The organism is Ellagibacter isourolithinifaciens, from assembly GCF_008831035.1.
Lineage (GTDB): Bacteria > Actinomycetota > Coriobacteriia > Coriobacteriales > Eggerthellaceae > Ellagibacter > Ellagibacter isourolithinifaciens.
The window spans coordinates 57,672-105,968 of the sequence record NZ_WAJR01000007.1 but is presented as its reverse complement, the minus strand read 5'-3'; the positions used below and the strand labels follow the sequence as shown (position 1 = coordinate 105,968).

The window sequence follows — 48,297 nt, the reverse complement described above, 5'->3', positions numbered from 1 at the left end:
GTAAGATTCATCGCGAAGGGCCTTTCTCCCGCTTGCTTTGGCTTAGACACCCGCAAGCATACCGAAGGGCCCTTTTCCTTCGCTAGCAGATTTCTCGGCTGTTTTTCCTCAAAAACTTAACTCGCACTCCGCCAAATCCTGACCGAGGGAAGCCCCTACACGAATCGTCCGCAAACTTCGCAAACGAATCAGGCGAGCAGGCTCTTTCCCGTCATCTCGAGGGGAGCCTCAACGCCCATCGCCGCCAACATCGTCGGCGCAATGTCGCAAAGTGCGCCCTCCTCACCCGAAAGGCGAAGACCGCGCCCCGAGTAGTCGACGAGCGCGAAGGGAACCGGTGCGGTGGTGTGCGCAGTATGGGGAGAGCCGTCCTCGGCAAGCATCTTGTCTGCGTTACCGTGATCGGCGGTGACGAACGCCACCCCTCCTGCGCGTTGAACAGCGGAAAGCACCTGTTCAACGCCAGCTTCAACCGACTCGACAGCAGCGACCGCCGCGGGAATGACGCCCGTGTGCCCCACCATGTCGCAGTTCGCGAAGTTCACGATGTACACGTCGGCCTCGCCCCCATCGATTGCCTGCGCCAAATCGCGAGCAACCTCGGGCTCGCTCATCTCCGGCTGCAGATCGTAGGTGGCCACCTTTGGGCTCGCCACGAGCTGGCGCTCCTCCCCCACTTTGGGCTCCTCGCGGCCCCCATTCAGGAAGAACGTAACATGCGCGTACTTCTCGGTCTCCGCGATGTGATATTGGCGAAGGCCCCGCGCCGCGAGCACGTCGGCCAAGACGTTGTCGGGGAATTCCTTCGGAAACGCCACAGGCGCGGGGATATCGGGATCGTACTCGGTCAGGCAGACGAAGTTCACCTGCGGGAACACTGAGCGCTCAAACCCATCGAAAGCGGGATCGACGAACGCGCGCGTCAACTCACGCGCCCGGTCGGGCCTGAAGTTGAAAAAGATGACGCCGTCGCCGTCGCGAACCCCGCAGGAGTCGAGCGCGCACGGAACCAAAAACTCGTCCGTCACGCCATCGGCGTACGAGTCTGACACCATGTCGCACGCCCCGCAATCGACGGAAGGCTTCGCACAAACGATTGCCTCCCACGCCTTTTGCACGCGGTCCCAGCGCTTGTCGCGGTCCATCGCGTAATAGCGCCCGCAAATCGACGCGATGCGGACTCTCCGCCCCCATCCCTTCGAGGCAATAAGGCGCTCGAGCTCGGCAACGTAGCCCTCACCGCTCGAGGGCGGCACGTCGCGACCATCAAGGAAGCAGTGCACGCGGATGTCCTCAAGACCGCGCGAGACCGCATGCTCGAGGATCGCGAAAAGGTGCTCGTTGCTCGAATGGACGCCTCCATCGGAGAGAAGACCCATGACATGCAGCGCACGGCCTGGCTCCTTAGACGAATCGAGACACGCGTTGATGACCTCGTTTTCGTCGATGGAACCTGTACGGCACGCGCGGTTGATGCGCGTGAGCTCCTGATGGACGACGCGGCCGGCGCCGATGTTCAAATGCCCAACCTCGGAGTTGCCCATCTGGCCCTCCGGCAGGCCGACCGCCTCGCCGGACGCCTGAAGGCGCGTGCACTCGCCCGCGAACAGCTTATCGAGAAAAGGCGTGCGCGCAAGCGAGATGGCGTTGCCGGGACCTGCGGGCGCAAGCCCGAAGCCGTCCATGATAACGAGGCACACGGGAAGCGCGAGACCCTCGCGCGCAGACGAATCGAGAACGCTCATTACCGCATGACCGCCTTCACGAGCTGGATGAAGGAGTCGCATTTGAGGCTCGCACCGCCGATAAGCCCGCCGTCGATATCGGGCTCCGCCACGAGCGCGTCGACGTTTCCGGGGTTCATCGAACCGCCGTAAAGGATGCGCATAGCCTGAGCCGTTTCCTCGCCGAAGAGCACGGCGAGCTGTGCACGGACGGCCGCACACACCTCTTCTGCCTGCTCGGGCGTCGCCGTACGGCCGGTGCCGATAGCCCAAATAGGCTCGTAAGCCACGACGCACTTCGCGGCGTCATCCGCATCGACGCCCGCGAACGCAGCTTTCACCTGGGCACACACGTACTCATTCGTCGTGCCCTCATCGCGCACGGCGAGCGATTCGCCAACGCATACGATCGGCTTCAAGCGACCGCCCAGAAGCGCGCGCACCTTCTTGTTCACGTCCTCATTCGTCTCGCCGAAAAGCCCGCGGCGCTCCGAATGCCCGACGATGCAATAGTCGCAGCCGCACTCGCGAATCATGGGCACAGACACCTCGCCAGTAAACGCGCCGGCTTCCTCCCAGTACACGTTCTGCGCACCGACGAAGATCTTCGTCTTGTCGAACTCGAGCACCGTCTTCACCGGCTTCAAGTCGACAAACGGCGGGCAGATGACGACATCGACCTTGTCCTCCCAGTCCTTCCACCAGTTGTTGGAGATCTCCTGGGTGAGCACGACCGCCTCGCCGATGGCGTTGTTCATCTTCCAGTTGCCTGCCATCATAGGTTTTCTTGCCATGGCTTGTCCTTTCCGCGAAAAAGAACGGGGAGACGAAAGCGCACATTGCGCGCCTTGCCGCCTCCCCTCTTTGTATACCGCCAGTTTAACGCAGCGCCTCGACGCCGGGAAGCGCTTCTCCCTGCACGAGTTCCATACTTGCGCCGCCGCCGGTCGAGATGAAGGTCATCTGGTCAGCAAGGTCGAACTTGTTAACCGCAGCAACCGAATCGCCACCGCCGATGACCGTGTCAGCCTCCTTGTTAGCGGCCACCGCGAGCGCAACCGCCTTCGTACCCGCAGCGAACGCGTCCATCTCGAACACGCCCATAGGGCCGTTCCAGAACACCGTCCGCGCACTGGCGATGGCCTCGGCGTAGAGCTTGGCGGTCTCGGGTCCGACATCGAGGCCCATCATGTCGGCGGGGATGGCATCAACCGAGCAGGTGAGCGTGTTCGCGTCCTCGGCGAACCTGTCGGCACACACGACGTCGACGGGAAGGAGCAGCTTGCAACCGCGAGCAGCCGCTTTCTCCATCATCTCGCCGGCGCGAGCGACCCACTCGTCTTCCTTAAGCGAGGTGCCGACCTGCTTGCGCTCGGCCAAAAGGAACGTGAAGCACATGCCGCCGCCGATGACGAGCGTCTCGCACTTGTCGATGAGCGCGTCGATGACCTTGATTTTATCGGAGACCTTCGAACCGCCAAGAATGGCGACGAAGGGGCGCTTCGGGTTCTCGAGCATGCCCGTGAGCGTGGACACCTCGCGCTGCATGAGATAGCCCGCATATGCCGGCAGAAGCGCCGCGACGCCGGCCGTGGAGGCATGCGCGCGATGGGCAGTGCCGAACGCGTCATTGACGTAGGCGTCACCGAGCTTAGCGAGTTCCTCGCAAAACGCCGGGTCGTTTTTCTTCTCGCGCTTGTCGAAGCGCAGGTTCTCGAGCAGGAGCACGTCCCCCTCGCGAAGCGCCGCCACCTTCCCCTGCGCATCCTCGCCCACCGTGTCTTTTGCGAACGCGACCGGCTTGCCGAGAAGCTCCGCCAGGCGCAAGGCGGCTGGGCGGAGAGAGAACTTCTCCTCGAAGCCCTCGCCCGACGGACGGCCGAGGTGGCTCATGAGAATGACGCGCGCGCCGTCGCCGACAAGCTTCTCGATGGTCGGCAGCGCCGCTTTGATGCGCGTATCATCGGTCACGACGCCGTCGGATACGGGAACGTTGAAATCAACGCGCACGAGCACGCGCTTGCCACGCGCATCAAGCTCGTTGATGGTCTTGATTGATGCCATTGAGTCTCCTCTTTCAACAAAGAATCGGGCGGCAAGAAGCCGCCCGATCATGCGTGATTCAGATTACAGAAGAATCTTGACCAGGTCCTTCACGCGGTTCGAGTAGCCCCACTCGTTGTCGTACCAGGATACGACCTTCACGAGGTTGGACTTGCCCCCCATGACCATGGTAAGTCCGCTGTCGAAGATGGAAGAATGGTCGTTGCCCACGATGTCAATGGACACAATCGGGTCCTCGGTGTATTCGAGGATGCCCGCAAGCTCGCCCTCGGCGGCTTTCTTCATCGCGGCGTTGATTTCCTCGGCTGTGACCTCGCGATCGAGCTCGACGGTCAGGTCGACCATCGATCCGTCGGGAGTTGGAACGCGCGTGGCGAAGCCGTCGAGCTTGCCCTTGAGCTCGGGAAGCACGAGGGCAACTGCGCGGGCGGCGCCCGTGGTGGTCGGGATCATCGACATGGCTGCGGCGCGGGCGCGGCGCAGGTCCTTGTGCGGAAGGTCGAGGATCTTCTGGTCGTTGGTATAGGAATGGATGGTGTTCATGTAGCCGCGCTTGATGCCGAAGTTCTCCATGAGAACCTTCGCGACCGGTGCCAGGCAGTTGGTCGTGCAGGAAGCGTTGGAGATGATGTTGTGCTTCTCGGCGTCGTACTCGCCGTCGTTCACGCCCATGACGATGGTGGCGTCCTCGCCCTTCGCAGGGCACGTGATGACGACCTTCTTCGCGCCGGCCTTGATGTGAGCGCTTGCGAGCTCGCCAGTCTTGAAGATGCCCGTGGACTCCACGACAACCTCCACGCCCAGCTCGCCCCAGGGAAGGTTGTTGGGGTCGCGCTCGGAAAGGACCTTCACGGCATAACCGTCGGCCACGAAGCCGTCTTCGGTGACCTCAACCGTGTCGAAGGCACGCCCATGAACGGAATCGTACTTGAGCAGATGCGCCATCGTAGGGATGTCGCCCAAGTCGTTCACGGCGACAACCTCGATCGCGGGATCTTTCACCATCGCGCGGAACGCCAGGCGCCCGATGCGACCGAAACCGTTGATGCCTACCTTGATTGCCATGCAAATCTCCTTTCGAAGGATTACTTTCCTTGACGCACAGGGTTAGTCTAGCCGACCTTGCGCGAATGCATGCCGTCTTCGGGCGAATTGCCTGCGGAGCCGCTACCCTTTTCGGTTTGCGGCTTCGCGCGCAAGCTGCTCGATGCGCCGAATGCGATGATAGACCGCCGATTTGGAGAGCGGCGGGTTCGCGCGCTCGCCGAGCTCCTTGATGCTCGCGTCGGGGAAGCTCACGCGCAGGCGGATGAACTCCTGCAGCGCAGGCGGCAGGTTCTCCATGCCGTGCGCCTCGAGCACCGTGCGGATGGCAAAGAGCTGGTCGACCGCCGCGGACGACGATTTCGCCTGGTTCGCTATCTCGGCGTTCGTCATGCGGTTTACGTCGTTGCGCACGCTCTTCACGACGCGCTCCTGCTCAAGCCGCAACGCGCATTGGTGGGCGCCGACGAATGCGAGGAACTCGAGAATTGCGTTTCCCGACTTCAAGTACACCATATACGAGCTGCGGCGCTGCATGATGCGCGCTTTGATCCCCTTGTCGGCGAGCAGGGCCACAAGCCCCTCGGCGAGGGACTCGGACTCAACGGTGATCTCGAAATGGAAGTCGCCGCGCGGGTTCGCGATGAAACCGCTGCCCAAAAACGCGCCGCGCACGTAGGCTGCGGCGCAGCACTGCTTGGCCACGATGTCGGGACGAATGCCAACCTCCAGGCCGCCTTCCTTGGTGATGACGCCCAAATCGAGCAACGATTTGGGCAGATGGGGCTGCGCGGGAACCTCGATCAGATAGTTTGGCGTCTTATGGAGCACGCTGCGGCGCACGGTGAGCTCGGTTCGCAGCTGGTAGATGCCATGCAAAAGCTTGATCACAAGGCGCGCAACGCTCGGCACATCCGTAGCGATTTCAACGCGATAGCGTCCGGGACCGGAGACGAACAGCGTTCCCTCGATACGCACGAGCGCGGCGAGCGTTGCCTTCCCGCAATGCGAGCACTCGGGCAGAACGCGCGCGAGCTCGTCTTTTACTTCCGCCGTGAACGACATAGTTTGAGCACCCCCCAAAGCGCTTCCCGAAAAGCCTCCGGATCATGCCAGGTCGGACGCTTGTGGTCGACCAGGTCGCGAACGATAACGCGCGGGCCTTGGGCCTGGATGGCCATAACGTCGTCGTAGGTGACCGCGACCGAGTGGATACCCGCGGACTCCTGGGGGTCAGCCGCCGAAGGGGCGAAGGTGTTCTGGTCAGGCGAAAGCGGACGCGACGAATGCACAAGCACGTAATCGAGAAGGCCGCGCATGCCGTGGTCGAGCAACGCCTCAACGTGCTCGCGGGCGCTCAAATCGAGCGTCTCGCCCTGCACGTCGGCTAGCCCACAAACGAACACCGTGGTGCCCTTCGATTCGCGGATGGCCTCGACGACGCCTGGCACGAGCAGGTTCGGGATAATGGACGTGAAAAGCGAGCCGGGACCGAGCACGATAAGGTCAGCCGCGCGAATGGCCTCGAGCGCCGGGGCATAGGGCTCGATCGTTCCCTGACCTCGAAGAATCACGCGCGAGAGCGCGATGTCGGAATGACACGCAACCGCCTGGCCCTCGAGCAGCTTCCCGCCGCGCGTCTTCGCAGCAAGCGTGACGTGGGTCAGCGTCGAGGGGTACACATGTCCCCGCGCGTCGAGCATGCGCTCGCACACCGAGATTGCCTCGGGGAACGACCCGCACGCATCCTCGAGCGCGACCAGCATCAAGTTCCCAAGCGAGTGGTTGTTCGCGATGGGGAAACGGTACTTGAACGCGCGGGTGAGCGGGTCTTTCGGGTCGGCCGCCATCGCGAGGATACACTTGCGCACATCGCCCGGGGGCGTCACGTCCGCCTCCTCGCGCAAAAGACCGGTCGAGCCGCCGTCGTCTGCCATGGCCACCACAGCGCTCGTCTCGACGTCGAGGGAGAGAAGAGTTCGGATGGAAACCGGCGCACCCGTGCCGCCGCCGACGACGACAGCGTGGAGCTTGTCGCCGCGAGGGGCATGCACCGCTCGAGGCAAGGGCAAATCGCGCAGCGCCGCGAAGGCCGCAGTCGCCGAGGGGTCTTGGATGAAGGGACGCTTCTTCTTCATACAACTACTCCTGGGCGGCGCGGGGCGCGAGCTTCAGGTCGCGGTGAGCAACCGAGACGCGGTAACCGTTCGATTTGAGGTAGTCGCCCGTCGATTCGGCGATAGCGACGCTTCGATGCTGCCCGCCCGTGCAGCCGATGGCGATGGCGAGCTGCTGCTTGCCTTCGGCGACATATCCAGGCATGACGCAGTCGAGCAGCGCGCGCCAGCGCTTCACGAACTCGACGGTTTCCTCGCGATACATCACAAAATCGCGAACAGGGGCATCAAGACCTGTGAGGAAGCGCAGGTCAGGATCGTAATAGGGGTTTGGAAGGAAGCGCACGTCCATGACGAGGTCGGCGTCGGTGGGGGCGCCGTGCTTGAAGCCGAACGAATACACCGTAACGGCCAGGCCGCGACGCTCGTTTCCGCGGGCGAAGATGGAACGGATGGTTTCGCGCAACTGCTGCGGGAGCATATCGGTGGTATCGACGACATGATGTGCCATCTCGCGCAGATCGTAGAGCATCTGACGCTCGCGCTCGATGCCCTGCGCAATGGTGGTTCCGTCGGTGCACAGCGGGTGGCGGCGACGCGAGGACTTGTAACGAGCGACGAGCTTGTCATCCGCAGCGTCGAGGAACAGCACGCACACGTCGATCCCCTCGCGCTCGAGCTTCTCGACCTCGCCCTTCAGATTGGGGAAGAAATCGCGGTTGCGCGCGTCGCACACCACAGCGAGGCGTCGGCTCGCATCGGGCTGGCCGGGCATGCCCTTGAGCGCGAGCAGGTTCCCAATAAGGCTCGCCGGCAGGTTGTCGACGCAGAAGAAGCCAAGGTCCTCGAAGACGTGCATCGCCTCGGTGCGCCCGGCACCGCTCATGCCCGTGACGATGACGATCTCAGGCATATCCTCGAGCGCGATCGTATCCTTTTCGAATGATCTCTCAGCGCCGTCCTCGTACTCGTCCTCGGGAATCTTCTCGCGGTTCTCATGCCGTGCATCCATGGTGTGCAACCCCCTACTCGCCGCCAACGACCAGTTCGTCTTTTCGCTCGCTATTATACTGCTCGATCACCTTATGGAGCTCCTCGGCGACCTCGTCGGGCACCACATGGGCCTCTTTGATCTCCGCCAAGCTCGCCGCTTTGAGGTTCTTGAAGGATTTGAAATGCTTGAGCAGGGCTTTCTTGCGAACAGGGCCCAAGCCCGCGACCTCATCCAAGATGCTTGCCGTCATGCCCTTGCCGCGGAGCTCGCGGTGGAAGGTAATCGCGAACCGGTGGGCCTCGTCGCGCACCTGCTTCACGAGGTAGAGCGACGCCGACCCCGAGGGCAAAACGACCGGACCCGTGTCCTGCCAGGGGACGAAGAGCTCCTCGTCGCGCTTCGCCAAGCCGCACAGCGCGATGTCATCGATTCCCATCTGGTCGAACATCTCCATAACAGCCGACAGCTGCGGCTTGCCGCCATCGAGGATGATGAGGTCGGGCTTGCTGCCGAAGCGCTCGTCTGCCATACGCTCGGCGCAGTAGCGGCGGCTCATCACCTCCTGCATCGAGAGGAAGTCGTTCGCCTCGTCGAGCGGCGTCTTGATCTTGAAGCGGCGGTACTGGTTCTTGTCGGGCTTGCCGCCCGTGAACACGACCATTGACGCGACCGTATAGGACCCGTGGATCGTCGAGATGTCGAAGCACTCGATGCGCATGGGCGGCGCGTCGAGCGCGAGCGCGCTCTCGAGCTGCAGCAGCGCATCGTTCACGCGTTTGTCCTCGTAGTTCGTGCGCACCTTGTAGCGCATGAGCGTGTGCTTCGCGTTCGTCTCCGCCATGTCGACAAGCGCCGCCTTCTCCCCCTTCTGCGGAGCCGTGAAGCGCACTTTCGCCCCGTGCGCGCTCGCAAGCTTCTCGGTGAGCCACGCCTCCATCGACTCTTCGTCCTCGGGCAGCTCCCGTACGATGACCTCGTGGGGAATGGAAGTGGTCGTGTCGTAGTAGCGCAACAGGAAGTTGTGGAGAAGGTCCTGGTCGGGAACGTCGCGCCCGCGATTCAAGACGAACTCGTTGGAGTTGATGATGCGCCCCTCGCGGATGACGAGCACGTGCGCGCCCGCGACCGTCTCCTCGCGGAAAAGGCCCACGACGTCGGCGTTCAGGTTGTGGGCGGACACCGCATGCTGCTTGTCGGTGAGCGAGTTGATGGTGTCGATGCGCGCCTTGATCCGGGCGGCGCGCTCGAAATCGAGATCGGCCGCTGCGTCAGCCATCTCGGCCGAGAGCTCGTCGAGGAACTCCCGGTGCTGCCCCGCGAGGAAGCGCTCGATGCGACGCACGTTCACAGCGTACTCCTCGGGGGTGATGCGCCCGCAGCATGCGCCGGGGCCTAAGCCCACATGGCAATCGAAGCAGGGGCGCACGTCGGTTTTCATTATCGCGAGCGGATCGTTCTCAAGGCGGCGCGAGAGATTCCGCCAATCGGCGCACGACGTCGCGCACAGGGGCACGACACGCCGCGCGATGTCGACCATGCGGCGGGCAGCGCGCGAATCAGTGTAGGGTCCGAAGTAGCGCGTGTCGGGCTTGTGCTTCTCGCGCGTGTACTTGATGGCGGGGAACACGTCGCCTTTCGTGAGCGCGATGAACGGGTAGGACTTGTCGTCCTTGAAGTCGGCGTTGAAGAACGGGGCGTACTGGTTGATCAGGTTCTTCTCAAGGACGAGCGACTCGTGCTCGTTGCCGACGACGATGTACTCGAACGAGTCGATCTGATCGACGAGCAGCGGAATCTTCGCGCGGTCGTCCTGGAAGTTCACGTACTGGCGCATGCGGGCGCGCAGCTGCTTCGCCTTGCCCACGTAGATGACCTGGCCGTCCTTGTCCTTCCAGAGGTACACGCCGGGCAGGGTCGGCACAGCATCGAGACCACGCTTGATGCGCGCGATCTTCTCTGCTTGGGTTTCTTTCACGTTGCTCTCTTCCATACCACGAAGTGTAGCAAATGCGCACGGCGGCATGCGCCCGCCCGACTTTTCGCTACACACTCAGCGTTTCCCTAGGCGTCGCCCGCATCGAGCTTCGCCCGAAACGAGATGGCGCGCGGCGTGTCGAGCGAGTCGAAATGCACGATGTAGGCACGCTTCTCCTCGTCGAGTCGTTCGATGACGCCCCGTCCGAACGCCTTGTGGAGCACGCAGTCGCCCGGCGAGAAGCGCGCATCGGCCGCCAAACCGGCCATCCATTTGTCACTTGCGGCGTACGCCGCCCGCGCGCAGGATAGCTCCTCATCGCTCGGCTTGTTCGAGAACTGCAGGGCGCGCTGATCGATATCGAGCAAGAAACGCGACGGATGGCGCGGCGAGCCCTCGTGCGAGAAACCAGCCGCCTCGGTAAGATAGAGCCCGTCCCGCGCTCGGGTCACCGCAACAAATGCAAGCCTTCGCTCCTCTTCCATGCCCTCGAGCGTTTTCGTCTTGCGCGACGGGAGCACCCCCTCGGAAAGCGAGCACAGAAAGACGTGCGGGAACTCCAATCCCTTGGCGGCGTGGATGGTCATGAGGCGCACCTTGTCCTGAGCTTCATCGAGCGCATCGGCATTGGTGAGCAGCGCCACATGGGAAAGATAATGCTCGAGCGTCACCTCCTCCCCGCAACTGTTCTCGAACTCGTAGATCGACTGCTTGAGCTCCGCCACGTTGTCGAGTCGCTCCTGGCTTCCCTCCGTGCGAAGCGCATGCTCATAGCCGCTTTCGTTAATGAGGGCCGCAAGTACCTCCGATACTGGCCTGCCCTCGAACGATCCGCGGAACTTGCGCACGAGCGCCACGAGCTGCTTCGCCTTGGTGCGTTTGAATATCTCATCCTCAATCGTCTGCTCGAGCGCCTGGAAAAGCGAGCACGCGTGTGCCTCGGCGTAATCCTTAAGAAACGCCATACGGCGCTGCCCGAGATTGCGCTTGGGAACGTTTGCCACGCGCGTGAAGGAGAGGTCATCCTGATACGCGACAAGCCGCAGATAAGCGAGGGAGTCCTTGATTTCCTTGCGCCCGTAGAACGGCACACCCGAATACACCGCATGCGGGATCTCGGCCTTAAGAAACGCCTCCTCCACCGGGCGCGATGCGTAGTGCGCGCGGTAGAGCACCACCATATCGCGGTAACGTATGCCACCATCATGGAGCGCACGCACCCCTTCGGCAATCCATTTCGCCTCGTCGTCGGAGGTTTTCGCGTGATGCCACACCGTAGGCCCATGCTGGGTGCGACACGCACGCAAATCCTTCGGGATGCGCTGGCGATTCTTCTCGATGAGCGAGTTTGCCACCGCGATGACCTCGGGGGTCGAGCGGTAGTTCTCGAGCATCATAATGGTGCGCACATCTGGAAACGCCTTGTCGAAATCGAGAAGGAAGCGCACGTCAGCACCGCGCCAGGTGTAGATGGTCTGGTCGGGGTCGCCCACCACAAACAGGTTTTTATGGTAGCCGGCGAGCACGCTCATGAGCTCGTACTGCAACTTGTCGATGTCTTGGAACTCGTCAACCATGACGTATTCCAGGCGCTTCTGCCATTTCAACCTGATGTCAGGGTGCTGACCGAAGATGTAGAGCACGACGACAATAAGGTCGTTGTAGTCGAAGGCAAAGCACTTCTTCTCTTGATAGAGATGCCCGTAGAAGATGATGTCGCGCACATCCGTTGCCTGCTCGTACTTTTCGCGCAGGGAGGCGAGCGGCATGGCAAGCAGGTCGCGATAGTAATCGGGCCGTTCCTTGAGCTTCATGATCTCGATCATGTCGCGCGCGCGACCGAACGTCATATCGCGCAGCGTGAGCCCCCGATCGTCGTAGATGATTTGAAGCATCTGATCGATGTCGGCGTTGTCGAGCACGAGAAAGCTCTTCGGGTATTGAACGGCATGCGAATCCTCTTGCAGCACCGAGACGCAGAAACCGTGGAAGGTGTTGATGAAGCCCGTGTCGTTGTCGCCGGTGAGCGCGCGGATGCGGTGGCGCATCTCGTTAGCGGCCTTATTGGTGAAGGTGACGCACAGGATGTTTCCCGGCATGATGCCGAGGTCGTTCACCAGGTATGCGAAACGCTCCGTAAGGGCGCGCGTCTTGCCCGTTCCCGCACCGGCGATGACGCGCACGTAGCCCTCCGTCGCAGTAACAGCCTCAAGCTGTTCGGCATTGAGGGTTGGAACCGCATCGCCGGGAAGCGATGTCCGAGCACGTGGGTCGCATGCATCATCCGCCTCCGCGTCGAGGCCCGAGCCGCGGCCCAACAGCTCCCCACCAAGCCGCGAGGAGATCAGGTATGTCATATCCTTGTGTTCCATGGGAACAGTCTATCAGATACGAACATATGTTCCAAGTAGTACGCAGCAAATTGCACGAAAGATGGCGACGCAAGCCTCAAGCCCGCTCCGCCTTCCCCGTCGAAAAAGCCTCAAGGGTCGCAGGCTCGGCGCTACTCGGCAGCCGCCTCATCTTCTAAGCCTTCGCCCAGCTTGCCCGACTCTTTTGCTTCCTTCGCCTCGGCTAGTTCCGCGAACATCGTCTTCATCGTTGGATTATTCCTAGTCAGACGCTTAATGGTGAGGTCTTGCGCCTTGTTGTTCGCCAGGCGCAGGTTGTTCTCCGATGACAGCAGCGCATCCTTGGTTTTCTGCAAATGCGTGATGGTCTTGTCGATCTCCTCGATGGCGGTTTGGAACTTGCGGCTGGCGAGGTCGTAGTTGCGTCCGAACTTCGTCTTGAAGTCCTCCATCTGCTCCTCGAAGTGCGTGATGTCGATGTTCTGGTTGCGCACCTCGGCGAGCTCGGCCTTGTAGGATAGCGCCGAAAGCGAGGCGTTGCGCAGGATGCTGATAATCGGGATGAAGAACTGCGGGCGGATGACGTACATCTTCTCGTAACGGTAGCTCATGTCGACGATACCCTCGTTGTAGAGCTCGTTTTCGGGCTCGAGCATCGTCACGAGCACCGCGTACTCGCAGTTCTTCTTCTTGCGATCGGAGTCGAGTTTCTTCAGAAAGTCCTCGTTTTTATGCTTGTGAGTACTGTCGTCGCTCTCGTTTTTCATCTCGAACATGATGGAGACGACCTCGTTGCCCTCGTCGTCCGCCTCCCGGAACACGAAATCGCCCTTCGTACCGTCGACCACGTCGTTGTCCTTCTCGAAGTACGCCTTTGGGAAGGCGACGGCGCGCATCTTGTTGAACTCGATTTCGCAGTGCTGCTCGAGCGACTCGCCCACCATCTTGGTGGAAAGACGGGCCTTCATCTCCTTGTAGCGGGCGATTTCCTCTTCCTTGTATGCGATGAGCTCGTCTTTTGCGCGGAGCTTCGTCGCCATCTCCTCGCGCAGCGCACTCACTTTCTGCTCACCTTCGGCAGCCTTGAGCTTCACCTGCGCAGCAAGGTCGTCGCGCTCGCGCTCAACCTGGGTCCGCGCCTGCGTGACGGCAAGTTCCTTCTCGGTCACGAAGGACGTCTTTTGGGCCTCAAGCTTCTGCGTGAGCTCGGCGATCTTCGCATCGCGGGAGGCGGTCGCATCAGCCAAGGCTCGCTTATGGTCGGCCTCGGTCACGCGCGCATCGGATGCGCGCTCGTCGGCAAGACGCGCAAGCTTCGACTTGAGCTCGGCGATTTCGGCGTCTTTGCTCGCGGTAACTTTAGAGAGTGCCGCAACCTGCTCGGCCTGCGCCGCACGGGAAGCCGCGTCGTTTTCCCGTTTGATCGCGGCGAGGTTCTGGGTCAGCTTCGCGATTTCCGCATCGCGGGAAGCGATCTCGTCGCGCGCCTCCCCTCGCACCTTCTCGCCTGCAAGCGCCACCGCCTGTTCACGCTGTTCGGCGAAGAGTTTCTCGCGACGCTCGATTTCCCGATTGAACTCCGCGTCGCGCACCTGCTTCACGATGTCCGCAAAGCCCGACTCGTCCACCTGAAACACCGTCCCACAATGTGGACACTTAATCTCGTTCATAGGAACCTCCCCGTAACGTCTTGTGCAGCTTGCATTTCTCTTGCTCTTGCGGTAAGCCTGCAGATACCCAATTTGCAGGATTCGTTTGATAAGGTACTCAGCATCATGTCCGTAAACTAACCCATGGTCGCACCCGAAAACCGACACTGCCCCGCAAAGCGGATTATCGAGCAGATAGCTTCCGAACGCGCCCTATTATAAGCATCCAAATGCGAACGGGGGCCTTGCTTTGAAGGCCCCCGTTGTCGGCGTCGTTCGCTCTCTTCGTTCGCTATTGCTGCGCGTCCCAGATGGCTCCCGTCTTGTGCCAGTTGTTGAAGTCGGTGGCCCAGCCGGTGATGTCGTATTCCACGATGGAGACGTCGTTCTTGCCATCGCTCGTCGTCGTGTAGAACTTACGCACGCGGTTGTCGAACGGCACCTGCGCGAGCGTCTCACCGTACTTGGACGAGTCGCCGCCAACAGCCTGGATGATGGTCGGCTGCACGTTCACGTGCGCGACTGGCGTCGACACCGTCTTGATCGGCTGTGCGTCCGCCTCTGCCGATTGCGCCGGCTTGTAGAACATGATCGCGTTCGACGAGGAATCCCAATCCTCGTAGATACCCCAATCGCCATGGTCGCTCGTCACGAGAATCGCGGTATTGTCGTAGAGCCCCATGTCCTTCAGCTGACGGATGTACTCGGAAAGCATCTTCAAGCTACCGCGAATCTGACGGATTGCGTCGGAGTTATCCGTGCCGATGTCGTTGCCGTTCTCGTCGAGATTGAACGGATAGTGGCCGCCGAGCAGATGAATGAAACGGAAAGCACCCGTCTCGCCGTCGTCAGTCGCGGAAAGCTTCGTCGTCTTAAGCTTGTCGTAATAGACCCCGTCGTTCATCGTGTACAGGGTGCTCTGCTGCACCTCCCCGTCGTCGCTTTCCACCTGCAGCGTCATGCCGTTGTTGACCTCGTCGGTGTAGAACCAGAAATACGGCTTGAACGCCCACGGCAAATCGCGATACATCGCGCACTTCCACAACGTGAAGAGAGTACCCTCCTGGTCGAGCAGCGAGGGTGAATCCTCTTGGTTCATGGGGTGGTAGTTCATGGTGAGGCCCGCCACGTGGCGCTGCACGTCCTCGCTCGAATATTCGGTTCCAAACGTGTCGGTGTAGATGCCCATGCTGTAGCCGGCGTTGTGAATGTCGTCGAGGTACGTGCTGCGCTCATAGCGCGTAGCAAGGTACTGCGAGAAGAGCTCGCCCTGCTGCGGCAGCTGACCGGTCAAGAGGAACGGCACGCCGTAGCGCGTGGGAACCATGGAGCCCGCAACATTGTTGTACCAGGTGAAACCCGTCCAGTCGTTGAATTCCTCCGGATGCTCCTGCATAATCTGGGACATCTGCTTCGTGTCGGTGAAATCGAGCACGAAGACGATGACGTTGCTTTTCTCAGAAACGGTGAACAGGCCGTCCTCGGTCATGCGCAAGTCGGCGACGTTCACCTGATCAGGCTCTTTCGTGGCCGCCTCGAATGCGCCCGACGCGAACAGACTACCCACGCCGACTCCCTGCACGATGATGAGCGCAAGGGAAAGCGCAACCGCGCCGCCGCGCGCGAGGCTCGTCTTCAAATGTCCCACAACAAGGGGGATCGCCACGATGATGATCCACACCACGGTGCTCACCAGCATGATTGACGTGTAATCACCCCAGTTCACCGACTTGCCGTCCGCGGTTGGCAGCTCCGAGTTCAACAGGAGCACCTGAACATAGGCGGCAACACCGAGCGCAAACAGGAAGAGCAGCACGATATCGAATGCCCTGCCGCGCAGAAGCGACACGGCAAGCGCGAGAACCACCGCAACCACAACGCCTGCAACTGCGAAGATCGGCCAGATGTCGGAGAGGCCGAACACAAGATCGGCCCCAGCGCCGGCAACGATTTCATACGGCGGAACCACGAGCAGGGTAAACGAGAAGAACGCGCACACTATGAGCGCGCAAACCACGCGCACGCCCCATTTTGCGCGAGGATAATCGTCAGATGCGCGCCCCTTTCGGGAAGCCTTCTTCGAAGACATCGACTCCGCATCGGCGGCAATCTCGCCAGGCGCGAGGATGGGCTTGCCGTCCTCGTCGAGCCTGTGAACCGGCGCTTCCACCACCTTGCCGACATTCTCGTCGATTTTGAGCATCTTGAAGAGCATCTTGCGCGTACGGCGAAGCGCCACACCGAGCACGGCCGAAAGCGCGACCGCGACACCGGCGAGCGCCTGGATCGTGTAGGTCATGACCGAAGGGTCGACATACGCGTAGGCGGGCGTTATCCATGCAAGCGAAAGTACACCTGCGACCAGCGCAAACGAAAAGACGTCGAACGCGCCCACAATAAGACGATTACGCTTCATGGCGGCCCACCTTCCTCGCATGCACCCCACGCGCTTCGCTGCCGTCGTGCTTTCCCATGCGCTCCCCCTCATTATGCGACGCCGCTTCGGCATCGGCCGCCGCGCGCTCACCCGCGGCGAGCGAATCGTCGGACACACCGCCGTCGCGCTTGGATTCCTGAATGTCTATCATGCGATCGAGCAGGTAGCGCCCAGCCACTTCCCCACCATGCCCGACGTTGAAGATGAAGCTGTCGAGCACCTTGTTGATACGGTCGCTCCACGCGTAGCGCTTCGCGAGCATCTCCTCGGCAACATCGCCGAAGGTGGCCGCGTCCTCGGGACGGATCGACACGCCAACCTCGCTGCGCAGCGCGATGTCGGTCGGCTCGATGCCGAGTTCCTTCCAGTCGGGGTTGCCCACCTTCATCGGGGTGTCAATGAAGATGGCAGGCTTGCGCGTCGAGAAGCAGAACTCGCAGAAGATCGACGACCAGTCGGTCACGAGAATGTCAGAGGTGAAGACGGTCTTGTTCGAGCTGAAATCGTGCTCGAAGTACAGATCGGACTCGGGGACGTCTGCCCAGCGAGCCAAAAGGGCGTTCCACCTGGCGGAATAGCGCTTCGTGTATTCGGGGTGCGGGCGCACGATGACGCGCATGCCGCGCCCGAGCACGCTTTTCAGCATGTCGTCGATGCAGGTGTCGAGGATGTTGCCCTCCTGCCACGACGGCGCAATGAGCACCACATCCCGACGGGACGGGTCGCGCTCGACCGCAGCAGCGGCGAGCTCGTATTCGGCAATCTCGCGATCGAGCAGGTCGTAGCCGCATTCCACAAGATTTTTGCGCTTGGTGCCGTAGAGCTCCTCGGCACGGCGCAACTCGCGCACCTGATGAGGGCCCGCGCACAGCACCGTGTCGTAGTGGTCGTAGGCGCCCTTCTGGGGCGTGAGATGGGTCGACGTCATGTGGTGGAACATGAACACGTACTCGATGTCCTTGCGGATATAGGAGCGCTTGATGTAGTAGTTCTCCAAGTCCTCAAGCGTGGACACGACCAGATCGGCGTCCATCTTCATCATGAGCGTGATGATCTTGCGCTGCCCGATGTAATAGGGCTTCAGGCGCGGCTCGGCCTCGGCCAGCTTGAACACCTGGTCATTGGGGTCGTTCGTCACGTAGTGGATGTCGGCATCGGAATGCGCGAGCAGCCACTCGATCGCGCCCTGGAAGTACTTGTAGAAGCCACTTCCCTCGGAATAGAAGACGATGTGCTTACCGACGATCTTGAAGAAACGCTTGTAGTCGGCCTTCTCGCGCTTGGCAAGCGGGTCGCGCTCGTACCATTTCTTCTTGGGACCCGAGAAATTCTCGAGCTCCTCGAGCTCGACACGGCTCGTCTCGAGGTCCTCATAGTCGATATATTTCGCTGGCTTCACCAGGACGTTCGCGAGCGCCTGGATGGCGATGGAGGTCAAGTTCGAGCACACCCAGTAAAAACCCATGCCCGTGGCGACGAACACGCCCAAGATGAAGGAAAGGCCGATGGACAGGCCGTTCGTCATGTTCTTCTCCGCACGCGACTGCTCGCGCTGCAGCGGGTTGATGCGGTTCTGCGCGAAGCCCATGATAATGGCGGAAAGCCCCGCGAAAAGCGGCATGATCCACGCCGCGCCGCCGTCCTCAAAGGGAATTTGGCCCAAGAACTCAGTGCCCGGCGCGCCGCCGTCGGTGATCGTATGGATGACGTCGACCAGGCCGAACAGGATGATGATCTGTACAGCAAGCGGAATCAGGGAGAGCATCGGATGGTAATGCTGTTCCTTGTAGAGCTTGTTCTGCTCCTCGCCGATCGTCTCGCGGTCGCCGTAGTACTTCACTTTCAGGCGATTCAAGGCGGGCATAAGCTGCACCATGACGATCGAGTTCTTCTGGCACCAAAGCGACATCGGGATGAGGATGATCTTCACGATGATGGTGAACAGCAGGATGGCTATCCACCAATTGCCGCTTATCGCGTAACAGGGCTGCAAGATAAGCGAGAGCAGCCATGCAAGTGCTTCCATGCGAGCAAGCCCTTTCGCATCGCGCGCTGCGAGCGCGATGAAGTAAAATCGAGGCAAAACTAAGGTAAAAACGCAGAATTAGAATAGTACTACAAATCGTGCCGCATGAGCGCCCAATCACGTACTGGGGCGTACTAAATCCGTAGACGCTCCGTTCAGCTCGATGTGGCAATTCCCTTCGGAGGTGCGACGATGTCCTTCCTCCGATGATGCAACGTCAGTCCCCCTCCAAGATGTCGCCGCTACCGTTTATGGAGGAGAAACGCGATTGGCTGCAACCATTGTTTCTATCATGTTAATTAGAGGCAACGGAGCCGTTGCGCAAACTTATAATGGCCGCGGTTGGGAACAAGTAAACCCCGAGGAGGTTACATGAGTTACGTCCAGAGAATTATCGACCAAGTTAAGGCGAAGGACCCCGATCAGCCCGAGTTCATCCAGGCCGTCACCGAGGTCATGAGCACTCTCGAACCGGTCATCGAGGCGCATCCGGAATACGAGGAAGCAAAGATCCTCGAGCGCATCATCGAGCCCGAGCGCATCATCCAGTTCCGCGTTCCGTGGGTTGACGACAAGGGTGAAGTCCAGGTCAACCGCGGCTTCCGCGTCGAGTACAACTCCGCAATCGGCCCCTACAAGGGCGGCCTGCGCTTCAACCCCACGGTTTATCTGGGCATGTTGAAGTTCCTGGGCTTCGAGCAGATCTTTAAGAACGCGCTGACCACGCTGCCGATGGGCGGCGGCAAGGGCGGCTCCGACTTCGACCCGAAGGGCAAGTCCAACAACGAGATCATGCGCTTCTGCCAGTCGTTCATGACCGAGCTCTACCGCCACGTTGGTCCGAACACTGACGTTCCTGCAGGTGACCTGGGCGTCGGCGGCCGCGAAGTCGCTTACATGTTCGGCCAGTACAAGCGCATCTGCAACGAATGGACCGGCGTGCTCACCGGCAAGGGCCTCTCCTTCGGCGGCTCGCTCGCCCGCACCGAGGCAACTGGCTACGGCCTTGTCTACTTCGTCGACGAGTACCTCAAGAGCAAGGGCGACTCCTTCGAGGGCAAGAAGGTCGTCGTGCACGGCTCCGGCAACGTGGCCATCTACGCGATCCAGAAGGTCTCGCAGCTCGGCGGCAAGGTGATCGCCTGCTCCGACACCCACGGCTGGGTCGAGGACCAGGAAGGCATCGACTACCAGGTGCTCGAGCACGTCTACAACAAGAAGCGCTCCGGCCACGACAAGGGCGTCACGCTCGCGATGTACGTCGAAGAGCGTCCGAACGCGACGTGGCACGCGGAGGATGGCCGCGGCGTGTGGCAGCTCCCCTGCGACATCGCGCTCCCCTGCGCCCGTGAGAACACCCTTGGCATCGAGGACGCGAAGGCCCTCGTCGCGAACGGCTGCAAGGCAGTCGGCGAAGGGGCCAACATGCCGACCACGATTGAGGCGACCGAATACTTCCAGAACAACGGCGTCGCATTCTTCCCCGGCAAGGCGGCAAACGCGGGCGGCGTGCTCGTGTCCGGTCTGGAGATGAGCCAGAACGCCGAGCATCTTTCCTGGACCTTCGAGGAGGTCGACGGCAAGCTCGAGACGCTCATGCGCGGTATGTTCCACAACGTCGACGATACGGCGAAGGAATACGGCCATGAAGGCAACTTCGTGATGGGCGCCAACATCGCCGGCTTCAAGAAGGTTGCCGACGCCATGATGGCTCAGGGCATCGTGTAAGCGCCAACTTCAAGCAATCATTTTAGGAAGGCGGGCTCCTCGCACGGGAACCCGCCTTTTTCTATGCCCGAAGTCCCGAAAATGGGGCAGGCAAGCTCTTTCCCGCATGTATCTTGGCCGTGCGGTACGCATGTGCGCATCGTTTGGGCCGCTGGTCACTTCGTAAACGAGACCTCGCAAGGCACAATATCGATAGAAGCTGGCTTCGTCGGGAAGGGCGGAGTGCGAAGCGGCTTGCACGAGGCAACGGGAAAGGGAGTGATAAAAATGTTGAAGCCCATGATGAGGAAGGTCGCGCTCGGTGTGCCCGCCGTTGCGTTGACGGCAGCCCTTGCGTTCACGATGGCCGGCTGCGGCGGTGGCGCCGAGGAGCAGAAGAAGGCGAGCAACGACACGGCAACGACGCAGCCTGCGGAAGAGCCGAAGGCTGAAGAGACCCCAGAGCCCGCCGTTGAGGCCAAAACCGGCGTCGACTACCCTTCGTACAGCTTAGAGCCAACTGATGGCTGGAAACCCGGCACCAGATCGATGAACGAGAAGTACGAAGAGTGCGAGTTCACGCTCGGCGATGACACCTTCGCCTTCATCGACATTCGCACGTTCAAGACCGAGCCGATGACCGAAGCGGAAGCTAGAATGGGCTCCAAGAAAGACGGCACCATCGACGAAGTCGACGTCAACGGCATCACCTGGGTGCGTCACACCGCCTCCAATGGCACCGTTAACCTGTTCACCAAGGCACCTTCCGGAATGACGGTCGGCGTGGTCATAGGCTCCAAAGTCGATTGGAACGACGCACTGCCCATGATCGAGAACATCGTCTTAAAGTAGCAACGGCCCACCCAAAGAGGAGCGTCGATTGACCAGATGCAGGAACCCCGAATAGCCTGGCCCTTTTCGGGAAGGCGATTCACGAAGCGACCCCGCCGAATGTGCGATTGCACGAGGCGGGGTCGCTTGCCGTTTCGGTCGCCGCTCATTGTCGGGCGACAGAGATAACCCCGGAGGATTTACAGCTCGGAGATAGTCTTCGCGGAGACGACATTGCTCGGCGAAATGAGGATCGCCCCGACCGAGCCGATCTTCGGCGTACTCACGTAGAAGGCGCCGTTCCTCGATTCGCCCATCGACGAGATCGTCGAGTCTGCCGTGGTGATGACGATGTCGATGTTCTCGGCATTCTTGAGATACGACTCCTCGGGACAAAGAGCAATGACGTAGTCTACCTTTTGATCGGTGAAGTACTTAACCTTCTCATCGATAAGGATCCTCGAATACTCGCGGGTGACCGAGAAGATGCCGTAGCGCTTGCCGCCGCGCTTCAGAATCGTTCCCTCTTCATAGGCGGAGGGATCGGCCGTATGAAGCGAGATGACGTTTGCGCCCTTGGCCTGGTAGAGCTCATCGACATCGGAGAGGGCGACCGGTTCCTTCTCCTTTTTGTGCCCCGCGAGGGGTGCAGCGGAGCTCGCCTGGGAATCTAAGGTTCCATCAGGGGAAGCAGTTGCAGAAACCCCTTCCCCGGCAGTGCTTTCCCCTACGACGCCTTCGGACGCGGAGCCTTCCGCAGCAGCAGGTTCCGACGCAGTCGAAACTCCCTGATCGACAGAGCCGGTGCCCTGCGCGCTTGCGCTCGTTGAGGAAGCTGAATTTACACTCGAGCCACCCTGAGAAGAAGCAACCTGTTTGTCGGAAGACGAAGCGGCGGAAGATGCCTGGCTGTTTTCCGAAGAGGAAGCAGCGGCTTGATTGCCGTCGGAAGAGGACGAAGAGGAAGCGGGGGCTTGACCATCCCCCGCCTTCGAGTCCCCGGGAAGCGATTCAGCATCCCCCGCATTCTTTGAGTTAGCAGAGCTGTTGGCAGCTGATGCCGCAGAAGCAGGCGATTGCGCAGCGCCTTCTTCCTCTTCGATGGTTCCCTCGTAGACGATGGCGGTATAGCCTTCCATGTTGCCGAACGCATCGTCGATGTTCGAGGCGGTGACGTTCCATGAATGGCCAGCAAACACGTAGCCGAACAGGATACACCCCATCCCAATAGCAAGGATGAGGAACACGATGAGCGCGATTTTCTCTCGGGATGTCTTTTCCATAGCAGCGTTCATTATAGGCAAACGAGCATGGGCTGCCAGCCCCCATCTCCCGAAGACAAACAATCTCGACGCTCTACCGCTCTAACGGAGGCGAGCAAGAGCACCCCATCAGGCACAATTCGCAAACAAGGCATTAGGAGGTATGGACATGCGAGCTTCTCGAATCAGCTTTTGCCCCTCGAGAGCTTCACTTTCCGCGTCGCCACGCGCTCCGTAAGCGCAGGGGTATGGGAGACGAGCAGCATGCCGGCACCTTCCCGCTCGGCATAGTCCAGCAACACGCGCCAGATATGCGCTTGCGTGACCGCATCCAGCATCGTGGAAACTTCGTCGCAGATGAGGTAGCGCGGACGCGTGGCAAGCGCGCGGGCTATGCAGAAGCGCTGTAGCTCGCCGCCGGAGAGCTCATGTGGGTAGCGCTGCATCCACTCATCGCGAATCCCCAGGTTGTCGAGGAGTTCTTGCGGCACGTCGCCCGCCTCCGCCAGCGTTTTGCGCATGCGCAGGCGCGGATCGACCGCCTGCTCGGGATGCTGCTGGATCAGCTGCACCGGGCATACTCCGCGACGCGGAAGTGGCCGACCATCGAGCAGCACCTCGCCAGCCTGCGGACGCTCGAACCCAGCGAGCACGCGGCACAGGGTGGTCTTGCCAAATCCCGAGGGAGCCTGAAGCGCCACGCGCTCGCTGGGCTCGACTTGCAGGCTGAACCCGCTGTACAGGGGTTTTGCGCCGGGGTAACCGAACGTGATGTCTCGAGCCTCTAGCACGAGCGACCTCCCTTGTCAATCGATGCGTTGCCGCGGCCTTGCTCGTCCGTGCTCGCCGTAGCCGCGAAATCGTGCTCGGGAAGGGCATGCCACAGCGCGCGGGTGAACGGGTCGCTCAGAAGCGCGGGGTCGGCGAAGTTCGCGACCGCCGCCTCTTCCACCACGGTGCCATCCTTGAAGACGGCAACGCGATCGGCAACGCGCAGCGCGAGCTCGATATCGTGCGTGATCAGCAGCACGCCGTTGCCCTCGTTGGCAAAGGAGCGGAAGTCGTCCAGCGCTCGGACCGCGAGGTCGAGGTCGAGCCCAGGCGTTGGCTCGTCGGCCACGATCACCCGCGGATCGTCCATGAGCGCGCAGCAGAGCAGCACGCGGCGCGCCATGCCGCCAGAAAGCTCATGAGGGTAAAGGCGCGCAACCTCGGGACCGAGCCCGTAGCGCTCGAACAGCTGCTCGCGGCGCGCTTTGCGCTCGGCCTTCGACAGCGCGTTCGCGAAGCCTTCGACCTGTTTCCCCACGCGCATCATGGGGTCCAAATGGCTCACGCTTTGCGGCACGAGCGACAGTCCGTGCCCGCGCAGCGCGCGCAAGCCTTCCGCATCCATGCGCTCGCCGTCGAACCAGATGCGTCCCGTCACCGTGGAGTTAGGCTCGAACAATCCCAGCACCGCATCGGCGAGAAGCGTCTTGCCCGAGCCCGATGCGCCCACCACAGCCACGATCTCGCCCGCGTGGACGGCGATACTCAACCCGTGGAGCACCTGGACATCGCGCTGCTTCGCCTGGAAGTACGGCGCATCCTCGTCGTACATGCAAAAGCTCACGTTCAAATCCTCGACCTGCAAAAGGTGGTGCCCGCCGTCATGGTGCGACGTCGCCGCATGTGTGTGATGATGGTGCAGCTGCGCATCCTTGTGCGTGGTTTGCTCGTGAGCGATCGCGGCAGCCTTGTTCGCCGAAGCCGCTTGCGCAGCCGCGCCGTCGTTTGCCTTCTCCAACATCTTCCCCACCTATTTCTGCGCCGTATGCGGGTCAACGAGCTTTCGCAAACCCTGACCAGCCACATCGAAGAGCAGCACCGTCGCCATGAGCGCCAAACCCGGAAACACGGCAAGCCACCAGGCACCCGTAGATAGGTAGCTCATCGACTCACTCAAGATCACGCCGATTGCCGGCTGCTCGGGCGGCAATCCGAAGCCGAGGAACGTGATTGCCGCCTCATGAAGGATGGCGTGCGGAAAGAGCAGAATAAGCCCCACCACGAACTGCGGCAACACGTAGGGCACCATATGGTGCAACGCGATGCGCGCCGGGCTTTGCCCCAACTTGCGCGCAACTTCGACGAACTTCGACTCGCGGCATTGCAGCACCTCGGCACGAACGACGCGCGCAAGGCTCGGCCAATGCGTCACGGCAACGCCGATGGTCACGCCCCAGAAGCCCTTCCCGATTGCATAGGAGATGAGCACCAGAAGCACGATGTGGGGAACACCCATCATCAGGTCAATCAGCCAGCTGATCACGGCATCGACGCGTTTCCCGCCAAGCGCGGCAGCACACCCGAGCACGAGTGCAATCACCGACGAGACGGTGGCCGCCAGCAAGCCCACCAGCACGCTTGTGGACAGGCCCGCAAGCGTGCGCGAAAGCATGTCGCAACCCATCCAGTCGGTGCCGAAGGGGTGGGCAAGCGAGGGCGCCAGATTCTTCGCGGTGAAGTCTGTGACTGTCGCCTGACTGTAAAGCACAAGCCCCGACGCCACCACAATGGCGAGCGCGCAGGCGGCCGCGATGCACGCGACGAGCGTGGTTGCCCGATTGCCACGCGAACGCTGCACGGGAGTATGGAGAACCTCTTCCATCAAGCCCTCCCCTCGCCGATGCGCATGCGCGGATCGAGCACGCCATAGAGAATATTAGCCAGCAGGTTGCCGCCGAACACGAGTGCGGCACTCACGAGCGCGATGCCCGCGAGAAGCGCCACGTCGCCGCCTAACCCTGCGGTCACAGCCGCCTGCCCCAGGCCGGGATAAGAAAACACCTGCTCTACCAGCACCGACCCGCCAAAGACCTCGGAGATGAACGCACACTGCAGCGTGACGGCCGGCAGCGCGACGTTGCGCAAGCCGTGGTGCATGATCACGCTCAGCTCCGACTCGCCGCGCGCGCGTGCGAAGCGCACGTAGTCGCTTTCCAGTACATCAACAACCTTCTCGCGCGTATGGAGCGCGATGTTAGCCGCTCCCGTCACCGAGAGCGTGAGCGCAGGAAGCACCAGGTGATGCACGGCATCGGCCAACGTCACGTCCGCCGCCGACACGCCGATGGGCACGGAGAACCCGATGGGGAACCAGCCTAGCTGCACGGCGAACACCATCAAGATGAGCAAGCCGAGCCAGAACGTAGGGGTCGAAGCCAAAAGAAAGCAATAGCTGCGAACCACCCGATCGAGCGCACCGCCGCGGCGAGCGCCCGCAGCAACGCCGAGCGCAAACCCCAACGCGCCGCTGAACAGCCACGCGATGCCCATGAGCGCCAACGAGTTGGCGGCTCGGTGCGCAATGACCACGGACACCGGCGCATTGAACCTGAGCGATGTTCCCATGTCGCCCTGCAGAAGGGCACCTGCCCAGTTGGCAAAGCGCTCCCAAAACGGCACGTCGCCGCCCCAGTAGCTCGCCAGCTGAGCTCGTTTGGCCTCCGACATGTTCACATACGCGGCCTGCCCCACGTTCGCTTGCACGGGGTCGATCGGCGACATGCTCACCAGCGCGAACACCACCAACCCCACGGCAAGCATCAGCAGCGCGAACCGCACGATATGTCGAGCAAGATATTTCGTCATGCGAAGCTGCGCCTACCAGCTCCACTTGTCGACGTTGTTCACGATCGACCAGCCATGTCCATGCGGATGCGGCTTCTGGTCGGCGACCTTCAAGCCATCGGCCACGAAATACAGGTGGTCGACGTTGGCGAACCACACCCACGTGGCAGCGCCTTGCGGAGCCACGCCGTTCTCGCCGTCCCACATGGCAAGCTTCCACTCGTCATACGAGTCGGCGATCACAGGGTTGGCCAGCGCGGCGTTCAGATGCGCGTCCACCGCCGCGTTCTCGTAGCACGCGTAGTTGCCATTGCCCGTCGAGTAGTTCAGGTTGTAGATCTCGATCGGGCTGTTCGAGCCCCAGCCCCACACGACGGGGTCGCTGAACTGGTGTCGGTAGATATCGTCCCAGCTTGCACCCTTCGGCGACACCTTGATACCGAGCTCGCCCATCTGGTTGGCAAACTCCATGGCGATGGCCTGGCGCACCGAGTCGGACGCCGAGTAGTACAAATCGAACGCTGCCGGCACGCCGTCCTTCATGCGAACGCCGTCGGACCCGAGCGCCCAGCCCGCCTCGTCGAGCAACGCCTTGGCGCGGGAGATATCCTGCTCGCATCGCATATCGTCAGATGACCAGGGCATATTGTCGCTCACGCTGTACGCGACCTCGCCATAGCCGTTCAAGACGTTGTCAATGAGCGTCTGACGGTTCACGCCGTAGTTGATGGCGCGGCGCAACGAGAGGTCCTGCGTGACGTCGTTGCCTGCGGGATACTCCTCGCCCGTCTGCTTCTTCGTAGCGCCCGCCGCGATGGTGGGAAGGGAGATTCCGCGCGAGTCTACCGATGCGCAGTTCAGCAGGTCGTAGCCCGTCGGCTGCTGGTCGGCGTAGGTGGCCACCGTGTAGGCAACGTCCACCTGGCCGGAGCGAGCCGCCGCAAGGCTTGCGTCCTCTTCCATGAACACCACCACGACACGATCGATCTTCGGGGCATCGCCGTAGTAGTCGGGATTGGCCTTCAGGATAACCTGCTGTCCATGATCCCATTGCTCCAGCATGTAGCGGCCGCTGCCGATCGGGTTGGTGCCGTAATCACTGCCGTGTCCGCCATCGGGAACGATGCCAATAACGGCCAACGTGTACAGGAACGCGTTGAAGGGCTTGTTCAGATGGATTTCGCACGTTTCGTCGTCTACGGCGACCGCCTTGTCAACCATAGTCAGATCGCACTCGCTGGCCTCGCTGTTCGCAACGCCGTTGATCGTGTAGGCCACATCATGCGCCGTGAGCGCCTTGCCGTTGGTGAACTTCGCGTCCGCGCGAATGGTGAACGTCCACGTGAGGCCGTCGTTGCTGCAGGAATACGCCGTCGCGAGGTCGTTTTCGAAGCCCATATCGGCCGTCGTGGTCAGAAGCGTGGACTGGATAAGCGGCTCATGCACATGCTCGCCGCAGCCCCAGGAGACGAAGGGGTCGAAGCCAGCGGCGGGCTCGCTGCTCACGGGCATGGAGACGGTTACCTGCGATGCGTGTCCCTCGCTCTTCGAAGTGGCGCCCTTATCCGAGCTGCCCGAGCCCGAATCGCTTGCACACGCGCTCAACACGCCGCCGAAGCCCACCGCAGCCGCGCTCACGCCTGCCGCCTGCAAAAACGTTCGCCTTGAGAAGCTTTTCATCGAGATGTCCTTTCATCGGCCAAGCAGAGCGCGCAGCTGATGCGGTTTCGGCGCACCTGCTTAGTGTTACGGGATACAAATCTGTAACACACTATAGCAGACAGAACAGCATTCAGTGTTACGAAGAGAGAAATCGTAACTCCATTATGTGAACGGTCTCGATATTGAGGCGCACGGCAAGAAAGCCCACAGGCGGAATGGAAGATGCGCTTTCCTCGGGTTATTTGAAGATCGGTTTCGCGGCCTTCCCCGAAAGCTCAACCTTGGGTGTTTGCGCGGACTTATCGGAGGGCTCCGAATCAGCCGCTTGCGCACCTTCAACCGAGAGCTTGACCTCAACCGGTTGCGCGTCCCCGCTCGAAAGATCCACCTCGCGAGACGTTTTCTCCTCGCGCTGCGTCACGAGCAGCACCATGATCACGATGAGCGCGCAGCCGGCGATGTCAAAGGGAGTGATGGGCGTTCCGAGCCAGAGCGTGGAGAACGCCATCGCCGCAACCGGCTCGATACTGCCGACAAGCCCCGCGCGCATGGGGCCCGCAAGTTTCACACCCTGCAAGAACAGCAGGTAGGCGAAGAACGTGCCGACGATCACCAGCGCCGCCATGGCGGCGACGATGCCGGGGGTCACTTCGACGTGCATGTTCCACGGCTGCACGACGGCGTTCGCGATGATCGCCGCCATCGTCATGGAGACCGTCGTGGTGACAACGCTCCCCCATCGTTCAAGCAGGTGCACCGGCATCATCGTGTAGAAGACGAGCGCGCACGCAGATGCCGCGCCCCACATGAGCGCCTCGGCGGGAATGGCGAGCATGCCGAGGTTTCCCTTCGTCGCGATGCAGATTGTGCCGACGATGGCCAAAACGACGCCCAAAAGCTCGCGGCGCATCGGGGCGCGGCGAGCTTTTACGCAGGTTATGAGCATGATGAGGATGAGGCCGCATCGCTCGAACACGGTCGCCGTGCCCGCATTGCTGACAGAGATACACCCCTGGTAGCACACCTGGACAAGCAGCACGCCGAAAATGGAGAACGCGAGAAGACGTCCCAGCTCGCGGGGCTGTTTGAGCAGGCAAAGGAGCTCATCGCGATGCGTTGCTGTGCAAAATACCAGGTAGAGCAATGAGGCGAACACAAGGCGTACGCACACGTTCCACGCTAAGGGAACGCCGTAGATATCCATGAGCAGCTGCGCGCACGTGCCGGAAAAGCCCCAGCATATGGCGCCGCCCGCCGTGAGCAGAACGCCCTTCGCGACCGAACTACCCCGCATGATCGCCCAGCATCTTCTTGAGGAACTTTCCGGTAAAGCTACCTTCCACCTGCGCTATCTCTTCAGGCGTACCGGTGGCGATAATCGTTCCGCCCCGCTCGCCTCCTTCAGGGCCCAAGTCGACGATATGGTCGGCGGACTTGATGACGTCGAGATTGTGCTCGATGACGAGCACCGTGTTGCCAGCGTCAACCAGGCGCTGCAACACGACGAGCAGCTGGCGCACGTCTTCGAAGTGCAAGCCCGTCGTCGGCTCATCGAGAATATAGAACGTCTTTCCCGTGGAGCGCTTCTGAAGCTCGCTTGCAAGCTTGACGCGCTGGGCTTCGCCGCCCGAAAGGGTCGTTGCCGCCTGACCGAGACGAATGTAGCCGAGCCCCACGTCGAACAGCGTCTGGAGCTTACGCTTAATGCCGGGGATGTGCTCGAAGAACACAAGCGCATCCTCGACCGTCATGTCGAGGACCTCGGCGATGTTCTTCCCACGATAGGTGACCTGGAGCGTCTCGCGGTTGTAGCGCTTCCCCCCGCAAACCTCGCAGGGAACGTACACGTCGGGAAGGAAGTGCATCTCGATTTTAATCTGGCCGTCGCCTTTGCAGGCCTCGCAGCGGCCGCCGCTCACGTTGAAGCTGAAGCGACCTGGAGCATATCCGCGCGCCTTCGCCTCCTGCGTCGAGGAGAACAGGGCGCGAATGTCGTCCCACAGCCCGATATAGGTGGCAGGGTTGCTGCGCGGGGTTCGACCGATAGGGCTTTGGTCGATGTTGATGACCTTGTCGATCGACTCGAGCCCGGTGATCTTGCGGTACGCGCCCGTGCGCCGGTGCGCATGGTTCACGCGGTTGGCCAGGGCAGGCGCGAGCGTATCGGTGATAAGCGAGCTTTTGCCCGAGCCAGATACGCCGGTGATCACGGTGAACGTGCCGATAGGCACCTCAAGCGTGACGTTTTTCAGGTTGTTCTCCGAAGCGCCCGTCATCTTGATGGACCCACGCTTGGGATGGCGGCGGGTCTGGGGCACCTCGATCTTACGACGGCCCGACAGATAATCCGCCGTGAGCGAGCGCTTCGCCTTCATGATCTGGGCAGGAGTTCCCGCCGCGACCACTTCCCCGCCGCGCTCGCCCGCGCCCGGCCCCATGTCGACCACGAAGTCGGCGCTGCGGATGGTGTCCTCGTCGTGCTCGACCACAACGACGGTGTTGCCGAGGTCGCGCAGGTGCTCCAACGTGGCGATAAGCCGCTCGTTGTCGCGCTGATGCAAGCCAATCGAAGGTTCGTCTAAGATATAGAGCACGCCCATAAGCCCCGCGCCAATCTGCGTGGCGAGGCGGATGCGTTGAGCCTCGCCGCCCGACAGCGTAGCGGTGGCGCGCTCGAGCGTCAGGTAGTCGAGTCCCACGTCCACGAGGAACTTCAGTCGCGCCTTGATCTCCTTCACGATGGGCCCCGCAATGCGCTCGGCCTGGCCCGAGAACGAAAGGCCGCTGAAGAACGCGTAGGAATCGGCGGCTGACATCTCCGTCACATCGTGGATGGACTTGCCGCCCACGGTGACAGCGAGAATTTCGGGCTTCAAGCGCTTACCGTGGCAGGTCTGGCAGGGCACCGTCGCGAAATACTGCTGGAGGCGCTCGCGCTGCGTGTCGGTCTGCGCCTCCTGGTAGCGGCGCATAACCACAGCGAGCACGCCTTCCCACTCGATGTACCAGTACGTCTCGCGGCCGTCGACCGTGACGTAGTCGACGCGCACCTTCTCCTTGCCGAGGCCCGACATGATGGCCTTCTGCGCGCGGCGCGGCATATCCTCCCACGGCGTGGACGAGTCGACGCCCATGTGCGCCGCTACCGCCTTGATGACCTGCGGATAGTAGTTCCCCGTACGAAACGGCGCGATGACGCCCTCATCGAGGGAAAGCGACGGGTCGGGCACCACGAGCGAGGGGTCGACCTCGTCGCGGCTGCCGATTCCCAGGCAGTCGGGGCAGGCGCCGTACGGTGCATTGAAGGAGAAGTCGCGCGGCTGAAGCTCGTCCATGGAATGACCATGTTCGGGACAGGCGAGCGCAAGCGAGAAGAGGTGTTCCCCTGCGCCGAGCCCACCCGTAGCGCCGCTTGAAGTACCGCCCGCCTCGCCCTGGGGCTTACCATCGGGGCCGAGCACCTGGACAAGCACGCGCCCCTCGGCGAGCTTCGTCGCGTTCTCCACCGACTCGGCGATGCGGGTCGTGGCGGATTTCTTCAGCACGACGCGGTCGACAACAACGTCGATGAAGTGCTTGATCTTCTTGTTCAAGGTGATGGGCTCGCCCGTGAGCTTCACGATTTCGCCATCGATGCGCACGCGGGAGAAGCCCTCCTTCGCAAGGTCGGCGAAGAGCTTCGTGAACTCGCCCTTGCGGCCCGTGACTACAGGCGCCATGATGATCGCGCGAGTGCTTTCATCGGCGGCGAGCGCGAGGATATCGTCGGTCACCTGGTCGGTCGTCTGCTTCTTGATGACGCGCCCGCACTCCGGGCAGTGAGGGATGCCCACGCGCGCGAACAGAAGGCGCAAGTAGTCGTAGATTTCAGTAGTGGTGCCCACGGTGGAGCGCGGGTTTCTCGAGGTGGTCTTCTGGTCGATGGAGACCGCCGGGGACAAGCCGTCGATGCTGTCGAGGTCGGGCTTGCTCATCTGGCCCAGGAACATGCGTGCATAACTCGACAGGCTTTCCACGTAGCGGCGCTGGCCCTCGGCGTACATGGTGTCGAAGGCAAGGCTTGACTTGCCCGAGCCCGAAAGACCGGTTATGACGACCAGCTTGTCGCGCGGGATTTCCAAATCGACGTTTTTGAGGTTATGCTCGCGAGCGCCCTTGATGACGATCGAGTTTTGTCCCATGTTCCCTCATCTTCCAAAGATATCTGTGTAGCCGAACGATTGTATCGCAGCGCGCGCGAAGCCATCAATGAGAAAACATCTGTTCGCTAAAACGGCACAGGATGTTCGACGGACGGGATGCAGCCGCGTAACTTTCGATGGGACGTAGCTATACCACCTTAGATGGGACGCGGTTGTACCGCCCTCGACGAGCCACCCAAGCCTTGCGGGCACGTGAGGGACCGCAAAACCCGCTTCCCCGATGGAGTTCCTTTGATTCCGCATTCCGTTTGCTACACTGTTAGCCATGGAAGACACATCGAAAACCCGAAAGCGGCGAGAGCGCGAGAAGCGGACGATTTCCCAGATGATCGCGCTGTATTGCGCCGCGAACCACAAAGATGAGCCGCGTGAGGCCCGTGCAGTATGCGGGAAGCCCCTGTGCGCCGCATGCGCCGAGCTCGATGCGTACTGCGCGAAGCGCACGGAGCGCTGCTTGAAGATGCACGAGAAGAAGGATTGTAACTCGTGCCCCATCCACTGCTACGCGCCTGCGAAGCGCGAGGCGATTCGCGCCGTCATGCGCTTCTCAGGCCCGCGCATGCTCTTCGCCCACCCCGTAGCCGCTCTTCGACACCTCCTGGGAAAATGACTGACTAGCGAGGAAGCGCCTGGTCATGCACCTTCTTTAGCCGTTCCACCGACAGGTGCGTATACACCTGCGTGGTGGAAAGCTGAGCATGCCCGAGCATTTCCTGGACGCTGCGCAAATCGGCGCCGCCGTTGAGAAGGTCGGTCGCGAAGGTATGGCGCATATCGTGCGGCGATAGGGAGTCGTCAAGCCCCGCCTCGCGCACCGTCGCCTTGAACATCTTGCGCATCGCATCGGTCTTCATCTGGTTGCCGCGCGTCGATACGAAGAAGTACGGGCACTCCTTGCCGTCGAGCAGCTTCGGGCGCGCCACGAGCGCATATCGCCTGAGGGAGTCCACGGCCAGATCGTGCAAGGGGACGATGCGCTCCTTCGAGCCCTTGCCGAACAGGCGCGCCTGCTTCTCGTCGAAGTCGATATTAACAGCAAGCAGGCCCGACGTCTCGGAGATGCGCGCGCCGCACGCATAGAGGAATTCGAGTATCGCCTGGTCGCGCATATCGGTAAGCGACTGCTCGCGGGGGCGCCCCTTCAAATCGCGCGAGGCGTGGACCGACAGCAGCCGTGCCATATCGCGCGGGCGAAGAACCTGCGGAAGGTGCTTTCCGCTCTTCGGCCCGATGAGCGCGCTCGCCGGATTGGCGTCAACGCGTCCTGTCACGTTCAGCCAGCGGAAAAACGTGCGCAGCGCCGAAAGGCGGCGGTTGACCGTCCTGCGCGAATAGCGCGCCGCATCGAGCTGCGCCAGATAGCACCGCAGGTCCCGATGGCTTGCATGGAGCGCATCGAGCTTCTCGCGATAAGCCCACCGACCGTAGTCCCCTAAGTCGGTCCGATAGGCGCGAACGGTGTTACCCGAGGCGTTTCGCTCTGCAACGAGCGCATCGCAGAAGTCATCGATGGCGCATGAGACCACGACGTCAATCTGCTGTTCCTCAGCGACGGCCTCATCACCCGCCACGGAGGAAGATCGCTTGCTTTCCGCAGCCATGAGCTAACGCTCGCCCCCTTCTTCCGAAGGCAGGAGCCCGCGCTGGCGTAGCTGGCCGCAATAGTCTGCAAGCGCCTCGGACCCGCGGCGTGCGTAGGCCGCATAGCGCTCGCGCTTGTTGCGGATTCGCTCGTCAAGCGGGCGCATAATGCCGAAATTGACGTGCATCGGCTGATACCCCGTCGTCTGAGGGTTGGTCGCGTAGCCCATGAGCGCGCCGAACGCCGTATCCTCGGAAAGAGGAAGCGGCTTCTCGCCCGAAAGCTCGGCTACGACGGCGAGCGACGCATGGAGCCCCGAGCGGATGGCCTCGCAATAGCCTTCCGTGCCGGCGAGCTGCCCCGCCACATAGACGGGAACGCCCCACCGCGCCTCAATCTCTGGGCGGAACCTCAGGTTGGAGTCGAGAAGCGAAGGCGCGTTGATGAAGGTGTTGCGGTGCATGACCCCATAGCGCGCGAACTCGGCGCTCTCGAGCCCCGGAATCATGCGGAACACACGCCGCTGCTCGGGAAACGTGAGGTTGGTCTGGAAGCCGACAAGGTTGTAGCTTTCGCCATGGGCGTCCTCGGCGCGCAGCTGGAGCGCTGCCCAAGGCCTGCGACCCGTACGCGGGTCGGTAAGCCCCACGGGTTTCAAGGCCCCAAAACGGGGCGCGTCGATTCCCGTGCGGGCGATCTCCTCGATCGGCTGGCACGCCTGAAAGAGGTCCTTCGACTCGAACTCGCGCTTGATCACGCGCTCAGCACCGACCAATTCCTGAGCGAAAGCCTCGTACTCCTCCTTGCTGAACGGGGCGTTCAGGTAATCGCCCGCGCCCTCCTCGTAGCGACTTTGGGAGAAAAGCTTCTCGCGATCGAGGGACTCCGCCATGACGACGGGCGCCGCAGCGTCGAAGAAGGCTAGGTTGTCAGCACCTGTTGCCTCGCACAGCGACTGGGCCAGATCGCCCTCGGTCAATGGACCGGTGGCGACGATGAGCGCGTCGACGCCCACCGCCTCCTCATCAAGGCTCCTTGCGAGACGACGGGAGATCTCAATGCAAGGATGGGCGCAAAGGCGCGCCGTCACCTCGCTCGAGAACGCATCGCGGTCAACGGCGAGCGCGCCGCCCGCGGCCACCCGGTTGCGCATCGCGGCGTCGATGAGATGAGACCCAAGCGCGGAGAGCTCCGCTTTGAGCATTCCCGCAGCACTGTCGGGGTTGGTGCTCTTAAGCGAGTTCGAGCACACGAGCTCCGCGGCGTTACCGGTTTTATGCACGGCGGTGCCCACCTCGGGGCGCATCTCGACAAGCTCCACACGAATGCCGCGATCGGCGAGCTGGAGCGCCGCCTCGCTGCCCGCGAGCCCTGCGCCCAAAATGCGCACCACACGTTGACTGTCGCCCATCGATTCCTCCTCGAAAGCAAAAGGCAGCGGGCGAAAGACCCGGCCTCTCAGTGCAAAAGAGCGGGCACGGCGCCCGCGTCGTGAGATTATACCAGAGGGCGCACCACCGGCCCGAAGCGCCCGTCGGGATACCGCTGCACCTCCCCTTCCTGCTCGAGCTTCGCCAAGCGCAGCATGAGCCAGGCCCACGGGTCATCGCCTGCAGGCACGCACTCTTTCGCGATGTCGCGAAGCTTTTCCATCCCCAAAGGCTCGGCCCGAAGCGCCGCGACGAGGGGGTCGGCAGCTTGGCGGCCCGCCAAAGCGCCATCCCCTGGGCCCTCGCCCGGGAAGGTCTCCTGCCGCAAGCATCCGTATATGCTGAAAAGGGCATCGAGAAACGTATCGTCGTCGATGATGGGCACCGCACCTTGCGAAATCAGGCGATTTGCCCCGCGGGAGGACGCCGATGTTATCGACCCAGGTACGGCGAGAACCTCGCTTCCTGCCGCGAGCGCCTCGTCTGCGGTGGAGAAGGTGCCCGAAGGCAGCCCCGCCTCGACGATGAGCGTTGCCGCAGAGAGGCTTGCTATGAGGCGGTTCCTCGCGCGAAAGGCATACGGCACCGGCGGGAACGTCCAGTCGCGCTCGGAGACGACAGCGCCCCCGCCATCGATGATCGACTGGAAGAGCGCAGCATTTTCCGCCGGGTAGATACGGTCGCAGCCGCCGCCGAGAAACGCCACCGTCGGCGCGCCTTCGGCAATCGCCGCGCGATGGGCCTCGGAATCGCACCCGCGCGCGCCGCCCGATACGATGACAAGGCCCCGTGCGGCGGCGAGCGTCGAGAAGCGCCGCGCGCATCCGCGCCCGTAGGGTGTCGCCTTGCGGGCGCCCACAACAGAGAGCGAGGGCATCCGCAAGACCGTGACATTGCCTATCACGTACAGACGATCGGGAGGAGAACCGCACCGCAAAAAGCGCTCGGGGTAGTCTTCGCTCCCCCGCTCGACGACCGATTTAGGCCCAGAGAGCACCGCGGTCTGCGCAACTGTCGCGCTCATACGCCCACCCCTTCCCTCACCCGAAAACTGAGCGCCTCGCACAGATGCGTCATCAGCACTTCGTGGGACTCTTCCATATCGGCAATGGTGCGCGCAACGGAGAGGGTGCGCATGATGGCGCGGCCGCTCATGTTGTGGGCTTTCGCAGACTGCTCGAAGAACTCGCGGCTCGACTCGGAAAGATGGCAATCGCGCACCAAGTCGGCCGGCCGTCTTGGTCCCGACGCGGCCTCATCGGGAGAAACGGATGCCGACACGCGAGCCCCCGCGTCGTGCAGCGACCTCCACCGCGCGAACTCCCTCGCTTTCAACACCCCTTCCCGTAGCGTCTCCGACGACGTTCCCGACCCCGTCGCGATTACGTCGCTTGGGGGAATCCTCTGAACATCGAGATGCAAATCGATTCGATCCATAAGCGGACCCCCTATGCGTCCTTGGTAGTTCTTCACCTGGGTGAGCGTGCACGTGCATGCAGTCTCCTCGTCCCCCAAATGACCGCACGGGCAAGGGTTCGAGGCCGCGACCAGCATGAACCGCGCGGGGAACGTGACCGTACCGTCGGCGCGGGTAAGCCTAACCTCCCCTGTTTCCATCGGCTGGCGTATGCCCTGCAGAACCGAGCTCTTGAATTCGGATAGCTCGTCAAGGAAGAGCACGCCGTTGTGCGCAAGTGTTATCTCGCCCGGACGAATCGGGGACCCTCCCCCGACCAACCCCGCAAGCGATGCCGAGTGGTGGGGCTTGCGAAACGGCCGCACCCCCGACAGGATCGCTGCGATCGACTCCCCCGCCACCGAGTGGATAAGAGCAGTTTCAAGCGCCTCTTCCTGCGAGAGGGGTGGCAAAAGCGAGGGCAGCCGCGAGGCAAGCATGGTCTTACCCGACCCAGGAGGCCCCATCATGAGCACCCCATGCCTTCCCGCAGCCGCTATCTGCAGGGCGCGCTTGGCGACCTCATGCCCTGCGACATCGCGAAAATCGAGATCGCACACAGCGCTTTCAGGAACAAGGGGCGAGAGCAAGGGCAAGTCGGCTGCCGCGCGCATCCCGCCGAGAAATCGCAGGCCGTACTGGGCGAGCCCATCGACGCTCACCGTTTCGCCGTCCTCGGCGCACACAAGCGAGCAACCCCTCTTTTTAGCGCACAACGCGAAGGCGAGCGAGCCCGCCACGCCGCGCACGAAGCCCTCGAGCGAAAGCTCTCCGACGAACAGGCGGTTCTCGATGCAGGCACGATCGATTTGCCCCGTTGCGGCCAAAAGTGCAACGGCGATGGGCAGATCAAGACCCGAGCCAGTCTTTCTCAGGGAGCTTGGCGCGAGGTTGACGACGATTTTGTCGCTCGGCATCTGAAACCCGCTCGACCGAAGGGCGGCCCTCACACGCTCACGCGCCTCTTGGACCGAAGCGTCGCCCATGCCCACAATAGAGAAGCCCGGAAGCCCGTTCGACACCGCAACCTCGACGTCGACGGGTATCGCCTCGACCCCGCGCAGCGTCGCGCCGAGCACCGTGCATCGACCATACATTACCAACCAACCCCGAACGCGTCGATATGGTGGCGAATGAATGCACGGTCGGGTCCGATAAGGGTGAGCGCGACGACGTCGAAGCGGACCGGCACGTCGGTTACCTCGGAATGCTCGAGATACAGACAGGCGATCTTCTCGTATCGCGCGCGCTTCTCCTTGGTGACCGCCTCCCCAGGAAGGCCGTTTGCAGCGCTCGTCCTGGTTTTCACCTCCACGAACACGATGGTGTCCCCATCGAGGGCGATGATGTCCGCCTCCCCAGCGATGCAGGTCCAATTGCGCTCGACGATGTCGTAGCCACGCCTCACGAGGTAGCGTGCGGCCGCCTCCTCGCCCTTGCGGCCGAGGTCTTTGTTGTGCATGTTCTTCTTGCTCGATGAGCCCTTTTTGGGCTTGCGCTGCTTCGGGGCAGAATCCTCTTCGGGTACGCAAGCGACAGGTCGGTTCGTCATGATGGTGCTCCTTTCTCGGGGACGGAGCACCATCATAGAGACGCATTCTGCCAGAACATGCACAGGGTCCTTGCCGATTCCTTACGACTAAGGTGACAATTCACGGCAGCGAATGCCAAAGAAGGGAGCCGGATATACGTTGCAAATTCCCTGGGAAGGAGAAAAAACCAGGCGCAATATCGCCCGCAAATCGCAAAAACCTGGCAGGAACCTGGCAAGAATCAAACAGCGATTCGCCTCATCGGCGCCGAAGGTCGCAGCCGTTCGCCAAAAGCGGCGGAAAACCTTGCTAGAACAGCGCTTGCTGCGTGAACGCCGTGCAGAAGCTCTTGCGATGAATGGGGCTTAAGCCCACGCGCTCGATGGCGTCAATGTGGGCTTGGCTTGCATAACCCTTGTTCTCAGCAAAGTGATACTCGGGATAGCTCTCCGCATAGCGGCACATGAGCGCATCCCTCTCGACTTTCGCCACAATGGAAGCCGCCGCGATCGACGCGCATTTGCCGTCGCCCTTCACGACATTGACCTCGCGCGGATCGAGATGCAGAGGGTTACCGTCGAGGAGTATGACATCGGGGCGCACCCCCGCTTGCTCGATTGCCTTAACAGCGCTTGAGAACGCGAGCCTGAGCGACGCCGTCATGCCGTGGTCGTCGATGTAGGAGGGCTCGACGTAGTGCACGTCCCAGGCAAGCGCGACACGCTTCACCTCTGCCGCGATGCGCTCGCGATCGGTAGGCTTCACCTGCTTGGAGTCGTTCAAGCCCGCAATCTTCAAGTCCGCAGGCAAGACGACGGCGCCGACCGCCAAGGGCCCCGCAAGCGGGCCGCGGCCCACCTCGTCGAGCCCGACCACGACAGCATGGGGGTTCTCTCCGCACAGCGAGCGCTCGAAAGAGTACATCGAGGCCAAGCGTGCCTCCTCGTCGGCCTCGGCCTGAAGGCGCCTCTTCGCCACAGCGAGCGCGTTTCGAACGCCCTTGCGCTCATCGGCGACGAGCGCGCGCTCGAGCACAGCAAACTCCTCCGCATCGGCCTCGGAAAGCCTCTTCTTTATCTCGGCGACCGTCACGCCCATGAGCGTCTCCTTCGAACTTCCGCGCCTCTGCGCGCACGCGCGCCGTGGCCACGATACAAGAAAAGGCCCCGAGGGGCCTTTTCGATGGATGCAAACGAAGTGTTCGCCTTAGCGGAACGACTTCTCCTTGATTTTCGCAGCCTTGCCAACCTTCTTGCGGAGGTAGTACAGCTTGGCGCGACGCACGTCGCCACGGCGGGTAATCTCGATCTTGTCGATCTTGGGGGAGTGAACCGGGAAGGTACGCTCGACGCCCACGGAGAAGCTGATCTTGCGAACGGTGAAGGTCTCGCGGCAGGAAGCACCATGACGGCGGATGACGTCGCCCTGGAACACCTGGATACGCTCGCGGTTGCCTTCGACGATGCGATAGTGGACCTTCACGTTGTCGCCCACTTTGAAATCAGGGATGTCCTGCTTGATTTGCTGCTGCTCGATAGCGCGAATGATGTCCATCTTCGTTTCCTTCTATGCTCTCTTTTGAAACCGTTTTTGTACATATCGGTGTAAAGACACAGTTGGACATTATACTGCGCACGTTAATCAAGCGCAATAGCATTGCACTTGAAATTCGACGAGTTTCCGAGAGAGGTCCTGGACTGCTCTTCTTAACGAAGCGTCGTATACATCCCGGTCTTTACGTTGATACTTTTCACTCTCGCTAAATGAGCGTGAGCAAGGCGTAGGATACCACACCTGCCACCGCGCAGCCAAGAAGTGATTTCGTCCTCCACGCCACCACCACGACTACGGCGCTTGCTACCAGGGGCATGGCCGCGGGCCATATACCGGCAGCGAACATTCCAGGCGAGAGCAGGTCGTTCGCGACGAGCGCGGCAAAGGCCGCCGAGGGAATGAAGCCGAGCGCGCGCTCGACGGCGTCGGGCAGCGAGCGCCCCTTCAGAAGAAAGAGCGGCAGCACGCGGCAGGCGAGCATCGTCACCATGCACGACCCCAAGACGATAAAGTACTCCCCCCACGTCATTCGCGCTCACCTCCCTTCTTGCTAGCGCCTTCCCCGCCGACGCACGCCTCCTCGATGCGAGCCTCGTACGCCGCACTCTCGCGCGAGCGCGCAAGACGCACCTGGGACACACACAAGGCAGCGACAACGCCCGCTACCGCGCCGAGAAGGATCGCGGGGCCGGTGAGCCCCACCAGCTTGAACACGTAGACGCCGAGCATCGCGACCGCGGCGGCAACCACGTTTTCCACATTCGCTTTCTGCGTGCACAGAAGGCAGATGAAGATCGAGGTCATGGCGAAGGAGGCGATCGCAAGCGGGATGCCGATGGCGTTGCCCACCAGCACGCCGACCGTGCACGAAAGCGTCCAGGAGGTGCACGAGAACAGGTTCACGAACAGGGCCCGGCGCACCGACCAGCCCCCCTCCTCGAATTTAAGGGTGTTCACGCCGTAGCTCTCGTCGGTCACCGTGGCAGCGAAGAGGAACGCAAGGCGCTTGCGCACGCCGATGCAGTGGGGGGCGAACGCGGCCGAGTAGAGCATCTGGCGCGTGTTCACGAACGACACGCTCGCGATAATGGACGCGATAGGCGCGCCGGCGAGCCACATATTGGGAATCATGAACTGGCCCGCACCCGAGTAGAACAGCACGGACATGGCGAACACCTGCAGCGCATTGAGTCCGATGGAGTCGCACAGGATGCCGCACGGCACGCCGATGGCGACGTAGCCGAGCACGATGGGGAGCGCCGCGGTGAAGCTGGCTTGCAAATCGGTTTTTAGGTTGGTCATAGCTCTTTACACGTGAAGGGAATGGGGTTCGAACAGGTTCTGGAAGCGGGATTTCGCATAGCGGTCGGTCATGCCGGCGATGTAGTCGGTCGCAGCGCGCACGTCGTCGCCTTCCGAGATGGCGCGGTACTCGACGGGAATCTCGCCTGGGTTCTCGATGTAATAGGAGAAGAGCACATCGATGAGGCGCATCGCCTTCGCCACTTCCTCCATAACGGCATCGCAGGTGTAGACGTTGTCGAAGAGAAACTCGCGCAGCTCGGCCATGGCGTCCCACACGCGCGGCGACAGGCGGATATCGTCCTCGGCCGCCGATGTGCGGACCACGTCGACCACGAGCGTCTCGATGCGCGAGGAGTGGTCGCACCCGAGCACCTCGTGCGTCGAGGGGGGAAGGTCTCCTTCGCGGAGGATGCCCGCGCGGATGGCGTCATCGATGTCGTGGTTCACATACGCGATGCGATCGGCCACGGCGACGATGCGCCCCTCGAGGGTTTCGGCGTGAACGGGCCCCGTATGGCAGAGTATCCCGTCGCGCACCTCGGGCATGAGGTTCAGACCTCGCCCACCGTTCTCGATCGTCTCGACCACGCGAAGGCTTTGCTCGTTGTGGCGGTACAGGGCGGCGGCCTCGGGACTTTCGGGGTCCACGCCGCGAACGCGGGCGATTGCACGGCACAGCGCGTCCTCGCCCGTGTGGCCGAAAGGCGTGTGCCCCAGGTCATGGCCGAGCGAGATGGCCTCGGCAAGATCCTCGTTGAGGCCGAGCGCCCGTGCGATGGTACGCGCTATCTGAGAAACCTCCAGAGTATGCGTGAGGCGCGTGCGGAAATGGTCGCCCTCCGCCGCAAGGAAGACCTGCGTTTTATGCGAAAGCCTCCGAAACGATTTCGTATGGAGGATCTTGTCGCGGTCGCGCTGGAAGTCGTTTCGCAGGAAATCGGGATCGCTCGAGCGGTCACGGCCATCGGACTCGTCGGAGAACGCCGCGTCCGATGAAAGGAGCTCATGCTCGCGGAACTGCTGATCCCCCCTAGTGACGATGCGCATCGTTGCTCCTGACCTCGATTTCCCAATTACCCGAAGTGTAGCAGAAGTCGGCGGCTATCCGACGCGCGCGGCAACCTCGCGTGCAGCATCTTGGGGCGGAAACACGCCGAACTCGGTGATGATGCCGGAAATGAGCTCGGCGGGCGTCACGTCGAAGGCGGGGTTGTACACATCGACCCCGTCAATTGGCTGCGGCAGGACCTCGCTTGGATCGCGCTCCTCGATGGGGATGGCCGAACCGTCGGGCAGGGAGACGTCAAACGTGCTCGCAGGCGCGGCAACGTAGAAGGGGATGCTGTGGTGGTGCGCGAGAACAGCTACCCCATAGGTACCTATCTTGTTGGCGACGTCTCCGTTCGCAGCGATTCGATCAGCTCCGACAACGACGAAATCGATCATTTCCTTACCCATAAGGCTTGCCGCCATGTTGTCGCAAATTACCGTCACAGGCACGCCCGCACGGGAAAGCTCCCAGCTCGTGAGTCGCGCACCCTGGCCCACCGGACGCGTCTCATCGGCGAAGACGCGCTCGACCTTGCCCTGCTCGGCGGCGGCATACACCACGCCGAGCGCTGTGCCGAAAAACACGGTAGCAAGGCTTCCCGCGTTGCAGTGCGTAAGGATGCGAGCGTGCTCGGGGATGAGAGCTGCCCCCGCGGCGCCGATTGCTCGGTTCACCTTCTCATCCTCTCGTTCGATGCGAAGCACCTCGTCGAAAAGGGAGTCGGCCACCTCGCCAGGTGCTGCCCCCTCCGCAACGAGGCGCTTCGCGAAGGACTCCATGCGCGCGGTGGCCCACGTAAGGTTCACCGCCGTCGGGCGCGCCGCAGAAATCTCAGCGGCAACGGGTCGAAGCTCCGCCAGGAAGCTCTCCCCTGCCTCGGCACACCCGTGCGACACGGCGCCACGAGCGCCCTCGTTCACCGCCCAAAGTGCCACGGCGGCGGCCCCCGCAGCACCGATGGCAGGGGCTCCGCGCACCGCGAGCGTCTTTATGGCATCTACGACGCAACGCCAGCTGCCCGTCGAGCAAAAACATTCCTCACCAGGTAAAAGACGTTCGTCAAGATAGGTGAGCTCCGCTCGCCCGTCCGCATCGCGCCCAAGGCGCACGCTGCGAGGAAGGCGGGTGAGGTCGATGGAAGATTGCACGAGAAGCCCCCGTCTCCTTAGAATTCAGCGTTGCCAACGGTGCGAGGATGCGGGATGACATCACGGATGTTCTGAACGCCGGTAAGGTACATGACGAGGCGCTCGAAGCCCAGACCGAAGCCCGCATGGCGGCAGGAACCGTAACGGCGCAGGTCGCAGTAGTACTTGTACTGCGCCGGATCCATCCCGAGCTCGGCGATGCGGCGCTCGAGCACATCGAGGCGCTCCTCGCGCTGACTGCCGCCGATAATCTCACCGATGCCCGGCACGAGGCAGTCAGCCGCAGCAACGGTCTTGCCGTCGTCGTTCAGCCTCATGTAGAACGCCTTGATCTCGACCGGGTAGTCCGTCACGAAGGTCGGGCGCTTGAAGTGCTCTTCGGTGAGGAAGCGCTCATGCTCGGTTTGCAGGTCGATTCCCCAGCTCACGGGGTATTCGAATGTGTGACCCTTCGCAACCGCATCCTCGAGGATGGACACGGCCTCGGTGTAGGTCACCCGCGCGAAATCGCTCGTCGCCACGTGCGTCAGACGCTCGATAAGTCCCTTGTCGACGAACTTGTTCAGCATCGCGAGCTCGTCGGGGCAGCGATCCATCACCTCGTTGATGACGTGCTTCAGCATGTCCTCCGCAAGGTTCATATCGTCTTCAAGGTCGGCGAAGGCGATCTCGGGCTCGACCATCCAGAACTCGGCCGCATGGCGCTTCGTGTTGGAGTTCTCCGCGCGAAACGTCGGCCCGAAGGTGTACACGTCGCCGAAGGCCATGGCGAAGTTCTCGGCATTGAGCTGGCCGGACACGGTCAGACTTGCCGGCTTGCCGAAGAAGTCGCGGCTCCAGTCAACCTCCCCCGCGTGAAGTTCCCCGCCCGACTCGGCAGCAGCTTTCTCGCTCACGCGCGGCACGTCTTCCATATCGAGCGCGGTCACGCGGAACATCTCGCCTGCCCCCTCGCAGTCGGACGCCGTGATGATCGGGGTGTTCACATAGACGAATCCCCGGTCCTGGAAAAAGCTGTGGATAGATGCGGCCGCGACGCTGCGGATGCGGAAAACGGCGCGAAACAAGTTCGTGCGCGGACGAAGATGCTGCTGGGTGCGCAGAAACTCGACCGTGGCGCGCTTCTTCTGCAGCGGGTAGTCCGGCGCGGAGATGCCTTCGACGGAAATGCTCTCAGCGGTAAGCTCGAATGGCTGCTGCGCCTCGGGTGTGAGCTTCAGCGTACCCTTGCAGATAAGGGCAGCACTCACGTTCTGAGCTGCAATCTCGTCGTAGTTTTCCAGCGTTTCGCGGCTCATCACCACCTGGAGGTCGCGAAAGCAGCTTCCGTCGTTCAAGGTGACGAAGCCGAAGTTCTTCATATCGCGCACCGAGCGGACCCAACCCGCCACGGTGATTTCCTTGCCCCCGAACGCGTCGACGTCGGCGAACAGCTGGGCGATTTTCGTGCGTTGCATCATTCCCCTTCCCATGATATGCGCAAAAGGGGCCGAGCGCGAAACGCCCGACCCCTGCAATGATGAACCCGTAGTCGTGCTACTCTTCTTCGAGCGCAGCCTGGGCCGCAGCGAGGCGGGCGACAGGCACGCGGTACGGCGAGCAGCTGACGTAATCGAGACCGATCTTGTTGAACGTGTGGATGGAATCCGGGTCGCCACCGTGTTCGCCGCAAACGCCGCAGACCAGGTCGGGATTGCCCTCATGGCCGAGCTTGACGCCCATCTCCACGAGCTTCGCCACGCCCGGGTCGATCGTGGCGAACGGGTTGTACGGAAGCAGGTGCTCCTGCAGGTACTGCGGCACGAACTCGGCCTCGACGTCGTCGCGGCTGAAGCCGAACGTCGTCTGGGTGAGGTCGTTGGTGCCGAAGGAGAAGAAGTCTGCCTGCGTGGCGATCTCGTCGGCAGTGACGGCAGCGCGCGGCAGCTCAATCATGGTGCCGACCTCGATATCGAGCTCGACGCCCTCTTCGGCGGCCACTTCCGCGATGATCTTCTCGGCGACGGCGCGCAGCTTCTCAAGCTCGGCGACGGTCGACACGAGCGGGATCATGATCTCGGGCTTCGGGTCGAGGCCTTCCTTCTTGAGCTTCGCGGTCGCAGTCGCGATGGCACGAACCTGCATCTCGGGGAGGATCGGGTACACGATGCCGAGGCGGCAACCGCGCAGGCCCAGCATCGGGTTCTGCTCGGCGAAGCCGTCGATGCGCTCCATGAGCATGCGCTTCTCGGCGATGAGGGTCTTGTCCCCGCCCGTCGCCTCGAGGCGCGCGATTTCCACGTCGAGCGCGCGCGGGCTCTCGAGGAACTCGTGCAGCGGCGGATCGAGCAGGCGTACGATGACCGGCAGCCCGTCCATTTCCTTGAACATGCCGTAGAAGTCGCCGGTCTGGGCCTCGAAGAGCTCGCCCACTGCCTTCTCGCGCACGGCATCGTCGTCGTTCAAGATGAAGGTCTGGATGATCTGTTTGCGCTCGCCCAAGAACATGTGCTCAGTGCGGCACAGTCCGATGCCCGATGCGCCGAAATCGCGGGAAAGCTTCGCGTCCTCGGGGTTGTCCGCATTCGCGCGGACGCCGAGCTTGCGGAACTCGTCGGCCCACTCGAGGATGGTGTCAAGGTCGCCGGTGAGCTCGGGCATTACCAAATCGACCGCACCCAAAACGACGATGCCAGAGGTACCGTCGAGCGAAATCATGTCGCCCTCTTTGATGACGACGTCGGTGCCTGCGACCGTCGCCTGCTTCTTCTCAGCGTCGATCTTCAGGGCCTCCACGCCGCACACGCACGGGGCGCCCATACCGCGGGCGATGACGGCGGCATGCGAGGTCTTGCCGCCATGGGAGGTGAGGATGCCCTCGGCGGCGATCATGCCGGCGAGGTCGTCGGGGTTGGTCTCCCAGCGGACGAGCACGCACTTGCGGCCAGCTTCAGCGGCAGCGACGGCGTCAGCGGAGGAGAACACGGCTTCGCCCACTGCGGCGCCGGGGCTCGCGTTCAGGCCGCGGGCGAGCACGTCGTAGTCGGCGTTCTTGTCGAACTGCGGATGAAGCAGCTGGTCGAGCTGGTCGGGAGCGACGCGACGGACAGCCTCCTTCTTGTCGATGAGGCCCTCCTTCTCCATGTCGATGGCGATATGGAGCGCGGCGGCGGCGGTGCGCTTGCCCACGCGGGTCTGCAGCATGAAGAGCTTGCCCTGCTCGATGGTGAACTCGATGTCCATCATGTCGTGGAAGTGGTTCTCCAGAAGCACGAAGATTTCCTCGAGCTCACGGCCCGCTTCCTCGAGGCCTTCCACATGCTTGAGGTCGGCGATGGGGCTCGTGTTGCGGATGCCCGCGACGACGTCTTCGCCCTGGGCGTTTACCAGGTAGTCACCGTAGAATTCCTTCGCACCGTTGGCCGGGTTGCGCGTGAACGCGACGCCCGTGGCCGACGTGTTGCCCTTGTTGCCGAAGACCATGCACTGCACGTTGACGGCGGTGCCCAGGTCGTCGGAGATCTTGTTCTTCTTGCGGTAGAGAACCGCACGGGGGTTGTTCCAACTGCCGAACACAGCCTCGATGGCAAGCTTGAGCTGCACCATCGGGTCCTGCGGGAACTGCACGGAGCCGTCGACGACAAGCGCCGGGTATTCCTCGCCCGAGACGTTCTCGGTGAAGATGCCCTTGAACTCCGCGACGAGCTCTTGCAAGTCTTCCGCGGTAAGGTCGGTGTCGGACTTCACGCCGCGCACTGCCTTCATGGCGTTGATGGCGTTCTCGAACAGGTCGCCGTCAAGCCCCATGACGACGTTCGAGAACATCTGGATGAAGCGGCGATAGGAGTCCCACGCGAAGCGGGGGTTCTCGGTCTGCTTGATGAGGCCGTTGATGGACTCGTCGTTCAGGCCGAGGTTCAAAACCGTATCCATCATGCCGGGCATCGACATGGGAGCACCGGAACGGACGGAGACGAGCAACGGATCTTCCGCATCGCCGATCTTCTTTCCGATACGGTTCTCAAGATCGAGACGATACTCGTGGATCGTGTCGAGAACGCCTTCCGGCCATACGTTGCCGGCGTTGGCGTACTCCATGCACGTCTGACAGGAAATCGTGAATCCCGGAGGAACGGGAAGGCCGATGTTGGCCATCTCGGCGAGGTTCGCGCCCTTGCCGCCGAGCGTCGCCTTCATGGTGGTGTTGCCCTCGGTTACGTTGTTTCCCTGAGCGTCTTTGCCAAACGCATAGACGCGCTTCACTGGTTCGGTCACCTTGTTCTCCTTACAAGCTCCGGTTACCTTTTTACCCATGACGTCGGAAAACGTGACTTGCGAAGAAACATTTCGCGCACATTTCCCTAACGTTTCGAGTACTAGTCAACTATACCAGTAGGTGCGGGGTGCAGACGCTCGTAGTAGCGCAATATCTCTTGAGCGGTCTCCTCGACGGCACGGTTTTCAGTGTGAACGACGATAGCACCGAGTCGGCGCATGAGCGCACGCGCCGACTCGAGGTCCTCGTAGACATAGGTGGGGTCGGCGTAGCTGCTCGCGACGCCCACGGCATTGCCGAGCCTGCGAGCGCGGATGCCAACGAGCACCTCGGGCGTCGTCATGAGGCCGAACAGGTGCGTCGGGTCGACGTCGTAAATCTCGCGAGGAGGCTCGGTGTGGGGGTCAAGCGGAACGTTCGCCACCTTGTAGCCCTGCTGGGACAGATAAATCGACGTCGGCGTCTTCGACGAGCGCGACACGCCGAGCAAAACGATGTCGGCCTGCGTGAGGTCTTGGGGGTTTCTGCCATCGTCGTGAGCGATGGTGAACTCGATTGCCTCGATGCGGCGGAAGTAATGCTGGTCGGCCACATGAAGACCACCGGGCTTCGAGGACGGCTCGAGGCCCGAAAGGTCTGAAATGGCATCGATGACCTGGGTCATCAGGTCGATTGCGATGATGTCGGGCTCGGAGGCTGCGAACTCGGCCAAGCGAGTGCGCAGCTCCTTGTCGACGATGGTGTAGCAGACGAGGATTCGAGGAGATCCCTTAAGCTCGCGATGAAGCTGCATGTGGTCCTCGAGGAAGCGCTTCACCTCATCGAACTTGCGAACCTTCGGCAGCACCTCGATGCAGGGGTTCGTCACCCCAAACTGCGCAGCTGCGGCACGGGCCAAAGACTGCGCCGTCAACCCCACAGAGTCGCTGACAACGTGAATCGTCGGCAGGGGCGTCAAATTCGTATGCACAACGAAATCCATCTCTCGCCTGGCTTTTTCTATTGATGTGGACTACTTTTGGGCCTTCTTCGCCATCAACCCGAAATCGGCGACGTCGGTGAACACGCCGACGAAGCGGTTGAGCAGGCGCAGGCGGTTCTCGCGCAGCGACGCGTTCTCGTCCATGACCATGACGTCCTCGAAGAAGACGTCGATCGGCTCTTTGAGGGCCGCAAGGGCACTGCAGGCGGCATCGAAGTCCTTGCAAGCGAGCGCGGATGAGACCTTGCCCTCCCCTTCCTCGCATGCGCGAAGGAGCGCGAGCTCAGAGTCGCCAAGGATCGAGGTGTCGACCTCGCAGCCCAGCGCGGCGTCCGCAAGATT

Annotated in this window: 38 protein-coding genes (1 of these 38 cut by a window edge); 3 read left to right on the top strand and 35 right to left on the bottom strand. The window is 61.9% G+C overall.

Annotated elements, in window-relative coordinates; genetic code table 11:
- Window positions 1-188: 188 nt before the first annotated feature.
- The 12 genes from gpmI to yidC form a co-directional block, all read right to left on the bottom strand.
- Entirely contained in the window at window positions 189-1,745 is a 1,557-nt protein-coding gene (gene gpmI / locus F8C90_RS04600; RefSeq protein WP_158049278.1) for a 2,3-bisphosphoglycerate-independent phosphoglycerate mutase, read from the bottom strand.
- The gene (gene tpiA / locus F8C90_RS04595; protein ID WP_158049277.1) at window positions 1,745-2,518 is read right to left on the bottom strand and encodes a triose-phosphate isomerase; all 774 of its coding nucleotides are present in this window, start codon (window positions 2,516-2,518) and stop codon (window positions 1,745-1,747) included. The genes gpmI and tpiA overlap by 1 nt, the downstream gene beginning before the upstream one ends.
- Before the next feature lie 85 nt (window positions 2,519-2,603).
- On the bottom strand, window positions 2,604-3,788 hold the full coding sequence (locus F8C90_RS04590) for a phosphoglycerate kinase (protein WP_158049276.1): 1,185 nt from the start codon (window positions 3,786-3,788) through the stop codon (window positions 2,604-2,606).
- Window positions 3,789-3,851: 63 nt separating this feature from the next.
- On the bottom strand, window positions 3,852-4,853 hold the full coding sequence (gap, locus tag F8C90_RS04585) for a type I glyceraldehyde-3-phosphate dehydrogenase (protein ID WP_158049275.1): 1,002 nt from the start codon (window positions 4,851-4,853) through the stop codon (window positions 3,852-3,854).
- Between the two features lie 102 nt (window positions 4,854-4,955).
- Window positions 4,956-5,897, bottom strand: coding sequence for a DNA-binding protein WhiA (gene whiA / locus F8C90_RS04580; RefSeq protein ID WP_158049274.1), 942 nt, complete (start codon window positions 5,895-5,897; stop codon window positions 4,956-4,958).
- Window positions 5,876-6,970 (bottom strand): gluconeogenesis factor YvcK family protein, encoded by a 1,095-nt coding sequence (locus tag F8C90_RS04575; RefSeq protein ID WP_158049273.1) that lies wholly within the window; start codon window positions 6,968-6,970, stop codon window positions 5,876-5,878. Before F8C90_RS04575 ends, whiA begins: the two co-directional genes overlap by 22 nt.
- Before the next feature lie 4 nt (window positions 6,971-6,974).
- Entirely contained in the window at window positions 6,975-7,862 is an 888-nt protein-coding gene (gene rapZ, locus F8C90_RS04570) for an RNase adapter RapZ (protein ID WP_170264546.1), read from the bottom strand.
- A 112-nt stretch (window positions 7,863-7,974) separates the two neighbouring features.
- A complete protein-coding gene (uvrC, locus tag F8C90_RS04565) occupies window positions 7,975-9,933 on the bottom strand; it encodes an excinuclease ABC subunit UvrC (protein WP_158049271.1) in 1,959 nt (652 codons plus the stop codon).
- Window positions 9,934-10,004: 71 nt separating this feature from the next.
- Window positions 10,005-12,275 carry an ATP-dependent helicase gene (locus tag F8C90_RS04560; protein WP_158049284.1) on the bottom strand — a complete coding sequence of 757 codons (2,271 nt, stop codon included), beginning with the start codon at window positions 12,273-12,275 and terminating at the stop codon, window positions 10,005-10,007.
- Window positions 12,276-12,421: 146 nt separating this feature from the next.
- Window positions 12,422-13,939, bottom strand: coding sequence for a DUF2130 domain-containing protein (locus F8C90_RS04555; RefSeq protein ID WP_158049270.1), 1,518 nt, complete (start codon window positions 13,937-13,939; stop codon window positions 12,422-12,424).
- Between the two features lie 271 nt (window positions 13,940-14,210).
- Entirely contained in the window at window positions 14,211-16,334 is a 2,124-nt protein-coding gene (locus tag F8C90_RS04550) for a sulfatase-like hydrolase/transferase (RefSeq protein ID WP_170264544.1), read from the bottom strand.
- Complete coding sequence (gene yidC / locus F8C90_RS04545; protein WP_158049268.1) at window positions 16,324-18,381, bottom strand: membrane protein insertase YidC; 2,058 nt, start codon at window positions 18,379-18,381, stop codon at window positions 16,324-16,326. Before yidC ends, F8C90_RS04550 begins: the two co-directional genes overlap by 11 nt.
- Before the next feature lie 372 nt (window positions 18,382-18,753).
- On the opposite strand from yidC, the gene gdhA reads away from it, so the two are divergent.
- Window positions 18,754-20,109 (top strand): NADP-specific glutamate dehydrogenase, encoded by a 1,356-nt coding sequence (gdhA, locus tag F8C90_RS04540; protein WP_158049267.1) that lies wholly within the window; start codon window positions 18,754-18,756, stop codon window positions 20,107-20,109.
- Between the two features lie 267 nt (window positions 20,110-20,376).
- Entirely contained in the window at window positions 20,377-20,940 is a 564-nt protein-coding gene (locus F8C90_RS04535) for a hypothetical protein (RefSeq protein ID WP_211361018.1), read from the top strand.
- Window positions 20,941-21,119: 179 nt separating this feature from the next.
- Here the strand turns inward: F8C90_RS04535 and F8C90_RS04530 are convergent, their stop codons facing one another.
- The 8 genes from F8C90_RS04530 to uvrA all read right to left on the bottom strand — a co-directional run bounded on the left by F8C90_RS04530 (window position 21,120) and on the right by uvrA (window position 31,639).
- A complete protein-coding gene (locus tag F8C90_RS04530) occupies window positions 21,120-22,202 on the bottom strand; it encodes a hypothetical protein (RefSeq protein ID WP_158049265.1) in 1,083 nt (360 codons plus the stop codon).
- A 164-nt stretch (window positions 22,203-22,366) separates the two neighbouring features.
- Window positions 22,367-22,972, bottom strand: a complete 606-nt coding sequence (locus F8C90_RS04525; RefSeq protein WP_158049264.1) for an ABC transporter ATP-binding protein — start codon at window positions 22,970-22,972, stop codon at window positions 22,367-22,369.
- Window positions 22,966-23,973 carry an ATP-binding cassette domain-containing protein gene (locus F8C90_RS04520; protein ID WP_158049263.1) on the bottom strand — a complete coding sequence of 336 codons (1,008 nt, stop codon included), beginning with the start codon at window positions 23,971-23,973 and terminating at the stop codon, window positions 22,966-22,968. Before F8C90_RS04520 ends, F8C90_RS04525 begins: the two co-directional genes overlap by 7 nt.
- 9 nt (window positions 23,974-23,982) lie before the next feature.
- Complete coding sequence (locus tag F8C90_RS04515) at window positions 23,983-24,834, bottom strand: ABC transporter permease (RefSeq protein ID WP_158049283.1); 852 nt, start codon at window positions 24,832-24,834, stop codon at window positions 23,983-23,985.
- On the bottom strand, window positions 24,834-25,817 hold the full coding sequence (locus F8C90_RS04510) for an ABC transporter permease (protein WP_158049262.1): 984 nt from the start codon (window positions 25,815-25,817) through the stop codon (window positions 24,834-24,836). Before F8C90_RS04510 ends, F8C90_RS04515 begins: the two co-directional genes overlap by 1 nt.
- Before the next feature lie 12 nt (window positions 25,818-25,829).
- Complete coding sequence (locus F8C90_RS04505) at window positions 25,830-27,476, bottom strand: ABC transporter substrate-binding protein (RefSeq protein ID WP_158049261.1); 1,647 nt, start codon at window positions 27,474-27,476, stop codon at window positions 25,830-25,832.
- A gap of 220 nt (window positions 27,477-27,696) precedes the next feature.
- The gene (locus F8C90_RS04500; protein ID WP_158049260.1) at window positions 27,697-28,752 is read right to left on the bottom strand and encodes a DMT family transporter; all 1,056 of its coding nucleotides are present in this window, start codon (window positions 28,750-28,752) and stop codon (window positions 27,697-27,699) included.
- Window positions 28,742-31,639 (bottom strand): excinuclease ABC subunit UvrA, encoded by a 2,898-nt coding sequence (gene uvrA, locus F8C90_RS04495; RefSeq protein WP_158049259.1) that lies wholly within the window; start codon window positions 31,637-31,639, stop codon window positions 28,742-28,744. Before uvrA ends, F8C90_RS04500 begins: the two co-directional genes overlap by 11 nt.
- A 286-nt stretch (window positions 31,640-31,925) precedes the next feature.
- Here uvrA and F8C90_RS04490 point away from each other — a divergent pair, with 286 nt between their 5' ends.
- A complete protein-coding gene (locus F8C90_RS04490) occupies window positions 31,926-32,270 on the top strand; it encodes a nitrous oxide-stimulated promoter family protein (protein ID WP_158049258.1) in 345 nt (114 codons plus the stop codon).
- 4 nt (window positions 32,271-32,274) lie between these two features.
- Here F8C90_RS04490 and F8C90_RS04485 read toward each other — a convergent pair whose 3' ends face one another.
- From F8C90_RS04485 to glyS, 15 genes are all read right to left on the bottom strand, one after another.
- Entirely contained in the window at window positions 32,275-33,261 is a 987-nt protein-coding gene (locus F8C90_RS04485; RefSeq protein WP_158049257.1) for a tyrosine recombinase, read from the bottom strand.
- A 3-nt stretch (window positions 33,262-33,264) separates the two neighbouring features.
- Window positions 33,265-34,653, bottom strand: coding sequence for a methylenetetrahydrofolate--tRNA-(uracil(54)-C(5))-methyltransferase (FADH(2)-oxidizing) TrmFO (gene trmFO, locus F8C90_RS04480; RefSeq protein ID WP_158049256.1), 1,389 nt, complete (start codon window positions 34,651-34,653; stop codon window positions 33,265-33,267).
- Window positions 34,654-34,739: 86 nt separating this feature from the next.
- Window positions 34,740-35,696, bottom strand: coding sequence for a DNA-processing protein DprA (dprA, locus tag F8C90_RS04475; protein ID WP_158049255.1), 957 nt, complete (start codon window positions 35,694-35,696; stop codon window positions 34,740-34,742).
- A complete protein-coding gene (locus F8C90_RS04470; protein WP_211361017.1) occupies window positions 35,693-37,225 on the bottom strand; it encodes a YifB family Mg chelatase-like AAA ATPase in 1,533 nt (510 codons plus the stop codon). Before F8C90_RS04470 ends, dprA begins: the two co-directional genes overlap by 4 nt.
- Window positions 37,225-37,680: a YraN family protein gene (locus F8C90_RS04465; protein ID WP_246155782.1), complete on the bottom strand. Its 456-nt coding sequence runs from the start codon at window positions 37,678-37,680 to the stop codon at window positions 37,225-37,227. Before F8C90_RS04465 ends, F8C90_RS04470 begins: the two co-directional genes overlap by 1 nt.
- A 289-nt stretch (window positions 37,681-37,969) precedes the next feature.
- Window positions 37,970-38,758 carry a ribonuclease HII gene (locus F8C90_RS04460; RefSeq protein WP_158049252.1) on the bottom strand — a complete coding sequence of 263 codons (789 nt, stop codon included), beginning with the start codon at window positions 38,756-38,758 and terminating at the stop codon, window positions 37,970-37,972.
- Window positions 38,759-38,866: 108 nt separating this feature from the next.
- Complete coding sequence (gene rplS / locus F8C90_RS04455; RefSeq protein WP_158049251.1) at window positions 38,867-39,214, bottom strand: 50S ribosomal protein L19; 348 nt, start codon at window positions 39,212-39,214, stop codon at window positions 38,867-38,869.
- A gap of 205 nt (window positions 39,215-39,419) precedes the next feature.
- Window positions 39,420-39,743: an AzlD domain-containing protein gene (locus F8C90_RS04450; RefSeq protein WP_158049250.1), complete on the bottom strand. Its 324-nt coding sequence runs from the start codon at window positions 39,741-39,743 to the stop codon at window positions 39,420-39,422.
- A complete protein-coding gene (locus F8C90_RS04445; protein WP_158049249.1) occupies window positions 39,740-40,516 on the bottom strand; it encodes an AzlC family ABC transporter permease in 777 nt (258 codons plus the stop codon). The genes F8C90_RS04450 and F8C90_RS04445 overlap by 4 nt, the downstream gene beginning before the upstream one ends.
- Window positions 40,517-40,522: 6 nt before the next feature.
- A complete protein-coding gene (locus F8C90_RS04440) occupies window positions 40,523-41,566 on the bottom strand; it encodes a deoxyguanosinetriphosphate triphosphohydrolase (protein ID WP_158049248.1) in 1,044 nt (347 codons plus the stop codon).
- Between the two features lie 54 nt (window positions 41,567-41,620).
- The gene (gene mtnA, locus F8C90_RS04435) at window positions 41,621-42,718 is read right to left on the bottom strand and encodes an S-methyl-5-thioribose-1-phosphate isomerase (RefSeq protein WP_158049247.1); all 1,098 of its coding nucleotides are present in this window, start codon (window positions 42,716-42,718) and stop codon (window positions 41,621-41,623) included.
- Between the two features lie 17 nt (window positions 42,719-42,735).
- On the bottom strand, window positions 42,736-44,175 hold the full coding sequence (asnS, locus tag F8C90_RS04430; protein WP_158049246.1) for an asparagine--tRNA ligase: 1,440 nt from the start codon (window positions 44,173-44,175) through the stop codon (window positions 42,736-42,738).
- Between the two features lie 79 nt (window positions 44,176-44,254).
- Entirely contained in the window at window positions 44,255-46,972 is a 2,718-nt protein-coding gene (gene ppdK / locus F8C90_RS04425) for a pyruvate, phosphate dikinase (protein ID WP_158049245.1), read from the bottom strand.
- Between the two features lie 101 nt (window positions 46,973-47,073).
- Complete coding sequence (locus F8C90_RS04420; protein WP_158049244.1) at window positions 47,074-47,955, bottom strand: pyruvate, water dikinase regulatory protein; 882 nt, start codon at window positions 47,953-47,955, stop codon at window positions 47,074-47,076.
- A gap of 30 nt (window positions 47,956-47,985) precedes the next feature.
- Window positions 47,986-48,297, bottom strand: partial view of a glycine--tRNA ligase subunit beta gene (glyS, locus tag F8C90_RS04415; protein WP_158049243.1) — the end only. It continues 1,791 nt past the right edge of the window; the window shows 312 of its 2,103 coding nt (coding positions 1,792-2,103); the start codon falls outside the window, past its right edge — the gene reads right to left on this strand; the stop codon is at window positions 47,986-47,988.

Excerpts from the sequence above, each read along its gene's own strand:
- rapZ (WP_170264546.1), bottom strand. The coding sequence starts at position 7,862 with ATGCCTGAGATCGTCATCGTCACGGGCATGAGCGGTGCCGGGCGCACC.
- F8C90_RS04510 (WP_158049262.1), bottom strand. The coding sequence starts at position 25,817 with ATGACGAAATATCTTGCTCGACATATCGTGCGGTTCGCGCTGCTGATG.
- tpiA (WP_158049277.1), bottom strand. The coding sequence starts at position 2,518 with ATGGCAAGAAAACCTATGATGGCAGGCAACTGGAAGATGAACAACGCC.
- F8C90_RS04445 (WP_158049249.1), bottom strand. The coding sequence starts at position 40,516 with ATGACCAACCTAAAAACCGATTTGCAAGCCAGCTTCACCGCGGCGCTC.
- F8C90_RS04505 (WP_158049261.1), bottom strand. The coding sequence starts at position 27,476 with ATGAAAAGCTTCTCAAGGCGAACGTTTTTGCAGGCGGCAGGCGTGAGC.
- gpmI (WP_158049278.1), bottom strand. The coding sequence starts at position 1,745 with ATGAGCGTTCTCGATTCGTCTGCGCGCGAGGGTCTCGCGCTTCCCGTG.
- dprA (WP_158049255.1), bottom strand. The coding sequence starts at position 35,696 with ATGAGCGCGACAGTTGCGCAGACCGCGGTGCTCTCTGGGCCTAAATCG.
- trmFO (WP_158049256.1), bottom strand. The coding sequence starts at position 34,653 with ATGGGCGACAGTCAACGTGTGGTGCGCATTTTGGGCGCAGGGCTCGCG.
- whiA (WP_158049274.1), bottom strand. The coding sequence starts at position 5,897 with ATGTCGTTCACGGCGGAAGTAAAAGACGAGCTCGCGCGCGTTCTGCCC.
- F8C90_RS04555 (WP_158049270.1), bottom strand. The coding sequence starts at position 13,939 with ATGAACGAGATTAAGTGTCCACATTGTGGGACGGTGTTTCAGGTGGAC.
- F8C90_RS04520 (WP_158049263.1), bottom strand. The coding sequence starts at position 23,973 with ATGTTGGAGAAGGCAAACGACGGCGCGGCTGCGCAAGCGGCTTCGGCG.
- F8C90_RS04530 (WP_158049265.1), bottom strand. The coding sequence starts at position 22,202 with ATGGAAAAGACATCCCGAGAGAAAATCGCGCTCATCGTGTTCCTCATC.
- F8C90_RS04470 (WP_211361017.1), bottom strand. The coding sequence starts at position 37,225 with ATGTATGGTCGATGCACGGTGCTCGGCGCGACGCTGCGCGGGGTCGAG.
- uvrA (WP_158049259.1), bottom strand. The coding sequence starts at position 31,639 with ATGGGACAAAACTCGATCGTCATCAAGGGCGCTCGCGAGCATAACCTC.
- F8C90_RS04440 (WP_158049248.1), bottom strand. The coding sequence starts at position 41,566 with ATGCGCATCGTCACTAGGGGGGATCAGCAGTTCCGCGAGCATGAGCTC.
- asnS (WP_158049246.1), bottom strand. The coding sequence starts at position 44,175 with ATGCAACGCACGAAAATCGCCCAGCTGTTCGCCGACGTCGACGCGTTC.
- uvrC (WP_158049271.1), bottom strand. The coding sequence starts at position 9,933 with ATGGAAGAGAGCAACGTGAAAGAAACCCAAGCAGAGAAGATCGCGCGC.
- gdhA (WP_158049267.1), top strand. The coding sequence starts at position 18,754 with ATGAGTTACGTCCAGAGAATTATCGACCAAGTTAAGGCGAAGGACCCC.
- F8C90_RS04575 (WP_158049273.1), bottom strand. The coding sequence starts at position 6,970 with ATGAAGAAGAAGCGTCCCTTCATCCAAGACCCCTCGGCGACTGCGGCC.
- F8C90_RS04590 (WP_158049276.1), bottom strand. The coding sequence starts at position 3,788 with ATGGCATCAATCAAGACCATCAACGAGCTTGATGCGCGTGGCAAGCGC.
- F8C90_RS04535 (WP_211361018.1), top strand. The coding sequence starts at position 20,377 with ATGTTGAAGCCCATGATGAGGAAGGTCGCGCTCGGTGTGCCCGCCGTT.
- F8C90_RS04560 (WP_158049284.1), bottom strand. The coding sequence starts at position 12,275 with ATGACATACCTGATCTCCTCGCGGCTTGGTGGGGAGCTGTTGGGCCGC.
- F8C90_RS04420 (WP_158049244.1), bottom strand. The coding sequence starts at position 47,955 with ATGGATTTCGTTGTGCATACGAATTTGACGCCCCTGCCGACGATTCAC.
- F8C90_RS04465 (WP_246155782.1), bottom strand. The coding sequence starts at position 37,680 with ATGACGAACCGACCTGTCGCTTGCGTACCCGAAGAGGATTCTGCCCCG.
- F8C90_RS04450 (WP_158049250.1), bottom strand. The coding sequence starts at position 39,743 with ATGACGTGGGGGGAGTACTTTATCGTCTTGGGGTCGTGCATGGTGACG.
- gap (WP_158049275.1), bottom strand. The coding sequence starts at position 4,853 with ATGGCAATCAAGGTAGGCATCAACGGTTTCGGTCGCATCGGGCGCCTG.
- F8C90_RS04500 (WP_158049260.1), bottom strand. The coding sequence starts at position 28,752 with ATGCGGGGTAGTTCGGTCGCGAAGGGCGTTCTGCTCACGGCGGGCGGC.
- yidC (WP_158049268.1), bottom strand. The coding sequence starts at position 18,381 with ATGGAAGCACTTGCATGGCTGCTCTCGCTTATCTTGCAGCCCTGTTAC.
- F8C90_RS04550 (WP_170264544.1), bottom strand. The coding sequence starts at position 16,334 with ATGAAGCGTAATCGTCTTATTGTGGGCGCGTTCGACGTCTTTTCGTTT.
- F8C90_RS04490 (WP_158049258.1), top strand. The coding sequence starts at position 31,926 with ATGGAAGACACATCGAAAACCCGAAAGCGGCGAGAGCGCGAGAAGCGG.
- F8C90_RS04485 (WP_158049257.1), bottom strand. The coding sequence starts at position 33,261 with ATGGCTGCGGAAAGCAAGCGATCTTCCTCCGTGGCGGGTGATGAGGCC.
- rplS (WP_158049251.1), bottom strand. The coding sequence starts at position 39,214 with ATGGACATCATTCGCGCTATCGAGCAGCAGCAAATCAAGCAGGACATC.
- F8C90_RS04515 (WP_158049283.1), bottom strand. The coding sequence starts at position 24,834 with ATGGAAGAGGTTCTCCATACTCCCGTGCAGCGTTCGCGTGGCAATCGG.
- F8C90_RS04460 (WP_158049252.1), bottom strand. The coding sequence starts at position 38,758 with ATGGGCGTGACGGTCGCCGAGATAAAGAAGAGGCTTTCCGAGGCCGAT.